Below are 57,671 nucleotides of genomic sequence, written 5' to 3' on the forward strand. Positions count from 1 at the left end.
TCCATTTTCAAAGTAGTTGAATATTTAGTCATGAAAAAAGTGCTCCTAATAGTCAGATTAATGTCTAACTATTATGGAGCACTTCAAAATTTGAGGGTATTATTTTGGCTAGAATTTTTTTAATGAAGAGAGTCAGAAAGAAAACAATTAAAAAATTAAGCTTCGTTCCACAGGTAGACTAATAGGTACGTAATTAAATCATATTATTAATAGCAAACTTGTAAATAATTTTTATAAACTTGTTTAATCAGATTAGTCACTGTATCTAGATTAATGCTTAAAGGCAACGTGTCAAGATATCCAAAGCCAAATGTTGTATAAATATCACTTTCAATTGGAATATAATTTAAACTTTTATCAGTCTTATCAATTCCATACTCTGGTAAAATACCACATTTGTTTTCAGCTTTAATAAATAAAGTCATTATCATCATGTCGTCAGCATATTCAATGTTACTTCTGCCTATTTCATCAATTATTTTGTCATGTAAATGTTGTTCGGTTTGAAGATAATTCCTAATATTTCCTAAAATGAGAGGCACATTCTTTAAATCAGAAATTTTTATCGATTTGTAATTCCTTACAAAACTCTTTGAAGAAGTAATTAAGTAGTAATTACTCTTGGTCAAAGGATAAAACTTCACATGTTTTTCTCCTTCAAAGCAGTCTTCTTCCCCGAAAACAATGCTAGTGTTGCCATGAATCAAACCATTTAAAATATCATCTAGAAAAACTTCTTTAACGTGTATATCCCAAGTTGGAAATTTTTTGTGAATTGCTTTAATTAATTGTGGCATAAATATTTTGTCTGCATAGGTATTTAAATATCCTAAAGTGAATTCTTTTCCATTCTTTTTAAGATTTAATCTCGCTATATCCATTGAATGAACTATATTTTTTGCTATTCCAAAAAAATATTTACCTTCTGGAGTTAAAGACACACTTCTGGTAGTTCGTTGAAATAGTCGACAATCAAGGTAATTTTCCAACTCTTTAATTTGTTTTGAAACTGTGGACTGAGACATATTTAATTTATTTGCAGACACAGAAAAATTACTTGTATTTGCAACAGTTAAAAATATTTTTAATTGTTCAATATTCATTATTTATTCCTAAATGTAATTAATTATTCGAATATCAGTTTAGATAGTGCTTACGTAAATGATAACTTAAATTATGTGAATTTTCTAATTAGGAGGAAAAAATGAATAAGAAACAAAATGTTTATCCTTGGGTGGTTACAGTAGCTATGGGATTGACTATGGCCGCTATTGTAGATACATATTCAGGGGTTATTGGCGTATTTCTAACTCCAATAGCTAAATCTATGCACGAACCAATATCAGTAATATCAGTATTCTACACTATATTGGTCGTTGTAATGGCCGTTGTAATCCCTTTTGTAGGAAAAATTATTCAAAAAGTAAAATTAAGTTGGGAACTACTAATCACAGTCATAATAACTGCTTTAAGTGCCTTTATGATTGCTAATACTAAAAACTTAATAGTCTTTTACTTATTGGCTGGAATACTTGGAATTTGTATGGCATTCGGAGGTTTGGTAGTTCAAGGCATGGTAATAAATAATTGGTTTGAAAAAAGAAGAAATTTTGCTTTTAGCTTGAGTTCAGTTATAGAAGCGATTTTTATAGCTATTATGACACCAATAACATCTATTTTAATTCAGAATCTAGGATGGAAACATGCTTTTCTATTTTTAGCCATTTTGACATTAATTTTAGGTATACCTTCTGCCTTGATTGTTAAATTAAAACCTCAAGAGGTAGGATTATTGCCTTATGGTGCTTTAGAAAAAGAAATTGTTTACGAAAAAAATAATGGAAATATTAATAATAACGCTCAGCTTTCAACTAAGAAGTTAATTGTGTCTGGAGCTTTTTTAATAACAGTCCTTTTCACTATTTTAGTCCAATTTTCTGGGAATATTACTCAGTTGTTTCCTACATATGGTGTTGTAACTGGTATAGGGGCTACTAATGGAGCTTTAATGACTTCTATTGTTTCAATAGTGGGTATAGTAGTAATTCCGTTAATAGGATTGTCTTGCGATAAATTCGGGCCCAACAAGGCCTTACCATTTTGGCTAATATTAGGAATAATATCATATATTATTCTTTGTATGGCAACACAAATGAAATCAGTCACTTTGTCTCTTCTTGGCTCTGGTCTGGTATGTTCAGCATATGGCCTATTTGGCTCTGGACAAGAAATTTTTGCCAAGTATATGTTTGGCAAGGAATTTGAGAAGGGATTTTCACTTGTGACTTCTATTTCATATTTTGTAGGGTCCTTTATTATGCCAATTTTAAGCGGAATCTATGAACTTTCCGGTTCATTCTTAGCAGTATTTTTGTTTTGCATTTTAGCCGCTTTTTTGATGATACTTTTAGTAATTATAGGTAAAAAGAAAAGAATTAAATAAAGAAAGGAAATATTTATGAAGAATAAATATGATGTAGTAATTCTAGGAGCTGGATTATCCGGCTTTTGTGCGGCAGTTGAAGGAATAGATTCAGGTTTATCTGTTTTACTTTTAGAAAAAGGTAAGTCTACAGGAGGATCAGGAAATTATGTTGAAGGAGTATTTGCTGTAGATTCTGAATTACAGAGAAAACAAAATATAACAATTAATAAAAATGAAGTACTAAAAGAAGAAATGGATTATTCCCATTATCAAGCTAATCATGATATGTGGAAGAAATATATTGATAGGTCAAATGAAAACATTACCTGGCTTCAAAATCACGGAGTTGAATTTGACCAAGTTGCCAGTCTAGGAACTGGTATAAACACGTGGCATTTGTTTAAAAGCCTTGGCTATAACGCAATACATTCTGGTCTTGAACCATATGCAAAATCAAGAGGGGTCGTTATCAAAACTTCAACAAAAGCTATAGATGTGCATAAGAAAAACACCCATGAATATGAAATAACTTATAGAAATCTCGGTGCAAATGTAGAAGAAAAAGTTATTACTAATAACTTAGTTTTTGCTACTGGTGGTTATATTAATAACGATGAGCTGATAAAAGAAACTCTTTTTAAAACAAAAACCAACATCGTACCAATGAATTCTGGTAAGAGTACTGGTGATGGTCTGAAAATGGCTTGGTCATTAGGGGCTCAAAAGTATTTTACGGGAATGAAAATGAAGTTTGGCGCTCAACTTGTAGATTCCAAAATTCCACCGTATAAACTATGGGAATCAAATCTTGGGGGTTTGGTTATAAGTGCCCAACCCTGTCTCTGGGTTAATGAAAATGGAGACAGATTTATAGATGAAAATCATGGTGTTGATGATTGGGCAAGCCAAGGAAATGCAATTAGCAGACAAGAAAAAACTTTTGTCATTTTAGACCAAAAAATAATCGATTACTTAACAGATGTTTCAATAATTAAGGATATGCATCCTTTTTATACTAAGCCTACTATACCAAACTTAAGAGCTGAAATTAATGGGTATGTAAAAGTTAAAGCTCAATTTATGAATATTGCAGGTTCAATTTATGACCTTCAAGAAAAAATCAAAGCCAATAATCTGGTAAAAACTATTAACAGATATAATGAATTGGCTACTAAGAAAAAGGATTTAGATTTTGGTAAGCCGGCAAAATATTTATATTCATTAGAAAGAAAGCCTTTTTATGCTGTAGAGGTAGCTTGTGGAGCTTATACAACCGGTGATGGCTTAAAAGTCAATCTTGAAAACCAAGTTTTAGATGAAAATGGAATGGCAATTGAAGGAGTTTATGCAATTGGAAGTGATGGTTCAGGCATTATGTATGGCGATACTTATGGAGTTGAAGTTCCTGGCAGCCATGCTGGATATTGCGTTTTTTCTGGTCGAAATGCAATAAAATCATTACTTTTGAATAAGGCCAAAGATGCTTCAGACTAATAGTCTAGCTTATAAATTAAGCACATTGACATGCAAAATCAATGTGCTTTTTGTATAAAATATATATTTAGTATTTATCTGCATTTACCTAAAATCTCTTTTACCTTTGACCACCAAATATGAAGATCATATGCTGAAGTGAAAGAAAATATCCATGTCAGGATCCAGGTCCCAAAAAATGTTAGAAACGGATGATAAACGGCATGATAACTCATATTTAGTCCGCGCCAAATCAGTTGATCCCAAAATACATTTGATAAATATGCTTTATAGGCATAGGATGCTAAAAAGTGAAAGACTTTCAAGCAAGTTTTAGAGTTGTGTCTAATATTAAATAAACATAATGCAGCTACTAAAGCTATAACGGCTAAACAGTAAAATGTCATAGACGGCTTATAATATGGGGCATTTGCAAAAAGAACCGGATGACCAAATCCGTGAAATTCGAAATTAGTCCATAAAAAGCATGCAACAAAACCAACTAAGATCAGCCACCAAAACTTATATAGAAACGTATTGACATAGTCTCTAAATTGCCAGGCCAATACACCATAGATACCATAAATAAAGAAAGAAATAAAGATACGATCTAGCAGATACCAGTTCTTTTCTTGTGGACCATGAAAAACGTAAAAGTCATAAAACCAGAGCCATGCAAAATATAAAACAAAAGTAATAGCGGCAACTAGTAAACCACGTTTAACATTGTTACCAACATAGCGGCTAATAGCCCAGAAAATAGGCATTAAAATTATAAATTGCAACATCATTGTGTTATACCACAGATGAGGAGCAGCATTACCGTTGACAAATTGCCAGCAAAACGTACCAAAATTATTAAACTTTCTTATTTGCTGGAGCCAGGGCAATCCCAATAAGTAGATCAATGTCCACCAGATTGTGGGAACAAACAAATTTGACCAGTTTGCTCGCAAGTGTTTTTGATATGAAAAATCCCCTGCTATATCGTTAGTACGAATTGTTGTATACAAAATACCAAATATAAATGCAGGGGCAGTGTACTTAACCAAATTATACATAACGCCAAAAATATCTTGCGTTTTATATGGTTGTCCCACTCCCATAATTAAGGACATTATTGGTTGCGCCATAACAGCAGTGCATGCGAATACTTTTAAATAGTCTCCTATGTCTGCAATTTTGAATGATGCATATGAATACTTTTCCATTTTCTGGTCTGAAAATTCCTTTTCTTTTTAGCTTAGTTTTTTTAAAGCTTCAATTTAGTGTAGAGTTAGTTTCTATTATAAAACTCAAAAAGATGATATCAAAATAGCCGATAATTATCCTTTTTTTGTGATGATAAATTGCTTAATTGAAAAAAGGTTTGGATTAGTATACTTTTGCGTGTTGGGCAAGATCTTTTTCATATTTTTGTTTTATTTGATTGTCCAGAAACGAAATTAGCAATAAAACAAATAGGTGATTTCTTAATTCCCGTATCAAATAGTTGTTTAGAGTGAATATTTGAGATAATGTATTTAGGTTGTTTGCAGTAATTATTGTGATTTTATGAAAGAGTGTCATGAAAAATTATTTAAGCATTGATATTGGCGGAACTGAAATTAAATTTGCAAAATTAGATTATGCTGGGAATATAATCGAAAAAGACAAAATTGCTACTGTTAAAAATAAATCTGAATTTTTAGCTAAAATAGATCAAATTGTAATACATTATATTTCAGATATAAAAGGCTTGGCTTTTTGCTCTCCTGGAAAAATTGAAAACACTAAAATCAGATTTGGTGGTTCATTACCTTTTTTGGATGGAATTGATTTTGCAGAAATTTATGGAAAAAAGTACAGGATTCCAGTAGCGGTAATAAATGATGGCAAGGCCAGCGTTTTAGCAGAAAATTGGTTGGGTAGTCTAAAAGGTGAATCGAATTGCGCTGCAATAACCCTTGGAACCGGTGTTGGTGGGGGCATAATAATTAATGGTCATCTATTGCGCGGCACACACTATCAAGCTGGTGAATTAAGTTTTATGATTAATGATTTATCGCAACCTAAAGATATGGAAGGTGCCGTAGGAAGTAATGGTTCTGGTGTGAATTTTGTTAAATCAATTAATCGTAAACTAAAACATAAGAATGTAAATGACGGATTGCATGCTTTTGAAGCAATAAAGTCCGGTAATAGAGAAGCTGTGGAGATTTTTAATGATTATTGTTTAAAAGTAGCAACTTTAATTCTTAATATTCAAACAGTAGTAGATTTAGATAAAATAGCCGTTGGAGGCGGTATAAGCGCACAACCAATTTTAATTAGCGGTATAAATAAAGCATACGATAAATTAGTTAATAATTATAATCCAATCATTGGTGATACTTTGATTAAACCTGCAATCGTTTCTGCTCATTTTAGAAATGATTCAAATTTATACGGATCGCTTTATAATTTATTGCTTCAAATTAATAAGGAAAATAAATATTAGTTTTATCAAAATCTCGAAGTTGATTAACTTCGAGATTTTTTAAGAAATTTCTCTCTTTTATTTCTAAGTCCACATTTGCCCTTTTTATATGGTAGAATAACTAAAGTTAATAGAGGAGGTTGTCATGACTAAAGTTAAGTATAAGCGAATAGTTTTGAAAATTTCTGGTGAAGCTCTTGCTGGTGATGAAGGAACCGGTATAAATCCTACAGTCATCAGTCATTTGGCAAAGGAGATTAAATCTGTTCACGATTTAGGAGTTGACATTGGAATCGTTTGCGGTGGCGGTAATATGTGGCGCGGAGAAACTGGTGCAAAACTTGGTATGGAACGTTCGCAGGCTGATTATATGGGGATGCTTGCTACTATAATGAACGGCTTGGCTCTTCAGGATGGATTGGAGCACGTGGGAGTACCGACTAGGTTGCAAACATCAATTGAAATGAGACAAATAGCTGAACCATATATTAGGAGAAAAGCTATTCACCACATGGAAAAAGGACGTGTAGTTATTATGGGTGGTGGCACTGGTAACCCCTATTTCTCAACTGACACAACTGCTGCCTTAAGAGCTGCAGAAATAGGTGCTGATGTGATCCTAATGGCTAAAAATGGAGTTGACGGAGTTTACTCTGCTGATCCAAATGTTGATCCACATGCCAAAAAATACAGTGAACTTTCACAACTAGATATTATTTCTAAAAACTTAAAAGTCATGGACAGAACTGCCAGCTCACTATCTATGGATACCAACATTCCTCTAATTGTATTCAACGTTAATACTGAAGGTAATATTAAAAAAGTGGTATTGGGTGAGAATATTGGAACAGTAATCGGAGGGAAAAATAATGAATAATGACGCAATCAAAAAAGCTCAAGATAATATGAAAAAATCAATTACTGTTTTTGAAAAAAACTTGAGCTCTATTCGTGCTGGTGTTGCTAACGCAGCTTTACTTGATGGAATAAAAGTGGACTATTATGGTGCTCCTACTCCATTAACGCAAATGTCTAGTGTTACTATTCCTGAGCCACGCGTGTTATTAATTACACCTTATGATCAGAACAGTCTCGATGATATTGAGCATGCACTCTTAGCATCAAATTTGGGTTTAACGCCAGCAAATGATGGAAAAGTCATCCGACTTGTTATTCCGCAATTAACAGGTGAAAGGCGTCAAGAAATTGCTAAAGAGGTCAACAAAATGGCCGAAGAAAGTAAAATAGCAATCAGAAACGTTCGTCGTGAAGCTATGAATAGTCTTAAAAAGCAGCAAAAAGATGATGAAATCACCGAAGATGAACAGCGCAATTTGGAAAAGAAAGTGCAAAAAGTTACTGACGATGCAACAAAGCAGATTGACCAAATTGCAGAAGAAAAACGTAAAGAGATTACCCAGGGCTAATAAATGGCAGATAAAAAAAATCAGTTAAACCATTTAGCTATCATTATGGATGGTAATGGTCGTTGGGCAACAAAGCAAGGCAAACCACGAATTGCAGGTCATTACGAAGGTATGAACAACGTAGAAAGAATAACTTTGGCAGCCAACCAATTAGGCATCAAAGTTTTATCCTTATATGCGTTTTCTACTGAAAACTGGGGTAGACCTAAAGAAGAAGTAGCATATCTAATGAACTTGCCAGTACGCTTTTTTGATAAGTTTATGCCAACCTTAATGAAAGAAAATGTCAAAGTAAACATTATGGGCTACTTAAATGAATTACCTTCTAAAACCTATGATGTAGTTCAAAGAGCAATGGCTGAAACTGCTCATAACAGTGGCTTGATTTTGAACTTTGCTTTTAATTATGGTTCACGAAGGGAAATTACTACAGCAGTAAAGGAAATTGCAACTCTTGTTGAAGCGGGTAGTATTACAAGTGATGAAATTTCTGAAAAAATGATTTCGCAGAGATTGATGACTGCAAGCTTTGGTAAATACAGTGATCCAGATTTATTAATCAGAACTTCTGGTGAGCAAAGGATTTCTAATTTCATGTTATGGCAATTAGCATATTCAGAACTTGCTTTTAGTGAGAAAAACTGGCCTGATTTTACTAGAGAAGATCTAGAAAAATTTGTTATTGATTTTCAAAATCGTCATCGACGTTTCGGTAAAGTCGATGAATCAGATAGTTAGGTAAATATATGAAACAACGTGTAATCACAGCAGTTATTGCTTTAATTTTATTTATTCCTATCGTCATAGTTGGCGGACTTTGGATGGATTGGCTCACCGTTTTGTTTGCGGCCGTTGGTATCAGTGAATTCTTTTTAATGAAAAAACAAATATTGGTTTCAGTAAACTTTCTACTAGCTTTACTGGCCACCATTATTTGGGCAGTTCCTGATAGTTTTCTCAAGTCAATGCCGTTTCATTGGACAAAATACGGCATTTATTTTGCTTTGATAATGTTAATGCTAACTTGGACAGTTTTAACTAAAAATAAAACTACTTTTGATGATGTAGCGGTTTATACATTAGGCTCATTATATGTGGGAACCGGCTTTCATTACATGGCAAGTATTAGAAACGCAAACAATGGTCTTGCACTGCTTTGCTACGTTTTTGTTGTAGTCTGGCTGACAGATACAGGAGCCTACATGATCGGGCGTAAAATTGGTAAACATAAGTTGTGGCCTGTAATTAGTCCTAATAAAACATGGGAAGGCTCAATTGGTGGCACAATTTGTGCTGTAATTTGTGCCACAATTTATGTTTACTTTGTTAATCTGAACCATTCACAAGTTGAAATGATTATTTTTGCTCTTATATTATCAATTGTTGGACAAATGGGTGATTTGGTTGAATCTGCTTATAAGAGATACTATGGGGTAAAGGATTCAGGCAAGATATTGCCAGGTCATGGTGGAATACTTGATCGCTTTGACAGCATGCTCTTTGTTTTACCTGTTTTTGCTGCTTTGATGGGAATCATACACTAGGGGGATTTTTGTGAAAGGTATACTTATCTTTTTAGTAGTATTTGGAATATTAGTTTTTGTCCATGAATTCGGGCACTTTATTGTTGCTAAAAAGTGCGGTATTTTAGTACGTGAATTTTCAATAGGTATGGGACCAAAGCTTTTCCAAGTTAGACGCAATCCAACTACTTATACGATTAGGTGGCTCCCGCTAGGCGGATATGTCCGTTTAGCAAGTAAAGATGACGAAACTGATTTAGCGGCAGGGATGAGAGTGGTTTTACAGCTTAATCAACAGAAAGAAGTTGTAAAAATTGATGCCTCTGAATCAGATATACCGATTGAAGGAATACCATTACAAGTTACGGCATTTGATTTGGTAGATAAACTTTTTATTTCTGGATATGAAAATGGTGAAGAAGATCGATTAGTCACATACAAAGTCAATCATGATGCTACAGTTATTGATCATTCAAAAACTGAGTTAATTATTGCACCACGTGATACACAGTTTCAAGAAGCCAATGTGTGGCAGAAACTAGCTACCAATATTGCTGGACCATTAATGAATATAATTCTAGGTTTTGTCGTTTTTTTAATTTGGACATTTACTGTTCCCGGTCCTGCAACTACAGAAATAGCAGAAGTGACACCTAATTCACCTGCAGCTGTTGCAAAAATTGAGCCGGGTTCAAAAATTTTGGCTGTTAATGGTCACAAAATATCGTCTTTCGAACAAATTTCGGAAGAAATATATCAGAACAAAAATAAAAAAATTAATATCTCTGTTATTAAAGATAAGCAAAAAAAAGTAGTAAACGTTCAACCAAAAGCAGTAAAAATGCAAGGTCAAAAAGTTTACCAAATCGGAATTAGAGCAAAAAGCGATGAAAGAATCGGGGCTAAATTTAAGCGTGGATGGAATACGGCTGTTTCCACTACGGGAATGATTTTCAGTGCAGTTGGTGGCTTATTCCGTCATTTTAGTTTAAATAAGCTTTCTGGACCTGTGGGTATCTATTCCCAGACATCACAGGTTTCGCAAATGGGTTTTACTTATATCTTAGCTTTTTTGGCAATGATTTCAATTAACTTGGGAATCGTGAATCTAATTCCTGTACCGGGTCTTGATGGTGGCAAGTTTTTGCTAAACATTATTGAAATTGTGCGGGGCAAACCGATATCAGAAAATCATGAAGCCATGGTAGAACTGGTTGGCTTCGGTTTATTATTAGTTTTAATTATTGCTGTAACTGGTAATGATATCTACCGTTACTTTATTAAATAAAATATTAATTTTGGGAGAGAGAATTAATGCGACAATCTAAATTATTTATGCCAACTTTGAAGGAAGCACCAGCTGATGCTGTTGCTGAAAGTCATAAATTGATGCTGCGAGGTGGATACGTTCGTCAAGTTACAGCGGGTGTTTATGCGTATTTGCCTTTAGGGTACCGTGTTCTAAGTAAAGCTGAACAGATAATGCGTGAAGAAATGGCAAAAATTAACGTGCCAGAAATGGCAATGCCGGATCTTTTACCAGCAACTTTATGGGAAGAATCAGGCAGATGGCAAAAATATGGTCCGGAAATGTTTAAACTTAAAGACAGACATGGTCGTCAAAGCCTGCTAGGACCAACTCATGAGGAAACATTTACTGATATTGTCGCAAAAAATTTAAAAAGTTATAAGCAAATGCCGATAGCTCTTTTCCAAATTCAATCAAAGTTTAGAGATGAAAACAGGCCTCGTTTCGGTTTGCTTAGATCACGTGAATTCATCATGCTTGATGCATACAGCTTTGCCGCTACTAAAGAACAGCTTGATCAACAATTTGAAGATGAGAAAAAGGCTTTTACAGCTGCGTATCATCGTTGTGGCTTAAAAGTTACTCCGGTTATAGCCGATTCAGGAACTATGGGAGGAAAAAATTCAACTGAATTTCAGGCTCCAGCTGCCATCGGTGAAGATACTATTGCTACGAATGAAACAGGAACATATTCAGCTAATCTAGAAATGGCTTGCAGTATTGATACGTTCAAGCAGAAAGAGGAACCGTTAAAACAAGTTGAAGAAGTAGCTACTCCTGGTCAAGAGAGTATCGCTGATTTAGTTAAATTTTTAAATATTCCGGCAACTAGAATTATTAAGAGTGTGCTTTACGTTGCTAATGAAAAAGAAAATATCCTAGTCTTAATCCGTGGTGATAAAGAAGTCAATGAAGTAAAATTAAAGCATTTACTTGATGTTGATTCACTAAGAATCGCTACTGATGAAGAATTGGCAAACATAACCGGCGTTGGCAAAGGTAGCGTTGGTCCAATTAAAGCTGATTGGGCTGATAAAGTAGTAGCAGATAATACTGTTAAAAATCTTTATAATGTTGTAGTAGGTGCAAATAAATCTGGTTACCAAATTAAAAATGTGAATTTAAATCGTGATTTTACTCCAGACATATTCGGTGACATTCGTGTTGCTAATGAAGGTGAACCAGATCCAATTGATCATTTACCATTAAAATTCACAACTTCTATTGAGGTAGGACACATTTTTAAACTGGGAACTTATTATACAAAAACTATGGGTGCAAATTTCCTCGATAAAAATGGTAAAGCTCAACCTGTTATAATGGGTTCATATGGTATTGGGGTTACAAGAGTTTTATCTGCTGTGATTGAACAGCATTTGACTAAAAATGGCGTGGCCTGGCCTAAAGAAATTGCACCATTTAGCCTGCACATTGTTCAAATGAAAATGAAAGATGAAGGTCAAACGACTTTGGCTCAAAAACTTGAAGAAAAGTACAGTGCTAAGTATGATGTATTGTATGATGATCGTAATGAACGGGCAGGAGTTAAATTTGCTGATGCTGACTTGCTGGGAGCTCCAGTGCGAGTAACAGTTGGTAAAAAAGCCAGTGAAGGAGTAGTCGAAGTTAAACGGCCTACTGATGAAAAAGCAACTGAAATGACAGTGTCCGAGTTAGACGATTTTATTAATAAAGAGTTAGGATAATTTTCGTGACTGATAAAAATAAACTATTTTTAAGGTTATTGGAGCAAATCAAGTTTCCGCAAGAATTTGCAGATAATGATTTGTTGCAAAAGGGCGAAATTGAGAACGTGGATGTCTACGCTAAAGAACACAGGTGGGATATCCATGTTCTTTTTACTACACCATTAAAGTTTGAAACTTTTAATGCTTTAAATAAGGCTATAACTGCTAGCTTTTCCTCTTTTGTCAATATTCATTTATATGTTCGTTCACAGGATGGAGCAGATGATTATTTAACTGACTATTGGCAGTTCGCGGTGCAAAATTCTCGGGCCTTACAACCAGTAGCACGAGAATTTATTTCTAGTCATAAGCCTAAAAAGGAAAATGGTCGCTGGATAATTCCAGTTGATAATTTAGTGGTTGATGGACTGCTGGAGCAAAAAATGCTTGATGAACTTGCGGAAGAAATGAGAAATTTTGGTTTCTTTAACTTGAAGTTTGTAACTGAAATTGATGATGAAAATTCCAAAAATAATTTAGCCAGTCTTCAGGAGCTGCAAGAGCAACATGAACAAAATATGCAGGAAGAATATGATTCGGCTCCAGCACCAGAAAAGCCAAAACAAGCAACCTATTCTACAAAAAAGACTCGTTATGGCAACCGCAAATTGGATGATAGTTTACCTGTAACTCAAATTAAGGAAGTAATTGATGGAAGTAGAAATATTGTAATAGAAGGTAATATTTTTAATATTTCAAGTCGAGAATTAAAAAATGGTTCAATTATATTTACAGGCGAAATAACTGACTACACTGATTCAATTTCATTTAAAAAGTTTGTTTCCGATAAAGAGCAAATTGAAAATATGACAAAAATAAAACCGGGAACTTGGGCTAAAATGCAAGGATCAGTAGCTGAAGACCAGTGGAGTCATGACACTGTTTTTAATATTTCTTGTTTTGAAATTGTAGAGCATGTTGGCAGAACTGAAAAATATCAGGGTGATGAAAAAAGGGTCGAGCTACATCTACATACAAATATGAGTCAGCTTGATGCTACAAATACCGCAACTGACTTTATCATGGCTGCTAAGAAATTTGGTCAAAAAGCAATAGCTATTACAGACCATGCTGATGTTCAAGCCTTTCCTGAAGCATATAACGCAGGTAAAAAGAATGGTGTCAAAATAATTTACGGTTTAGAAGCTAATATGATTGATGATCATGCATTACTGGTTCTTAATCCGGCTTCAATGACATATAAAGATCGTGAATTTGTTATTTTTGACGTTGAAACGACAGGTTTGTCATCCGTTTACGATACCATTATTGAAATCGGTGCTGTAAAGATGAAAAATGGGGAAGTGCTGGAGAGGTTTGATAAATTTATTAATCCCCATCATCCATTAAGTGAACAGACCATTAATTTGACATCAATTACTGATGAAATGGTAGGAGCAGCTGATGATGAAGCTGTGGTTATTAAGCAATTTCAGGATTTTTATGGTGACCGTCCGCTTTGTGGTCATAATGTTCAGTTTGATGTTGGTTTTGTCAACGCAGCTTTGAAACGAGCTAACTTAGAAGAAATTACTCAGCCGGTAGTTGATACTCTAGAAGTATCACGGTTGCTTCATCCAGAACAAACCAGACATACGTTAGATTCTCTGGCCAAAAAATATAATGTTGTCCTCGAGCATCACCATAGGGCTAACCAAGATGCTGAAGCAACAGGCTATTTAATGTTTAAGCTCTTGGATGCGTTTGTCAAAAAGTATCACGAAGATGATTTAGGTAAAATGAACGATTATGCTGCTCAGGGTCAAGTTTTTAAAAGAGCCCGGCCGCAACATATGACTATCTTAGCTAAAAATCAAGCTGGTCTTAAAAACATGTACAGACTGGTTTCTATTGCAAGTACCAAAGATTTTTATCGGATCCCACGTACTCCCAAATCAGATTTGGTTAAGAATCATGAAGGTTTGCTATATGGTTCTGGATGCTCTGAAGGCGATGTTTTTGTTGCAATGATGCAAAAAGGCTATGACGAAGCTCGTAAGAAGGCACGCTTTTATGATTACCTCGAAATTCAGCCACCAGCAAATTATTCAATTATGATTGAAGATCATTTGATTGCTGATGAAAAAGAACTTGAAGAAATTCTGACAAATATTTACAAATTGGGTAAGGAATTAAATAAACCAGTAGTTGCCACAGGAGATGCACATTATCTGGAAGAACATGATGCTATATATCGTACTATTTTGATTTCTGCTCAACGCAGCAATCCTGACAGGAACAAAAAACAGCCTGACATGCATTTTTACACTACTCAGGAAATGCTAGATGCCTTTAGCTTTTTAGGTGCAGATATTGCTAAAGAAATAGTAATTACTAATCCTAATAAAATTGCTGAGTCAATTGAAGAAATTTCACCTATTAAAGACGGACTTTACCCACCACACATTGACAACGCTGATGAAGAAATGAAGCGTTTGACATATGACAAAGCACATGAGCTATATGGAGATCCACTGCCAAAGATTGTTCAAGATAGACTTGATATGGAACTCAATTCAATTATTTCCAATGGTTATGCTGTAATTTATTTGATTTCTCAAAGACTAGTGGCTAAGTCGAATAAGGATGGCTATTTGGTTGGCTCACGTGGTTCCGTTGGCTCTAGTCTGGTGGCTACAATGTCGGGTATAACTGAAGTCAATCCATTGGCACCCCATTATCGTTGCCCAAAATGTAAGTATTCGAAATTTTTCGAAAACGGTGAATACGGGTCTGGATATGACTTGCCAGATAAAAAATGTCCTAAGTGTGGAGCTGAACTGGTTAAGGATGGGCAAGATATTCCTTTTGCAACGTTTTTGGGATTTCACGGTGACAAAGTTCCTGATATCGATTTGAATTTCTCGGGTGACTATCAGCCGGTAGCTCATAACTTTATTCGAGTAATGTTTGGTCCCGATAATTCTTATCGAGCAGGTACAATTGCCACTGTTGCTGATAAGACAGCTTATGGTTATGCTAAACACTATGATGAAGAAAAAGAATTGAATCTGCGTAATGCTGAACTTGATCGTTTAGCAGCTGGTGTCAGTGGAGTTAAAAGGACTACCGGTCAGCATCCTGCAGGTATTGTTGTCGTTCCTGATGATATGGATATCTATGACTTCACACCCGTACAATATCCTGCAGATGATGTCAATGCTGCGTGGTTGACAACACACTTTGATTTTCATTCCATTCATGATAATATCTTGAAATTTGATATTCTAGGTCACGATGATCCAACTATGATTAGAATGTTGCAAGACCTTTCCGGTGTTGATCCTTTAACAATTCCACCCGATGATCCAGGAGTAATGTCGCTTTTTTCAAGTCCTAAAATTTTAGGTGTAACGCCTGAGCAAATTCAATCAGAAACTGGTACTTTAGGTGTACCCGAATTTGGCACAAAATTTGTACGCGGTATGTTAGAGGAAACAAAGCCGACTACATTCTCCGAGTTACTGCAAATTTCTGGCCTATCCCACGGTACTGATGTCTGGTTAGGAAATGCAGAAGAGCTTGTTAACAACGGCACTTGCAAACTAAAAGATGTTATTGGTTGTAGAGACAACATCATGATGGACTTGATTCACTGGGGAGTTAAACCCGAAGTAGCGTTTTCAACTATGGAATCAGTTCGTCATGGTCGGGGAATAAGTGATGATGATATGGCAGTTCTACAGAAAAATGATAAAATTCCTGACTGGTACATTCCGTCTTGTCTCAAAATCAAGTATATGTTTCCGAAAGCACATGCGACGGCTTATATATTAATGGCTTTAAGAATTGCCTGGTTTAAAGTTTACTATCCTGAAATCTACTACACTGCTTATTTCTCAGTACGGGCTGATTTATTTGATTTAGTAGCTATGAGTCATGGTAAAAACACGGTAAAAAAGGCAATGGCTGATATTCAAAATCAAGGAAATGATGCGTCTGCAAAGGATAAAAGTCTTCTGACAGTCCTAGAAATTGCTAATGAGTGTTTAGAGCGTGGTATTAAGATAAAAATGGTTGATATTAATCAGTCTGAAGCTACTAATTTTAAAATTATTGATCAGCATACAATTTTAGCACCATTTAACGCAGTTCCTGGTCTGGGAAATAATGCAGCCAAACAAATTGTTGCTGCAAGAACTGAGCAGAAATTTTTGTCAAAAGAAGATTTGGCAAACCGTGGAAAAGTATCTCAGTCAATTATGGATTATTTAGAAAATAATGAAGTTCTAACTGGAATGCCGGAGCAGAATCAACTTTCACTCTTTTAAAATTTTGCAGTATTAATATAAATGTGATATACTTCTTAAAGAAGTTCGAATAAATAATTCGGAGTGAGCAATTGTGCTCACTCTTTTTATTACGGAGGAAAGTACTTGGCGAAAGTTAAAGATTCTGTTCTCAAAGAAATTAAACCAATTATTGCAGAACGCAAAGATGAGTTTATTGATATAGAATACGTTAAAGAAAAGGGTCAAAACTATTTAAGAATTTACGTTGATAGAGAAAATGGTATTGATATGGATGAAATTGCAGGGTTAAGTGAATTATTATCTGAGAAGCTTGATCAAATACAACCTGATCCATTTCCTGATCCATATATTTTGGAAGTTTCTTCTCCTGGTATTGAAAGACCAATAAAAAACAAAGATGATTGGGAAAAAGCTTTAAATGAGTATGTGCATATAAAACTATACCAGAAAGTTGAAGGTGAAAAAGAATATGAGGGAACTTTAAAATCTTATAATGATAGCGAAATCGAACTTGAAATAAAGATAAAAACTAAAAAGAAGGTTTTATCACTTCCCCGTAAAGCAATTGCAGGCATTCGTTTCGCAATTGAGTTTTAGAAAGGTTGATTAAAATTTATGTCTAAGGAAATGCTTGAAGCGTTCGCTACACTCGAGAAAACAAAGGGTATAAAGCAAGACGTAATTGTTGAAGCGATAAAAGCAGCGCTGGTTGCAGCATATAAGAAAAATTATAATCAGGCAACGAATGTAATAGTTGAATTTGATGAACGTAAGGGCGACTTTAAGCTGATGACTGAAAAGACTGTCGTTGAAGAAGTTCATGATGAACGTTTGGAAATCAGTTTAAAGAATGCTCTGACAATTAATCGGGCTTATGAACTTGGTGATAAAATTCGTTTCGAAGTTGCACCTAAAAATTTTGGTCGTATTGCTGCACAAACTGCTAAACAAGTTATTATGCAACATTTGCGTGAGGCAGAGAGAAATCATATTATTGATGAGTACTCTCAGTATGAAGATGAATTAATAACAGGAACTGTTGAAAGACGTGATAATCGTTTCGTTTATGTTAAAATTGGTAATGTTGAAGCAGTAATGCCACGTAATGATCAAATGCCTGGTGAAAGCTATAATCCCCAAGATCAGATTCGGGTTTTGGTTACTCATGTTGGTTCAGATTCAAAAGGCGCTCAAATTACGGTTTCACGTACCGCACCTGATATGGTAAAGAGATTATTTGAACAAGAAGTACCTGAAATTTATGATGGAACTGTTGAAGTGGTCTCAATTGCTCGTGAAGCAGGGGACAGAACCAAGATTGCAGTGAAGTCAAATGATCCTAACATTGATCCTGTAGGAACATGTGTTGGTCAAAGAGGTGCCAGAGTTCAGAATGTGGTTAATGAACTTGACGGTGAAAACATAGATGTAGTTAAATACGAGGAAGATCCGTCAGACTACATTGCTAATGCCTTGAATCCCGCTGAAGTGATTGCTGTTCAATTTGGAGATGAGGAGGAGGAAAAAAGTGCTTTGGTAATTGTTCCGGATTACCAGTTGTCGCTTGCAATTGGTAAAAAAGGACAGAATGTACGTTTGGCTGCCAGATTAACAGGATATAAGATTGATATTAGACCAGAATCTGAAGTAGAATTTGTTGACGAAAGCACTGATCAGGCTGAAAAAGAAAATGAAGAAGCTGAAACTAATAATTTAGCTGATGATGGTTCAAAGTCTTCTTTACAAGAAAACAGCGATTTTGCTGAGAGCGAAGAATCTGATGAAGATCCAGCTTCTGAAGAGGCTGAACCAGAAGATGAGCTTCAGGATAACATTTCTGATGGTGAAACAGTAGATTCTACTGAAAATTAAAGCAAGAGGTGAAACTTTTTGAAAAAAAGAAAGATTCCAATGCGAAAAGATTTGTTGACTAATACCATGCAGCCAAAAAAAGAATTGGTGCGCATAGTAGTCGACAAGGAAAAGAACATTTCTGTTGATCCTACTGGTAAAAAACCTGGTAGGGGAGCATATGTTTCGCTTGATCCAAGTCAGATCAAAAATGCTCAAGAAAAGGGCTTAATTGAGCGGAGTTTAGGAACTAAAGTGCCTAAAGAGTTTTACCAGGAGCTTTACTCATATGTTGACCATCAAAAGGCAAGAAAAGAATTGTTTGGTGATAAGTAGATTTGCAAAATAGACAAAAAGCACTAAATTTGTTGGGATTAAGTCAAAAGGCCGGAAAATTAGTTTCAGGCACTGAAATTGTTTCAATTGGCGCAAAAGCCAAAAAGGTAAAACTAATTATTTTAGCCCAAGATAGTCATGCAGATACTACTGCAAAGATCTATAAAGTTGGGGAACAAAATAATATACTTGTTATTAACAAATTTACTAGTAATGAAATTTCCCAAGCGATCGGAAAAAAGCGAAAAGTTTTAGGAATTACTGATACTGGTTTCTGCAAAGCATTGTTACAAAAAATAGACGAAGGAGTGTGATTTGATGGCTAAAACAAGAATTTATGAATTGGCAAAAGAATTAGGCATCGATAATAAAACTGTGGTCAATAAGGCGAAGGACCTGGGACTGGATGTTAAAAATCATATGTCATCACTTGAAGATTCACAAGTAAATCAATTAAAAGATAGTTTCCGTAGCTCCGCTCCCGCGCAAAAGCAAGAGAAACCCGCGAAAAGGAGCAGTAAAATCAAAATTTCCGTTACCTCAATTCGCAAAAATGAAAAAAAGCATGAGGAAAATAATAATAACAAGAATACCAAAAGGAGCAACAACTTTCACCGATCTAACAATAGATCAAGACAAGCTCAAGATCGCAATAAGCAACATACTAACCCAAGCCAAAAGACTTCAAAGCCAGTAGCACAAGACTTATTAAAGCAGTTAAAGCAAAAACAACGTGTGGATGAAAAGAAATTAGATCGTCAAAGTGAAAGAGTCCAGAAGTCTTATAATGAAGATCAAACGACTGTCAAAAAATCTTCTGGAGAGGATAACAAAAAAACCACAAAATCAGAAAATAAAGTTGTCAAAGTTGAAACTACAGCTCCTAAAGTCACTGGACCAAAAATAATTAAGCCTTCGCCAGCCAGAATGAAGAATACACAAAAGGCAAGCCCAGTTAATAAACCTAAAGCTTTAGATACAAATGCTGCACCTGAACCTGCAAAAGAAGAAAAACGTCGTGGCAATGGTCACGGTCGCAATTCTGGTAAACCTGGCAGAAAAGGTAAAAATCAAACTTTTGGTACCAATAATTACTCAAAGCATCAAGAAAAGCGTAAAAGAAAGAATAAGAAAAAGCAGTTCGAACAGGTACCAAAGAAACAGCCAACCCAGAGAAAAGAACGTCCGTTACCAGAGACTCTGGTATACGAAGTTGGCATGAATGCTCAAGATTTGGGGAAACTGCTTCATCGTGAACCAGCTGAAATAGTAAAGAAACTATTTATGTTAGGTGTGATGACTAACCAAAATCAGTCTCTTGATAAAGATGCAATAGAATTAGTAGCTGCTGAATATAATATTAATGCTCAAGAAAAAGTTCATGAAGATATTTCTGATATTGATACCCTTTATGACAAGAGAATGAAAGCTTCTATGAAATCCAAGCATCAAATCAAACGGCCACCGGTTGTAACAATAATGGGACACGTTGACCATGGTAAAACAACCTTGCTTGACCGATTACGTCATACTCATGTTTCTGCTCATGAAGCTGGTGGAATCACACAGAAAATCGGTGCTTATCAGGTAAGAGTTGATAATCATCCAATCACATTTTTAGATACTCCTGGACATGCGGCATTTTCTAACATGCGTGAACGTGGTGCTGAAATTACAGACATTGTTGTACTCGTTGTAGCTGCCGATGATGGTGTTATGCCACAAACTGTTGAAGCAATTGATCATGCTAAAAGTGCTAAAGTCCCAATCATTGTTGCAATTAACAAGATGGATGTTCCAGGCGCTAACCCTGAACATGTTACTGAACAGTTAATGAAATATAATTTAATTCCAGAAAATTATGGTGGTGACACTATCTTTGTTAACATTTCTGCTAAAACAGGTGAAAATGTAGATGAACTTTTACAAATGATTCTTTTACAAGCAGATGTGATGGAATTAAAAGCTGATCCGAACCAAAAAGCTATCGGTACAGTTATTGAGGCTCGCCTTTCCCGTGGGCGTGGACCAGTTGCCGACCTTTTAATTCAACAAGGAACCCTAAAAGTTGGTGATCCAATTGTTGTTGGAAATCGCTTTGGTAGGGTTCGTGTAATGACAAATGATCGTGGTCGACAGGTAGAAAAAGCTACGCCGTCAATGCCAGTTGAAATTACCGGGTTAAATGATGTGCCAGAGTCCGCTGATAAGATAGTTGTCTTCGATGATGAGAAGACCGCCAGAAGTGTTGGTGAACAAAGAGCACAACAGGCTTTACAACAATCTCGTGAAAATGTACAACATGTTACTCTTGATAACTTGTTTGACACGATGAAGAAAGAAAACATGAAAGAAGTAGGCGTTGTCTTAAAAGCAGATGTACAAGGCTCAGTGGAAGCATTGCAGCAATCGCTTGAAAAGATAGAAGTCGAAGGCGTTCGTGTTAATATTATTCATGCAGGCGTAGGTGCTGTAAATGAATCTGATGTTACATTAGCTGGAGCTTCAAACTCCTTCATCATAGGTTTTAATGTCCGTCCGACTGCTACAGCTAAATCTCAAGCCGAAGCTGATGGAGTAGATATCCGACTATATAGTATTATTTATAAGGCAATTGATGATGTTAAAGCTGCTATGAAGGGTATGCTGGAACCAACGTATGAAGATAAGGTTGTGGGCAACCTAACTGTACGCGAAACTTGGAAAGTTTCTAAAGTCGGTACAATTGCTGGAGCATTTGTTGATTCTGGATATGTTTCAAAAGATTCTGAAATTAATTTGATACGTGATGGAGTTGTGATCTACACCGGAAAAGTCGCATCACTCAAACGATTTAAAGATGATGCCAAGATTGTTAAGCAAGGATTTGACTGTGGTTTAACAATTGAGGGTTATAATGACATCAAGATTGGTGATGAGATGGAAGCAGTTGAAAAGCAGGAAGTTAAACCTGAATAAATTAACTGGGAGGAAAGCATGAAACACAGAATAGGTCGTGTTGAAGGAGAAATCCTCCGTGAATTAACGAAAATTTTACGGAAAAATATTCGTGATCCACGAGTTAATGATGTTACAATTACGGCGGTTGAATGTACAAATGACTTATCATATGCTACTGTATATTACAGTATTCTTTCTGAGGACTCTAAAAAAGAAGAAGAAGCTGCTGCTGGTTTAAATAAAGCTAAGGGAATGATGAGACATTTGTTAGGACAGGTTCTAACTGTCTATAAAGTTCCTGAGTTAATTTTTAAACGAGATAATTCAGTTAAATATGGTAGTAAAATTGATCAGTTAATTGCTGAAGTAAAAAAGCAGGATGCAAATCGCAATAATTAAGAAAAGCGCTGTGAGGCGCTTTTTTCATGGTTAGGTAATAAAAATGTTAAATGGTATTTTAGTGATAAATAAGGATAAGGGCATGACAAGTGCCGATGTTGTCTATCATTTACGTAAAGTTCTGCATATTAAAAAAATGGGTCATGCAGGTACTCTTGATCCTGACGTTACAGGAGTGCTACCAATTGCAATTGGTCAGGCCACAAAGTTAATTGAATTGATGCACAAGGAAAATAAGAGCTATGTTGGGCAAGGAATTTTAGGTTTTGCTACTGATAGTTACGATACCAGTGGGAAAAAAACAGAATTCAAAAAAATTACTAATGAAATTCAAGGAACTCAAATTCAAGAAGCTATGCATGAATTTGTTGGCAGTATAGAGCAAGTACCTCCCATTTATTCTGCCGTCAGAGTGAATGGCAAGCATTTATATGAATATGCAAGACAGGGTATTAAAGTTGAGCGACCAAAACGACAAGTTGAAATTTTTTCCTATAATCTTACTGATGAACCAAATTTTGATGAAGAAAATTGTCAAGAAACTTTTGATTTTAAAATTGAATGTAGTAAAGGGACCTACGTTCGTTCTTTAATAAATGATTTGGGAACAAAACTTGGGGTACCGGCAGTAATGAAAAATTTACAAAGAACTTCAAGCTCAGGTTTTAATATTAATCAAGCTGTTAAATTGGCAGAAATTATAGAAAATCCAAATATGGTAAATGAATTGCTTCAACCAATTGACTCTTTTTTTACTAGTTATGTTCATGAGGATATTGATACAGCTCTGTGGTTGAAGGTTAAAAATGGTGCAACGATTTCTTTGAAAACGAATGCAAAAAAAGTGGCATTACGATACAATAATAGAGTTAAGGCAATTTATCAAAAAGATGGTACCATGTATCGCCCTTATTTAATGCTTTTACAAAATGAATGAGTGAATGAAGGTTTTATTATGGAAATTATCCATTTAACATACCCGTTTAAGGAAAATATTATTCCTCAAAGAATAATCCTTGCTTTAGGATTCTTTGACGGTGTACATCGTGGTCATCAGGAATTAATCAAAATTGCAAAAGAAAAGGCAATTCAAAAGCATTTACCATTAGTAGTGATGACATTTGACCGACATCCTAAAGAAATATATCAAAATAAAGAAGTCAGCTATATAGATACATTAGCTGAAAAAGCTTATAAAATGCAGAAACTGAAAGTCGATTTTTTGCTTGTGATGCATTTCAATGATGCATTTAGCAACTTGACTGCACAGGAATTTGTAGATAAGATTATTGTCAAACTGCATGCTGATACAGTAGTAGCTGGTTTTGACTATACATATGGTCCGAAAGAAATTGCCAATATGAAAAATTTCCCTAAGTTTGCTAAGGGAAGATTTGCTATTGTTGATGTTCCAAAACAATCATATGATGGGCAAAAAATAGGTTCTACTGAAATAAAAAAAGCCATCACAAGTGGAAATATGGAATTAGCTGCTAAGTTACTAGGTTTTCCGTACATTATGTCCGGTTATGTCGGTCATGGCTTACGTAATGGGCATAAGCTTGGCTTTCCTACAGCAAATCTAGTTTGGTCCAAGGACAAGGTTGTTCCTAAAATTGGAGTATACGCTACTAAAACCAAGATTAAAGGTAAGTGGTATGACTCTATGACAAGTGTAGGCTATAACGTAACTATTAATGAGGGTAAAAAGCTTTATATTGAATCAAATTTATTTGGATTTGATCAGGAAGCTTACGATGAAAAAATGGTAATTAGATGGTATAAGTATACCCGTGGCGAAATTAAATTTGATAATTTAAAAGAATTAAAAAAACAAATGAGTGATGATGAGGCCGAAATTAAAGCCTATTTTACCAGCATTGGTTAATTTTAAAGGGATAAGCGTTTTTTTTGTAAAAAAGTTAGCACTCAACTTGACATTCTGCTAAAAGCTAGTATCATATTAATTGTTAGCACCTAATAAGTTTGAGTGCTAAAAGTGAGGGCGATATTTATGTTGACCGAACGTCAAGAATTAATTTTAAAAACAATTATCAATGATTTTACGCAGACACATGATCCTGTTGGATCTAAAACAGTCATGAATCAGTTGCCTATCAAAGTTTCAAGTGCAACTATTCGTAACGAAATGGCGGTTTTAGAAGAAAAAGGCTTGATTGAAAAAACTCATTTGTCAAGTGGTCGAGTACCTTCAACAGAAGGCTACCGTTACTATCTTGACAATTTAGTTGAGCCTTTACAGATTTCATCTTCTGTATATAAAAAAATTATTAATCAGCTTGATCAGCCGTTTCATCAAGTTAACGACATTGTTCAGGAAGCTGTTAAGATCTTGTCTGACCTTACAAATTATACTGCATTTGCGGAGGGGCCTGAAAATAGTGATTTAACTATTACTGGATTTCGTATAGTGCCTTTATTTGGCAGACAGATTATGGCTATTCTTGGTACCAGTGATGGTGATGTTCATGATCAGGTTTATAACCTGCCATACAATATTCATGGTGATGACATTGAACGCGCCGTTCGTATGATTAACGATGAATTAGTAGGAAAGACACTAGATCAGGTTACGCCTGAGTTTCTTAAGAAGACTTTAGGACAAAAGCTTAAAGCTGCTCATGTGTCTGAATTAATTGATTTGGTTGAAGATGTGATCAGTGATGCTGCCAGCGAGCAAATGTATGTCGATGGTCAGATTAATTTGCTCAATAACATTTCTTTAAGTGACGTTTCTAATTTGCGGTCATTATATGAAATGATTGAGCATAATGACTTAATTTCCAGTATTTTGGATAACAGGCAAAACTTAAAAAGTGACAGATATCCAGTTCGGGTAAGTCTAGGATCTGAGTTATCAAATGATTTGTTAAAGGATTACAGTCTGCTTACGGCAGAGTACAGCGTTGGTTCTCACGGAAAGGGCATAATTGCTTTACTTGGCCCTGATAATATGCCGTATTCTCAAGTGATAGGATTGCTTGAATATTTCAGAAATGAGCTATCTAAAAAGTTGCTTGATTATTATGGTAGATTTAAATAAAGGAGGTTAGCCGTGAGTAAAGAAGAAATTAACAGTAAAAATTCAAAAAAAGATCAAAAAGAATCAACTGAATCAAAAGAAGTTAAAAAGCATTCTCAAGCTAAGGCTAACGAAAAAAAGAAGTCCGAATCTTTGGAAAGCAAACTGCAACACAATTTGACCCAGTTGCAAAAAGAAAAAGATGATTTAGAAGATAAGTATTTGCGCAGTCAAGCTGAAATGCAAAATATGCAAAATCGCTATAATAATGAAAGAGCGCAACTTATTAAATATGAATCACAATCTTTAGCTAAGGATGTTTTGCCAGCAATGGATAATTTAGAAAGAGCTTTAGCAACAAAGGTTGATGATGAAGCATCAAAGCAGCTTAAAAAGGGAGTGCAAATGACACTTGATTCATTGGTTAAAGCCATGAAAGATCATGGAATCAGTGAAATCACTGCTGAAGGTGTAAAGTTTGATCCTAATTTACACCAAGCTGTCCAAACAGTTGAAGCTGAAAATGAAGATCAAAAAGATCATGTTGTGCGGGTTTTGCAAAAAGGTTACTTGTACAAAGATCGTACTTTAAGACCAGCGATGGTTGTTGTAGCACAATAATTGAAAGGAAGCATATCAATGTCAAAAGTTATCGGAATTGACCTCGGAACTACCAACTCAGCAGTTGCTGTTCTTGAAGGAAAAGAGCCAAAAATTATTACCAATCCAGAAGGAAACCGTACTACACCTTCAGTAGTTGCTTTTAAGGATGGAGAAATTCAAGTCGGTGAAGTTGCAAAAAGACAGGCTATTACTAACCCAAATACTATTTCTTCTATTAAGCGTCACATGGGTGAAGCAGATTATAAAGTTAAAATTGGTGATAAAGCATACACTCCTCAAGAAATTTCTGCTATGATTTTACAATATATCAAGAAATTCTCTGAAGATTATCTTGGTGAAAAGGTTACCGAAGCAGTCATTACAGTTCCTGCATACTTTAATGATGCTCAGCGTCAAGCTACTAAGGATGCCGGTAAAATTGCAGGCTTAGACGTTAAGAGAATAATTAACGAGCCAACTGCATCTTCACTTGCCTATGGCCTTGATAAAGATGCTGAAGACGAAAAAGTTCTGGTTTATGACCTTGGTGGTGGTACCTTTGATGTTTCTGTTTTGCAATTAGGTGACGGAGTCTTCCAAGTACTTTCAACTAACGGTGATACTCACCTTGGTGGCGATGACTTCGATAATAAAATTATTGATTGGCTGATCAAGAATTTTAAAGATGAAAATGGTGTTGACCTTTCTAAAGATAAAATGGCTTTACAAAGGTTAAAGGATGCCGCTGAAAAAGCTAAGAAAGATTTATCTGGCGTATCTTCAACTCATATCTCATTACCATTTATTTCTGCTGGTGAATCTGGACCATTACATTTGGAAGCTGATTTAACTAGAGCGAAATTTGACGAATTAACTGCTGATTTAGTTGATAAAACAAAAATTCCATTTGACAATGCATTGAAAGATGCTGAATTAACAGTTAATGACATTGATAAAGTTATTTTAAACGGTGGTTCAACCCGTATTCCTGCAGTTCAGGATGCAGTTAAGAAGTGGGCCGGTAAAGAGCCTGATCACTCAATTAACCCAGATGAAGCTGTTGCTTTAGGTGCGGCAATTCAAGGTGGAGTTATTTCTGGTGATGTGAAGGACGTAGTTTTACTTGATGTTACTCCTCTTTCCTTAGGTATTGAGACCATGGGTGGCGTATTTACTAAGTTAATTGAAAAGAATACGACAATTCCAACTTCAAAGAGTCAAATTTTCTCTACTGCTGCAGACAATCAACCGGCTGTTGATGTTCACGTTTTACAAGGTGAGCGCCCAATGGCTGCTGACGATAAAACACTAGGTCGTTTTGAACTAACAGACATTCCTGCAGCTCCACGTGGTGTTCCTCAAATTCAAGTTACTTTCGATATTGATAAAAACGGCATCGTTAATGTTTCTGCTAAAGATATGGGTACCGGTAAAGAACAAAAGATTACCATCAAGAGTTCGTCTGGTTTATCTGACGAAGAAATTAAGAAGATGCAAAAAGAAGCTGAAGAGCATGCTGAAGAGGATAAGAAGAAGAAAGAAGAAGTTGATCTTCGTAATGAAGTCGATCAATTAATCTTTTCAACTGAAAAGACTTTGAAGGATGTCAAAGGCAAGGTATCCGATGATGATACTAAGAAAGTTCAAGATGCACTTGATGCTTTGAAGAAGGCTCAAAAGGACAACAACTTGGATGAGATGAAGACCAAGAAGGATGAATTGTCCAAAGTTGCCCAAGACTTAGCAGTCAAATTGTACCAAGCTAATGGTGGGGCTCAAGGTGCACAAGGACAGGCTGGACCTCAAGCTGGTAATTCAGGTAGTGGCTCTGCAGGTGAAGGCGAGTTTCATAAGGTAGACCCAGATAAGTAAAGGGTTTATAATTGAATAAATTAGAAAAGAACTGCCAAAAAAGTAGTTCTTTTCTTTTGTAAAGTTAAGGAGCTTATAGATGGCACAAGAAGATTACTATAGCGTTCTTGGTGTTGATCGCAATGCCAGTGATGAAGAAATTACCTCTGCTTATCGTAAACTTGCCAAAAAGTACCACCCTGATTTAAACCATGAACCAGGTGCTGAGGACAAATATAAAAAGGTTAATGAAGCCTACGAAGTTTTACATGACAAGCAAAAGAAAGCACAATATGATCAATTTGGTTCAGCCGGAGTCAATGGTCAAGGTGGCTTTGGCGGTGCAGGTCAAGGGTATAGTGATTTTGGTGGCTTCGGTGATTTTGGTGATATTTTTAATGACTTCTTCGGTGGCGCTACTGGTGGTGGTCAGCGTAGAGCGAATCCAACAGCACCAACTCGTGGTGAAGATTTAGACTATACTTTGTCAATTGATTTTATGGATGCAATTACCGGCAAAAAGACGCAAGTTTCTTACACCAGGAGCGAAACATGTCCGACATGTAAAGGTAATGGTGCTGAAAAGGGTACACACCCGATTACGTGTGATAAATGTAATGGTACTGGCTACATGACTATAACTCAAAAGTCCATGCTGGGAGTTATTCGGCGTCAGACAGTTTGTGATAAATGTAATGGCAAAGGTGTAATTATTGAGCATCCTTGCCAAACTTGTCATGGCAAAGGTGTAATTGATGGCAAAAACACTATTGAAGTTAATATTCCAGCCGGAATTGATAATGGACAGCAATTACGTTATGAAGGTCAGGGTGAAGCAGGAAAAAATGGTGGCCCTTATGGAGATCTTTATATAAGTTATCGCATCAAACCATCAAGAGATTTCGAACGTAAAGGAACTACTATTTATACTACTGTTCCGATCTCATTTGCGCAGGCAACATTAGGTGATGAAATTAATGTTAAAACTGTGCATGGAGAAAAGAAGTTGAAAATTCCTGCTGGTACACAACCTAATAAAGAATTTACTTTACATGGTGAAGGTGTTCCATATTTGCGTGGAAATGGTAATGGTGATCAAATAACTACTGTTCAAGTACAGATTCCGAAATCGATTAATGAAAAGCAGAAACAGGCTTTGGTTGATTTTGTCAAAGCCGGTGGTGGATCAATAACGCCACAAGAAAAAGGATTCTTTGAAAGATTAAAAGAAAAGTTGCAGTAAAAATTAATGCTATAAAATTATGCTCAAAGGGCTATAAATACTGGTGAAAGATTGATACTGACTTAATAATTAAATCCGATGATCCCTGCTGTGTAAAAAAGAAATCAAAAATTATTTGAGACTTTTCAATGAAAATGGAATGTCAGATAAAAATGGCATTATAAGATATTAGTAGTATTATTTGCAAAGTGAACTAAAGGACTAATTCTTCAACCTTGATGGGATTAGTCCTTTAATTTTGATAAAAAGTTTCTTTATCTTAATTAATTTTATAGGTGTTTGGGAATTTGTTATAATAATAAAGATAGAGTAAAGGGTGCAAATTATTTATGGATATTAAAAAATTACAAGATTACCAAAAACATATTCGCAACTTTTCCATTGTTGCTCATATTGATCATGGGAAATCTACAATTGCGGATCGTATTTTAGAACTGACTGATACTGTATCTGAACGACAACTAAAAAACCAAATGTTAGATGATATGCCACTTGAACGTCAGCGGGGCATCACGATTAAAATGAACTCAGTTGAAATTAAATATCATGCCCAAGATGGAGAGGACTATATTTTTCATTTGATTGACACTCCTGGACACGTAGATTTTTCTTATGAAGTTTCTCGTTCTTTGGCAGCGTGTGAAGGTGCACTTTTAGTAGTCGATGCTTCACAAGGTGTACAAGCGCAAACTTTAGCTAATACTTATTTAGCGATTGATGATGATCTGGAAATAATGCCTGTAATTAACAAGATTGATTTGCCATCCGCTAATCCTGAGCAAGCAAAGGAAGAAATAACTGAAATGCTGGGTTTAGATGCTTCAGAGGCAGTTGAAGTTTCAGGAAAAACAGGCCAAGGAATTAAAGAATTGCTTGAGCGAATAGTAAGAGATATTCCTGCACCACAGGGAAATTTGCAAGATCCACTTAAAGCATTGATTTTTGATTCTAAATATGATGATTATCGCGGGGTAGTTTTGTCCGTCAGAATTGAGGATGGTACTGTTGCACCTGGTGACAGAATCAAAATTATGAATACTGGCAAAGAATACGAGGTTACTGAAGTTGGCGTATCAAGTCCACACCCAGTAAAGAAAGAAATTTTAATTGCTGGTGATGTTGGTTATCTGACAGCAAATATCAAGTCTGTTCGTGAAACTCGTGTTGGTGATACCATTACTTCTGCTGAAAATCCGACAGCTGAACCACTTCCTGGTTATCGCCAAATACCACCAATGGTTTATTCTGGTATGTATCCTGTTGATAATTCCAAATATGACGATCTTAAGGAAGCTTTGCAAAAGCTTCAGCTAAATGATGCTGCTCTGGAATTTGAACCTGAAACTTCGACCGCTCTTGGATTTGGATTTCGTTGCGGTTTTTTAGGCTTGCTTCATATGGATGTAGTACAGGAAAGACTAGAGCAGGAATTTGATTTAGACTTAATTATGACCGCTCCTTCTGTTGATTATCATGCCATTATGAATGATGGTACAACAAAGGTAATTGATAATCCTTCTGATTTGCCCTCAGCTGGTGAATATAAGGAGGTACAGGAACCTTTTGTTAAAGCGGAAGTTATGGTTCCAAATGATTTTGTTGGTCCAGTGATGGAACTTTGCCAGCGTAAACGTGGTGAATTTGTAACTATGGATTATTTGGATAAATATCGAGTTAGCGTAATTTATAACATGCCATTAGCGGAAATCATTTATGACTTTTTTGATGATTTAAAATCTTCCACAAAAGGTTATGCCTCACTTGATTACGAAATTACGGGTTATCGGGCAACTGATTTAGTTAAAATTGATATTCTTTTAAATAAGCAAGTTGTTGATGCTTTGAGCTTTATTGCTCATCGGGATGAAGCTCAGAACAGAGCAAGGCAAATGACATCAATGCTCAAGAAACTTATTCCCCGGCAGAACTTTGAAGTTGATATTCAAGGCGCTATTGGGGCCAAAATCATCTCTCGTGCAACAGTAAAGCCTTACCGCAAAGATGTTACTTGGAAAATTCATACAGGTGATCCTGATAGAAGGGCTAAATTGCTTGAAAAGCAAAAGAGAGGTAAAAAGCGAATGAAAGCGGTAGGTCATGTTGAAATTCCTCAAGACGCTTTTATGGCTGTTTTAAAAATGAATGATGATGACTTAAACTCGAAATAAGAAAGAATTACAAAAAGGCAAAATTTATTAATGATTGAATGGCATGAGCGCAAAAATGAAGAACTAGCCCCTGAATTAATTGAGGAATATCAGCTTAGTCCGATTACGGCTAAGCTGCTTTCTTTGCGTGGAATAAATACTGCAGAGAAAATTAACTTTTGGTTTAATGCAACTGAAGATGACTTGGCAGACCCTTACTTAATGCACGATATGAAAAAAGCTGTTGACAGGATAAATCGGGCAATTGATGCAGGAGAAAGAATAACTATTTATGGTGATTATGATGCAGATGGCATAACTGCTACAAGTATCATGATGGAAACACTTGGCATATTGGGCGCAGACGTTAATTTTTTCATACCTGATCGTTTTCGTGACGGTTATGGTCCAAATCTAGAAGAGTATAAGCGAATAGTAGCAGAAGGTACTAAATTAATTATAACTGTTGATAATGGCATTACAGGGGTTAAAGAAGTAGCCTACGCCAAGAGCAAGGGTGTAGATACAATAATTACCGATCATCATAAATTTCAAGATAAAGTTCCTGAAAGCTATGCGTTGGTTCATTGTAACTACCCTGGCCAAGAATATCCGTTTGATGATTATTGTGGTGCTGGAGTAGCCTATACTATTTGCCGAGCTTTAATGCAGGATTCAATGCCAGAATTATTGGAACTGGCAATGATTGGAACAATTGGAGATATGGTCAAGGTTTCCGGAGAAGGTCATATTATCGTTAAACGCGGTTTAAAAATGCTTAACGAAACTCAACGACCAGGCTTAAGGGCTCTTATAAAAAATGCTGGGTTGCAAATGGGGCATATTGATGAAACAGATGTTGGCTTTAATATTGCACCAAGATTGAATGCTGTTGGCAGACTTGATAATGCTAGTTTAGCCGTTGACTTACTATTATGTGAAAATGACGAAGAAGCTGAAAAAATAGCAGATAAGATTGAAGTTCTAAACGATAAACGTAAAAATTTAACAGCTGAAGTTTATCAATCTTGCGTTAATCAGATTAAAAATAATGGTTGGCAAAGAGATAAAACCTTAGTTTTATATAATCCCAAGTTCAATGAAGGGGTTTTGGGATTAGTTGCAAATAAACTGGTTGAAAAAACTCATAAACCAACTATAGTGCTGACTAAGAATGATAAAGGAATTGTTAAAGGCTCAGGAAGATCTGTAGATGGTTTTAATCTTTTTAATGCCTTAGAGCCTTTGAAGGATAGACTTTTTCTTAAATTCGGTGGTCACGATTTTGCGTGTGGCTTATCTATGACTGAAAGCAAAATTTCCTCGTTACGCAAATCATTTGAGGATAGTTTTACTGGTGTTTTTAATCAAAATATACGATATTATGATTGTGAACTGCCTTTTTCTCATCTGGATTTGAAAATTATGACTGAAATCAAAAGGGTGGGTCCTTTCGGAACAGATAATGTCAAACCCCTTTTTAGTATTACTCATCCGAAAATTAACAGCTGTTTTTACATGGGTAAAGATAAAAGTCATATCAAATTAAGCATTAGTAAAGACAATAATAAAGTTGATGTTATAGGATTTAACAAGAAATTCCTTACAAAAATTCTTTTACCATATATAGATCAGTTATTCATAGAGCTACAAGAAAATTGCTTTCGTAATCAGATAAAATTACAAGGAATTATAAAGGGAATCATTTTTGCAGCACCAAAATTAGCAGTTCCAGAACCAGTTGTTGATTTGCGCAATGAAAAGTATGTGATGGGTTTTGCTGACAGATATTTATTATTTGATAAAAGAAATAAAAATGCTGCTTCCAGTCTGTTTGATATCGACCCTGCAAAAATTGCATTGGTAAATGATTATGATAGTGAAGGTGAAGTGGCCGTCTTTCTTGATGTTCCTCGCAATCAAAAAGAGCTAGATTTTGCGTTGAACAATAATTATGAGCAGCTATACTTACACTTTCTTATGGATCAATTACCCGTACAACATTTACCGTTAAAATCTGATTTTGAAATCTTGTTAAAATATGTATATTCTCACCCTGGTCTAACACTGCAAGATTACCGAAAGGTCGGTAAATTTATAAAATTAAATTACGACAATGTTCTCTTTATTTTACGTGTATTCTTTGAATTGAATTTTATTCAATTAGAAGATAATAAAATATTTGGTGTCAATAATCCTGTTAAAAATAAACTGACAAATTCGAAATATTATCAGGCTACAAAGTCACAGATTGCTTTTATAAATGAATTGCGACAAATGCCTAGTCAAAAATTACTAATGTACGTGAATGAGCAATTAAAGCAACATTAATTTTTCTCGCTTTTAATGCTTTTAAGCACAAAATTTGTTAGAATATAAAGGTCAAATAAGCTTTAGAAAGAAAGTTAAGTTTTTGGAGGTTTTTCTTCTTATGGCAAACGATTTTGAGAAACATATTGCAAGTGTAAAGGATTTTCCGAACAAAGGAATAATCTTTCGGGATATCACTCCTGTCCTACAAGATGGCAAATTGTTTCAGGCAGCTACACACAAGTTAGCTGAATACGTTAAAAGTAAAAATGCCGATATAATTGTTGGTCCCGAAGCGCGTGGTTTTATTGTTGGTTGTCCTGTGGCAACAGAATTAGGTATTGGTTTTGTGCCAGCTAGAAAGCCACATAAATTGCCAAGGGAGGTCGAACGTGCTTCTTATGACCTGGAATATGGTTCAAATAGTTTGGAAATTCATAAAGATGCTATTAAACCTGGTCAGCGTGTTGTAGTGTGTGATGATTTACTAGCTACAGCTGGAACTTTAAGGGCGTGTAAACAATTAATTGAAAACCTTGGTGGAGAGTTGGTTGGTTCTTGTTTTTATATTGAACTACCTGATTTAAAAGGAAAAGAGAAATTACCAGGACTTGACGTATTTTCTTTAGTTAAATACCATGGTGCTTAATATTTATCAATCTTGTTTTTTAAGCATGAGATTTAAAAAATAATAAATATATAAAGTGCTCTTAATAGTTAGATTTTTGTAATCTGCTGTTAAGAGCTTTTTTTATGTTTAAATATTACTTCATATTATAAAAACAGCAAATGATTTAGATTTTAGCATAAAACCAAGATTTCAATAAAATAAAACGCTTTCTGAAATATGAAAAAAACTTTGAATTTTGAGTTAAAATTTTTTACAAGATCATGGCAGCTATATATAATGATACAGTATTTCAAAAAAGGAGAATAGAGTAATTTGCAATTAAGAAAAGCAACAATGGCCGATTTTGACCAAATTATCACTATTTTAAAAGATGGAGCTAATCAATTAGCTGAACATGGAGTAAATCAATGGCAAGGAGATTATCCCTCAAAAGGTCAAATTAAAGAAGACATTGAAAATGGTTGGGCCTTTTTAGCAGTTTCTGAGGATAAAGAAACTGTTGGTGCAATTGCTATAGTAGATGGACCTGACCATGTTTACGATCACTTAGACGGTACCTGGCTGTGCAATACAGATAGATATGTTGTTATTCATCGCGTGGCAATTCACTCTCAACATTCTGGTAAAGGTTATGCTACTAAACTTTTACAGGCCGTAATTGATGATATCAAAACTAACCGTGACGATGTTGATTCAATCAGAATTGATACTCACGAAGATAATAAAGCAATGCAGCACTTGATTGCAAAAATGGGCTTCACAAAAGTTGGTCTTTTACATGGCGTTTATCGTCCCAATGAGATTTCATATGTGTATGAATTAAAAAAGTAAAAATAAAAGATTAAATGTTATTTAAATATACAGAAATACTGATTTAAAAGTAAAAAAATTAGACAAAATTGTTTACTTTGGTTATTTTAAGTATTAATATAAATATAACGAATGTAATTTAAAGCATTTGTTATAAACGTACAACCAGTGAAAGGGGGGATTCAAGGGTCAATTAGTAAAATGGTTATCTATCTTTACTATTGGCTCGCCTCTTATTAAATAATTAACTTTCCTGATTAATTTAACTATTTTTTCCTATTCTAAATTATTATACCAAATAGCATATACAAAACCTTTATACCGGTGTGATGGAAAAGTCAGGAACTCATCGGTAAACCTTAAAAAACCTGATTGCGGAAATTTCCGCAATCAGGTTTTTCTTTATTTAAATTTGAAATTAGCGATTCTTCATTATTGGTTGATAGAATAAATCAATAACAATTGCTGCTATCAAGGCTATGGCGAAAGTAAGTAGTAGGTTCGTCCAGTTTATTTTTGTCATAGCTATACCAAATAATGCTAGAATCACAGTTAGTAGCACGTCTCCTAACTGTGTAAAACCAACGGCTTTAGATGGGTAATCCTGCCAGAAGTATTTTTTTGTTCTGGTGATTAAAACAATAAACATAGCACTCAAAACCAGGTAAACATAAACCATCGTTGAGATAGTACCATGACTCCATCCGTGAGTATTAAGATAAGCAATACCAGCAATACCAATAGCTGTCCAGCCGAAAGCTAATGAAAAAGCAATTTTAGCTAACTTAGCCATATTCCAGTTTTCTGGTTTATAAGTGATGTGAGTTCTATCAGTACCAATCATCATTGTCACCATATTATTCATAATTGTGTAAATAACCATAGCGTTTAGCGCCATTGGAATATAGTTGAAGAAAAGGTAGCCAAAAGTCAAAAGCATCGTTAATTGTGCAGTTCTTGCTAGCTTTGTTAAGGACCAGGTAGTCATTCTTTGATATACTCTGTGTCCAGCATCAAGTATTTTTACTATCGAAGACAGACCGTCATTTAAAAGTACCATTTTACCAGATCGTTTGGCCACATCTGCAGCATTAGAGACCGCTATGCCAACCTCAGCTTGCTTTAGAGCGGGGGAATCATTTACGCCATCACCTGTCATACCTACAATATAACCTTTTTTCTGGAAGAATTTAACCATGCGCAATTTATCTTCTGGTAAAACATCCGCAATACCAGCCAATTTGCTGGTATCAGTCTGGTCAGTGAAATCACGAATAGAAATTACCTCACCTTGCAAGTCAACCTGCTTAGCGACTGCAATAGCAGTTTTCTGGTTATCACCAGTTAGCATAATCGGTTTTACTCCCCGTTTTCTGAGTTCTCCAAGAGCTTCTTTAGAGTCGGATCTTACCATATCTTGCAAAATGAAGACACCGGCTAACTTGTCGTCAATTAATAAAGCTACTGAACGTCCGGCACCAAAATCTATTTCTTTTGCCTTTTCGCTAGCGTCTTTATCAATTAGCGAAAGTTGTTTAAAGGAACCAAGTTTAATATTATGACCATCACAGTTTGCCATTGAATAGCCAGTGCTTGAAGTAAAAGGTGTGAAATCTGATGCAGACTTAATATTTAATCCCTGTTTTTTAACATATTCATCAATCGCAGTATCAATGAGTTTTTTGTTTCTTTGATCCGTAGCAGCTGATGCTAATGTTAAAACATCATTATTATTCATTGAACTGAAATTAGTCCACTGACCCACTGCCGTTTTATTTTCCGTGATTGTTCCTGTTTTATCGAGCAAAATCAAATTAAGGTTTGCTGCATCTTGAATGCCGGTTAAATCAGAAGTTAATACTCCTTCTTTGCTTAAACGGGTTGCTTCAAACGAGTTAGAAAGAGCAAATGTAGAGGGCATTGCAACTGGTATTGAAGCAATAAACATCATTGCTAAAAATGGCAGCATGTTAATCAGATTATTTAGGTCACCACCCTTAAAGAAAGAAGCAATGACAATTACTAAGGTCAGAATTCCGTCAAGAATGCATAAATAGTAAATAATTTTAGTTAACAGTTGTTGCAGGTGACCTGGAGCTGCAGAATTATTAATTAAGTTGATTGTCTTACCGGAACGAGAATCAGCACCTGTAGCAGTGACGATTGCTAAACCATTGCCTTCTGTTACAGTCGTACCAGCATAAGCTGTATCTTGTGGATTTTTCCGCACTGTCCTTGCTTCGCCTGTAATTGAACTCTCATCAGTAGAAATTTGTCCATCAATCAGTTTCACATCGGCGGCCAAAACATCACCAGCCTGCATACTGATTAAGTCACCAGGAACTAAATATTTTGAGTCGATATTCAGCCACTCCCCATCTCTTTGAACCGAAATAGTAGGAGTTAATTTGTGTGAAATATTATTCAGTACTTGCCTTGATTGCCTTTTCTTAGAAGCTCCATTCCAAGCAGCAAAAAGGAGCATTAAAAGCACAAATAACGATTGTATCCATTTTCCTAAGATACACTCTAAAAGTAGAGCGGCTTCAAGAATCCATGCTGACAAATTCCATAACTTGGATAAAAATTCTTTAAAAAAGTTGAATTGAGGTTCAGGAACCTCGTTTAATCCATTTTTCTGCAGAAGTTTATCTGCTTTGGCTTGACTTAAGCCAGTAATTTTTTCAGCCATAATTTTACTTCCTTAGTTATAAATACTTAATTTAAAGTAGCATAAAAATAAGACTTTTGCTAGCAAATTAGATATTATCATTTGCAAGTTTGTTTTAATTTTGTATTTAAAATAATTATGGAAAAGTGTAAAATAGGTATAGTAGTGTATTAGTACACCTGAATTTAAGTATTTCATTTTAAAAAATTCGAATTTAATCGCTTTTAATCTAGGAGGTGGAATTCATATCAGTTAAAAAATTTATTGTAGCTTCACTATTAACACTCACAGCTCTATTTTGTTTACCCTTTTTCGTTCACAATGAGATTACAGATTATTTTAACGTTGCGATTCCTGAAACATATAGTTATGCGCTGGTACCAAAAAATACGCAAAAGTATTTTAATGTTCAAGCCTATGATTCTAAAACCGGCAGAAAGCTTCCATACAAAATAAAAAAAGTAGGAGGCTATGATCTAAGCAGGCAATATATTAAAATTGACCATAAAGGCCAGTATGTGAAAGAAATTAAATATGTTTCCAAAAAGGAATTTCAAAAGAAAGTCCATTCCTAAAAGTTAGATAAAAGGAGATATCATGTTCGAAAAATTTTTGATTCCAGTTTATGTCTTTTTTCTGATTATAACTAACCAAATTCCATTAGATCACAATTCTTGGATTGATAGAGCTAATCCTGCTATTCCAGAAGTAACTAGTTATGCTAAAGTCAAAAAAAATACGCAAAATTATCTAAACGTTCAGGCCTATAATCCTGATACTGGTAAAAAATTACCATATAAAATTGAAAGAGTGGGTGGTTTTGATCCAAGTAGACAATATATTAAGATCGACCACAAGGGACAGTACGTGAGAAAAATTGACTATATCTCCGAAAGTACTTACTTAAAAGCAATTAATCAAAAAGACGACTAGCCATAAAAATAGCACAAAAAAAGCCTGCATTATTGCAGGCTTTTTGAGTTTACAGACTAATCTTTGTCAACACTGTCTGGGAATGTAGCTAAGCGCTCACCTTCACCAAGTTCTTCTTCGATTTCAAGCAAACGGTTGTACTTTTCAACACGTTCTGAACGAGCTGGGGCACCAGTCTTCAATTGACCACCGTTAACAGCAACGGCAAAGTCAGCTATGAATGTGTCACCAGTTTCACCTGAACGGTGAGAAATCATGGTGTTGTATCCGTTCTTACGTGAAAGACGGATAGTTTCCAGAGTTTCAGTAACAGTACCAATTTGGTTTAACTTGATTAATGAAGCGTTACCGGCACCTTCCTTAATAGCTTTAGTCAAAAGCTTAGGGTTGGTACAAATGAAGTCATCCAAAACAATTTGAATTCTGTCTTTGTGGCTTTGAGTAAATTTAATCATGCCGTCAACATCGTTTTCATCATATGGGTCTTCAATTGAAATTAATTCTGGGAACTCGTCAAGTAACTTGTCGTAATATTGAGCTAGTTCTTCATCGTTAAATACTTTACCTTCGAAGTGGTACTTGCCGTCTTCTTTGTTGTAGAAGTAAGAAGCAGCACAGTCACACGCAATGGCAATATCTTCACCAGGCTTGTAACCAGCCTTAACGATAGCGTCGTGTAAAGCTTGTAAAGCTTCTTCAGAGTTCTTCATGTTAGGAGCGAAACCACCTTCATCACCAAGGCCAGTTTCGTAACCCATATCTTCAAGAACCTTCTTCAAAGTGTGGTAAGTGTTAACGATCTTTTCAAAGCCATCACGGAATGAAGTCTTTTTAACTGGAGTGATCATGAATTCTTGAACGTCAATACCATTGTCAGCGTGCTCACCACCGTTAATAACGTTGTGGAAAGTTTGAGGCATTTCAAGGTCAGTTCCGCCAAGGTATCTGTATAAAGGTTGGTGACTGTCTTTTGCTGCAGCAGCTGCAGTAGCCATTGATACGCCTAAAATAGCGTTAGCACCAAGCTCAGCCTTGTTAGGGGTGCCATCTAATTCTATCATTACACGGTCAATGTTTGCTTGATCATGTGGATCTAAACCTTTCAACGCTTTAGCAATTTTAGTATTAACGTTTTCAACGGCTTTGGAAACACCTTTACCGCCTACACGACTGCCGCCATCACGTAATTCAACTGCTTCATTTTCACCAGTTGAAGCACCTGATGGAACTTCAGCTTTACCAACAACACCGTTTGATAAGGTTACAAAAGCCTCAACAGTTGGATTACCACGTGAATCATAGATTTCCAGTGCATGAACATTTTCAATGACTGATTTTAACATCTAAAAACCTCCTAAATAATAAATGCTGTACTAATTTTTATAAGTACATACATTAGTGGAGCACACGCTCCATATTTACATCACAAATTTTAGCTTAAGTTTGTGATTATGTAAACATTTGTAACCGATTTCTAATGTTAAAAAATATTAAAAAATTTTTTATCGCTTTTTTTTGGTATTTGATTTATTATTTAGCTATATATTTTTTTAAATATATAGTTTATTTATATAAGGATACACAAATATGGATAAAGTAAAGTTGATAATAGATTCTGGCTCAAACGACAGGGCAAATGAAAATCTGACTGTAGTGCCGTTAACAATGACAATTGCAGGACAAGATTTTGTTGATGACGAAAATCTTAATATCGATGAGTTCATCAGCAGTATGGAGAAAAATACGGAGGAAGGAAAAACTTCCTGTCCCAGCATTAATGATTGGCTAGAAGCTTTAAAAGGAACTAAATTTGCAATAATGTTGACAATTACTAGTGGCCTTAGTGGCAGTTTTTCATCTGCTTTTCAAGCTAAACAGATATATGAAAAAGACCATCCCGATAGCCATGTAATTGTGATTGATTCAAGGACAGCTGGTCCTGAAATTTCAGTCATTTTAGAGAAAATTCGAGAATTAGTTAATAGCAAAACCCGTTTTGTAGATTTAGAACAGAAAATTTCAGATTATAAAACACACACTCATTTGTTAGTTATATTAAAGTCGCTACATAATTTAGCACTTAATGGACGAATTAATATGGCCGTGGCAAAAGTGGCTAAGGTTTTAAATATAGATGTAGTAGGTACTGCCAGTGATGAGGGTAAACTAGAGCCTTTAGCAAAAGTACGTGGAATAAAGCGTGCTTTTAAAGAGGTGCTCAAATTAATGAGTGAAATGAAATACAAAGGAGGAAATTTAATTATAGATCACTGTAAAAATAAAAAAGATGCTGAAAGTTTAAAAGCAAAAATTTTAGCACTTTATCCAGAAGCAGAGATCAAGATTCGCTCAATGAGCGGACTTTGCACGTTTTATGCCGAGGAAGGCAGTTTGATGGTTGGTTTTGACGATTTGTAATTTAATCGTAAATTAAAAATTATTTTTTTACACTTGTTCTATATATAACAGAAATTTAAAAAAGTTGATTTAACCCTAGTTTAATAAAGCTAGGGCTATTTTTGCAAATTAATGAAAGCGTTTTATTATAAAAGTTTGTGAAGTTAAATTCATCTTCAAAAGCGCTTAACATAGTGCTATAATGAAATTAGATAGCGCTTACATCACAAACCAATATAGTGTTGTCTAATAAGTTTTATCAAGTTCTATGTTAGAAAGTGAGAGAAATCAATTTGGCATTTGTTGAGTTGATTTCATCGGAGGAATAAAAATGGATATACTTAAAACAGTCCTTGCGATCATTCCTATCGTTTGGCTGATACTTTCCTTGGGTGTTTTTCACATTCGAGGAGATTTGTCGTGCTTAATCGGCTTTGCTTTATCAATAATTCTCAGTATTGTCGGTTTCAAATTTTCGTTTTCAAACAGTATCACTGCCGGAATTGATGGCATAATTATGGCTTTATGGCCAATAATTTATGTTATTATTTCTGCTCTGTTTATCTACAATATCAGTAGAAAATCAGGAGGAATGGATACAATAATGTCTATGTTAACTTCAATTACTAAGGACATGAGATTCTTAGTATTGATCTTAGCATGGGGATTAGGCGGATTTTTGGAAGCCATTGCTGGTTTCGGTACTGCGGTAGCTATCCCTGCAAGTATCTTAATCATGCTGGGAATGAGTCCAATTAAAGCTGCCGTGGTCTGTTTAGTTGCAAACACTGCTCCTACTGCTTTTGGTGCAGTTGGTCTGCCAGTAACAACTCTGGCTAAAGTAACAGGACTGGGGGTAACTGAATTAGGTTACTTAATTGCTATACAATTATTTGTTTTGATGATGCTAGTTCCATTCGTTTTGGTCATGATGACAGAAGGCAAGGGACTTAAGTCATTTAAAGGAAAGGGTGTTTTGGTTTGCACCTTGGTAGCTGGCTTAACATTTGCAGTTCCGGAGATTTTCATTACTAAATATTTAGGACCTGAACTACCATCAATTGTAGGTTCAATAGTTTGCCTTCTATGTTTAGTAATTATTATTAAGAAATACAGCAGTATAGATGAAACTGAGTCTGCTAGTGATGAAAAAGACGATAAAGCTCCTATTTCCACTGCTGAAAAAATCAAGGCTTGGGTACCATTCATTTTGGTATTTTGCTTTATCATTTTTACTTCATCAATGTTCCCAGCAATCCATAATGCATTGGCAAGCGTTAAAACCAGTTTCCACTTTTACAATGGTGCAAATGCCAAGCCGGTTGACATTGACTGGCTGTCATCACCGGGTACTTTAATTTTATTGTCAAGTATCATTGGTGGTGCTATTCAAGGTTTGTCATTTAAGGAAATGTTTTCCGTTTTGACCAGTACGATCAAGCAATTGGTTAAAACGATTATCACGGTTTGTTCTATTGTGGGATTGTCCAAAGTAATGGGCTACAGTGGGATGATTGATGTCATCGCGGTTAGTCTCGTAACTTTGACTGGCGCATTTTACCCAGTAATTTCACCAATCATCGGTGTATTAGGAATCTTTATCACTGGTAGTGATACTTCAGCCAACGTCCTCTTTGGTGAGCTGCAAGTACAAGCTGCCCACGCGCTGAAAGTAAGTCCATACTGGCTGGCAGCTGCTAACATGGTTGGTGCTACCGCTGGTAAGATGCTTTCACCACAGAACATCGCAATTGCTACAGGAGCAACAGGTCTTGAGGGTAAAGAAGGAGTTATTCTTAAGAAAGCTTTGCCGCATTGTGCATGGTATACATTGGTATTATGTGTGATCGTGTTTGCATTAGGAAAAGTGCTTAGTTTCCTATAATTGTTAAAAAATTATCGATAAGCGAAAAAACAACCCTAAACCAAAAGTTTGGGGTTGTTTTTAAATAACCATTAAAAGTAATTGTTGAGATACACTAAAGCAAAAGACAGCTAGAGAAGTAGCCCCGATAATATCTGATGGAAAGTGTGCTTTAAGACTGATACGAGAAATGACAACCATTAGCCAAATTGCAACTAAAATCCATAAAAGTCTATTACCTAATTGTCCTGCAAAAAGTCGCCAGATGATTAAAGCCATAACAGTACTTCCTAGGACATGACCACTTGGAAAACTATAGCCTTCTTCTAAATCTGAATGTAGGATTGGACGTTTTCTGCGCATCCATTTTTTTAAAAAGATACCAATCAGATCAGTAAAGCCCAAAGTGAATAATGCCCAAAAAGCTAGTAAACTTTCATTATTACTGATTAAAAAACTTGCCAGAAATACATCCAAAACAACTAAAAGTTTGGGATCGTTTATAAATGCAATAATCTGCCAGCCGATTCCGTCGCGTCTTCTGATTAATTTATGATGAAGCCAGTGATCAAATAAATTGAAACGTCGTGAATTTCTGACATTAAAGATAAGTAGTATTAGTATTAGAGCAGACAATGTTGCTACCCAAAAGTTAATATTCAAATCGAATCCCTACCTATAATTTGTATTCGATTGTATTTTAACAGTAACGAGATAAAGCGTAGAAATTAAAATCTACTCTTGAGCAAAACTTAAGATTTGTAATTTAAAGGAAATTCAGAATTTGAACTTTACTAAAATTAGTTTTAGCAAGGTAATTACTTTAAAAAAAGCTTGACTTTAATTAAAACCAACTTAAAATTATCATTATCAAGTTAGGGCGTAATTTAGGAGGAAAAAATGAATAATAATCACACTTCTAAGCAAGAGACTGTGGGTGAAGCTATACGTGATATTGCTCACCATGAACATAACTTTGCTTTAGCTGATAATTCTACTAACCATCTTGGTGATCTCGTTATTTATGGCACCCTTTATCTTTTTACACTTTTATTTTCTGATATTTGGTTTGACTGGCTGTTTGTATTGTTAGCAGTTGTTGCAATCATTAGCGTAATCCGTTATCAAAACTTCTTGCGACACAAGGTTGATTCTCAAAAAATGACATTGTATTTTGTAAATACTAGTATGATTTCAACTGGGGTGAGGTCTTTTGTAATCGGAAATGCACCATTACTAGCTCTTAGTATGCATACTCAGGGAAAATTTAACTTCTCCATTTCTTTGCTGGTTGGCTTAATTACTGCTTTGATTGGAACAACTTGTCAATATCATTACCTGACTAATCATCAAGTCATTGACAGGCAAAAGGAATCACCAAGCAAGACCTGCAAAAAAGCTTTTGATTTTAGTATTAAAAGTTGCAAAAAGGGTTATGTCAACCAAGGCTTTTTCTTTGATATTGCGTGTGGTTTTGCACTTTTGGCAAATCATTTTTCTTATAAAGAATTCATCTTAGTTAAATTTGAAGCTTGGCAATTTGTTTTAATTACTATTTTAATAGTATTGGGTACAATTCTATTTCAAAGGTTTTTACACAATAAAGTTGATACAAATAATATAAGTAAAGGCTTTAAGTGGGGTACTTTATTAATGACGGCTGCGCGCGGCTATTTGATAGCCATTGCACCATGGGTTGCAGTGTGTCTGTTCACGGGCAATTCAATCAATTGGTTAGCGGCAAACCTCTTAGGTATATTTGTTGCACTTATTGGAACTGGATTGCAATATAAATATTTACATAAAGTCAGAGTCTTTTAAATGCAGAGCTAAGTATGAATATATTTGACCATGAAGACACTGATACAAAGATAAGCCAGTAAAAGTAATTTCTTTTACTGGCTTTTTTAATATTGAGGGCAGATTTGCCTATAAAGTTCGATTCTATGAAGTTTTAGATAATTAGCTTGAATAAAAAGCAATTTATGCAATAGTGATGTGAACCCAAAATTAGGACACTTTATATAAGCTGCTAACTGAGGACTACCTTCCAATATTCAATCCGAGTTAGTCCTTTTAGTTTGATCCTGATTCTTTTCTTATTATAATACTCAATGTAGTCTCTGATTGCGTCTTCCAGTTCATTCAGATTTTTAAAACTTCTTTTCAAATCCATAAAAAATTTTCCGTTTAAGTATGACAAGTTAGGCCATCCAGTGCTGGATACCTGAGCGAAGCCTGCCTTAACATGTCTATAGCAAGTTTAAGAATTAAGCAACGAAATAGTAAAGGAAATAATCTTATGGATACAACCGTCAAGAATAGGCGTCAAGTAAGTCTTCTGTCCCTTGATATTGAACTCTATCGCATTTGAATACCAAATATGATTGGGATAAAATACACTGAAGTTTGTTTTAAGCAAGATCAGATTGGCAAAAAACAAAGTAAAGGAAAAAGAATCAAACAGTTTATTAGCAGCTTGATTCTCTTTAATTCACTCCTTATCAACACGATCTGACAAAGAACTATTTTATATGAAATAAAATATTTGTAAAGTTGTCAGAAGACTGTCCGATGGCAACTGACTATTTGCCCAATTGTTTCTTATAATTACCTTTAGTTTGATAAGAATAATCATGCTTTATTTTGTTTCTTGTATAGACAGAGAAATATCCCATATTGTAATATGATTTCATTATATGTTTGCCATAAATTTTTCTTTTGGATAACCAAAAAGAACCAACTTCTTGATAATGATAGTTAAACTTATTCAAGACATAATAGGGTCTGCCATTTTGCTTATAGCGCGTGACATGTAATTTTTTATATCCTTTTTTATTCAAGCTACAAAGGACTTGACCATTTTGTATAAATGCATGTTTAGTAATCTTTATATGATTCCATTTGTTATGCCCTTTATATTCGTACCAAGTACCTCTTAGTTCTGTGGGAGTAGCATTATGCCCTACATATTTGGCCTCTACTTTTGAAGAAAAGACCAGTCCAGTTGTTACTAATATTAATATAGAGACTAATATTACCAATGTTTTCTTTAATTTCATTTTATTCTCACCTTCCGTTAAATTTTATCACTGAAATAAAACGCCAGCAATTTATAATTTTATAATAATAAAGCCTGATTCAAGCGTCTTTTTATAAATTTATCCGTATTGATTCGACTTATAAATTTAGCCCTCAGACTCAAAATTTTTATAAACTTATAGAACTTTATTCCTTGTCAAGCTAACGTTTTAGATTCTTAAAAATATTTCAAAATACTTGTTTTCTTAGGTTCCAAAGGCAAATGTCCTGATTAGAAGGGATTAACAGCAAACTTTAGAGATTTAAGATAAAAATTATTGAATTTTTAGGTGCATTTCATAGTTGAATATGTGTTTTAATGCGTAATGTGATAGCAGTTAATGATGAATAAAGTTGTTGATTTGACTTTTTTTAATAGGGCTATAGAACCAGTCATAAAACAAAATTTTAGAATAAATGGACAATTTAAGATTGATAGAAGTAGTAAGATTTTTTTCAAAAATAGTAATTTGATTGATGATGAAAACATCTAATTGTGTTTTTAAATAAATAAATAACCACTCCGAAGATTTGTTCTCTAGGGTGGCTATTTTACGGTCTTAAATATGAACTTTTTTATTTTTAAATAAATTTTAATCAAAATCGAATATAAAAATATAAATGTTTTATTCAAAAATAATTTTGTTTGCTTTTGTTAAAATTGTATGTGATACAATTACGTAAATATTTTTATTAGGAGAATTCTAACTATGAAATATATCAAAAAGCCAATACCTGTAGAAGCTTTTCAAACTAAAAAACCAGTCGATATAAAAACAAATGAAGGTGTAATGCATGCCAATGTTGGTGACTGGATATTAACGGGCATTGATGGTGAAAAATGGCCGGTAAAAAAAGATATTTTTGAAAAAACATATGAAAAATATAAAGAGTAAATTTTTAATGTTGGCGATGAAAAAAAGATTTCCTATAAGTTTTTGAATATTTAACCTTCTCGTAATTGGGATCCTTTTTATTATGCTCATTTTTTGAACTCTGACTAGATTTGATTCTAGGTTTTTCATTGTTATTCATGTTTGTCCAATTAATATTTTCACTTGAAATTAATGACTCACATCTTTCTATCAGAGTTTTTAATTTATCTGTATCAGGATCATCGTAAATACCAGCTGAATATAAATACATTTGTCTTTCTCTTTTTAGTGTTTCGCAAATGAAACGATATTGAATCCAATTGTCATGAAATTTTTTAAGTGACGATAAACCTTCCAAAAAAGTTATTAACGCGCTAAAAACAGAAATAACAGTTAAAATATAATGAAATTTTAATACAAAGGAAGCTAGAACAGGTATAGAAGCAGAAAAAAGTAGTGCGAGCACTTTACATGTGCAGTAGTACTTTTTTTCTTTTTGGCTTTTTTTATCGTACCAATCTATCTGATTAGTCAATCTTTCTTTATCATATGTGCTAAAATCCATGATATTCCTTTTCTAAATAAAATTTGTGTACAAATATTATACCAATAACCTAATATTTATATTTTAATGAGCTTATACAATTATTTTATAGCTTATATATTTTGCACGCAACATAAAATTTGTTTCTATTTAAAATATAATGTTGTAAAAATTAAAAACAAATGTTAAGCTACGAGATAATTTAGATAAATTTAACTACATTACTCATGGTACAACTAACCACATCATTTCATGATTTTTCACAAAAGAGGGTGAAAGAATGGATACTTACTTAACCAAAAAATCTGCAATTAAAGAATCAATTCCAACAATTTTCGGCTATATTGGCATAAGTACGGCTTTTGGAATTATTGGCAAAGCCAGTGGCTTTTCTACTTTGGAAGTTTGTTTGATGTCTATTCTGATTTATGCCGGATCCGTTCAATTAACCACTCTGAATATGCTGGTTGCGGGAAGCCCAATAGCTTCAATTGTTTTAGCCGCTTTCTTGGTCAACTCTCGAGTAATTCTTATGAGCACGACTGTAGCAGGTTATTTGAAACAAGAAAATTTAAAAAGAAATATTTTAATAGGAACTTTTCTCACCGATGAAAGTTTTGCTCTAGGTATGAATAAAATTAATTATACAAATGACAAGTTAAATTTTACTTGGTTTAATACGGTAAATATAGTTTCTTACATAACTTGGCAAGTTGGAACACTTTTGGGAGCAGTGTTGGGCAATTTTATCACTGATCCTAAAAAATTAGGGCTTGACTTTGCTATTGTAGCAATGTTTATTGGTTTGCTTTATTTGCAGGTAATTGGGGACAAAAAACTAAATAAAGTACTCCAAATAATTGTGATATTGATTTCTTTTGCACTGACATATTTACTGACAATTATTTTACCTGCCAACTTAGTGGTAATAGTCGTAACCTTAATTGGTTGTAGTTTAGGAATGGTAATAAAGCATGTCTTCTTCTGAATACATTTTAACGACAATCATTTTCTGTGGAATCACTACCTTGTTATCTAGAGTGATACCATTTGTCTTATTGAAAAAATTCACCTTGCCGCCAAAATTAGTTGAATTTTTGTCTTTTGTTCCTATAGTAATAATGGCTGCTCTTTGGTTTAGCAACTTATTAATAGCAAAACCAGGTCATTTGCCTCAACTTAACATGCAGTATGCTTTGGCTTCACTGCCAACATTTATTTCCGCTATTATTAGTAAGTCTCTCTTAATCATTGTGATAGTTGGTATGATTTCACTAGCAGTTCTTCGTTTAATTTAAAAAACGAATGATACAGTGTAAATTAAATACTAAAGTCATTTATCTTGTTATCATTTTTTATATTTTATAAATTTTTTTGTTGTTTATTTATAATGTAGATAATAAGAAAAATATGTAAAAAAAAGGCATTGTGTTATATTGTTCAATGCCTTTTTGTAAAACAAAAAATATATAAGATTATTTTCATAGTAATAATAAACGAAGGATGCAGTTTATTTTTATAAAAATAATAGAAAATTAAAATTAGTAATTAATTTTAAAGTTGGCGAACATTTTTATATGCTATTGACGATTTTTTCGATATTATCATATTGATGTGTTTTATATTCATCAAGCATATAGGCATAAGTTTTTGCAGTTATTGTCATGTTTGAGTTTCCTAAACGTTATGAAATGGCATCTAAATCAATTACTTTACTGGTAGGATAGAGAATGCAAAAGGTCATAAAAGTGTTGTATTTGTGTTACTTCTAAGAAATCTAAATTCGAACTGTGATCTCTTAGAGGTTTTTGTTTTTTTAAATATTTAAATCTTATTTTTTACTTAAGCCAATTAATTCTATAGTAGACAATATAACTTCTCCAGCAGTTAAATCAGCCGTTACTTTGCTGACTTGACCTTTTTCAGTATCTTTGCCTAATATTTCGTTTAAATTATCATCAGAACCATCTTCTGATATTAAGTTACCTCTGCCTTTTATTGGCCGTATGACATATCTTCCGGGTTTAATATCAAGTCCTACTAACCATATACCAGCACTTATTTTTGTTTTATATGTATATTTATCTGGTGTTGGTGTGAAGCTCGTAGACTCTATCCAGTCTAACTTGATTTTGTCATTTTTTACTAAGTTGGTAGTAAAAGAAGTTAACTGATCTCCCTTATCATCGTTTCCTAAAATAACGTTAATAGTGAAATCGCTGTTAGATAAATTGCCACTGCCCTTAACAGCTTTAATAACGTATCTGCCTGGCTTGATATCTCTACCGACCTTATACTTACCAGCGCCTAAAGTAACTGCTTTAGCTGTGTTCTTCACTGGTATAAATTTGGAAACCTTTTTGGAAGCATAGTCAGAAAGCTTTTTCCTCTTTTTTACAGGAGATGGTTTTATTGAATGAGGTACGGTAGTTTTGTGTGTTTCATCATGACTCTCGGCTTTATTTGAAGTTGATACAAAGAAACCACAAATTAAAACTAGTATTAGTCCCCACACCCACCAACGTTTCACTAATGGCTCATTTGATGGATTTTTACTTGGTGTTGGTGCTTCTTTATAATCTTTTCTATTTTTTAATTTTCTTTCACTAATAATAATGTAAATAACAAATATTATTAGTGCAATTACCCATAAAAATTTCATTTGCCTTCTCCCATTATACTTGTATCAATACATTTATAATTTACCATTTTTATAAATGTCTTAAAAGAATAAATTTACATATGTTTTCAAGTACTATTGAATATTGTATTCTACATGGACAACTTTTCTTAAAATTTTTTCCGGATTATTTTTGTTTAAAACAATCGAATCATAGTCATTATTTTCAGGAAATAAGATAACTTTATTTCCAACGAGCTTTACACGTTTATTCGTAGCCTCATCATCTATTAAAACAGCTGTCAAATCAGCATTCTCAAAAGTTGGTTTTCTTACAAGGGTTATTAATGATCCGAATGGAACTAGAAGCTTCATGGAATTGTTTCAGCAATATAGCATAAACAGCTTATTAGAAGGCATATGGTCAAAAGCGTATTTTAAAAGGTATTTTAATAAATCTTCCATCGTTTACTTTTGATATCACTGTACATTAAGTTACGTATAACATCAAAACGCTATATAAGAAATTACAGCCTGATATTGTAAGACTGGTTAAAAGCAACGAGGGAGGATAAAATTGCTATCGTCGATAATGAAATAGAGTTAAGTAATACTAATCATATTGAAATACAATAAGCTTTTAAGTTAAACATTAGTTTATTAGAAATAAAAGAGCAGTTTTTATAACTGCTCTTTTATATTGGATTCTGAATTACTATAATTAAATGGTTGGCGAACATTTGGCGATCACATAAATTAAAAATACTAATATATCAAGCTTTAAAGCGATATATAAAAGGAGAGTACAGGATTTGAACCTGCGCGCCAAGGAAAAACTTGGTTCGCCGGATTTCGAGTCCGGTGCATTACCACTCTGCCAACTCTCCATAACGAATAACATTATACCTTAACTGAAAATTTTTTCAACTTGCCATTTTCTTCTAAATTGAACAAGTGCGTGTTTGTTGTGTATTTGCTTAATGTAATATCGGAAAAAGCAATTAAATCAGTATACACACTAGATAGCAATATTATTCTTTTAAATCACCGATTGTCTTGAGATAGGTTTTGATTTTTTGTTCTACAAACTTGATATTATCGTCAATTTTCTTTTCCTGTTCATGTAAATTATCAAGCTGCTTAAACAGTAAAACAAGTCTATCAGGTATAGTTTGGTCACCCTCATAGCGTAATTTGGTGTATTTTTGCATTTCTTTAATACTCATACCAGTCTTTTTTAGGCGGGAAATGAAACTAATCCATGCTACATCTTTTTCAGTATAGATGCGACGATTATTTTCATCACGATTTGGGAAAAGTAATTTTTGCTTTTCATAATAACGCAGTGTGTCAATTGAAAAGCCACTAAGTTTCGAAAATTGACCAATTGAATATTTCATTGTAGTTCCTTTCTAAAAAATCACAGCCAGATAAATGATACATCGTCATATTTTACCACTACCAAAAAATTTTGAAATAGTAGTTGACATGGACTAAACTCCAGCAACTATTCTATAAACCGTTAAAAAAGTTTACAAATCAAAAAGGAGAGAAACTATGAAAAATGATGAACGTTATCAAAAAGGTTTAGTAAATTTAGAAAAAGTTGATCAAGAGGGCGGCAAATCAGTTATTGATTCACTAGCTGGTTTATCTGAAGATGTAGGGCGCTACATTATTGAATTTGCATTTGGTGACGTATACGATCGTGGTGTCCTGGATCTAAAGCAAAGGGAAATGATTACCATTACAACTTTGCTGACACAAGGAGACACTGAACCGCAACTGAATGTTCATATTAATGGCGCTTTAAATGTCGGCTTAACGCCAAAGGAAGTAATCGAGACATTTATTCAAACTATTCCTTACGTGGGATTTCCGAAAGTGCTAAACGCGATTAATGTTGCTAAAAATGTATTCAAAGATCGTGGAATAGATTTCACGCAATCGAATAAAAGTGAATAAAGTCATGACTAAAACTAGTTACTGTTATAAGTAAACTAGTTTTTTTATCTGAAGCTGATATAGTTCGTGTTTTTATGACTATACAACAAGCTTGCATGAATTTAATTGTAAGTTAATTTTTGAGTTAAAGAAGTGAAATATGGAAAGTTCATTATCTAAGCGTGCAGCTGTTATTGACACAATTCCAACAGTTTTTGGCTATTTAGGAATTGCGTCCGCTTTTGGTGTGATTGCTCGCTCAACAGGTTTTTCGACTATTACAGTAATCATGATGTCAATCATAATCTATGCTGGATCAGCACAATTTACCACTGTTAGTATGCTAGTAGCAGGTAGTCCGATTGCTTCAATTATTTTTACTACATTTATGGTCAATTCAAGGATGATTTTAATGAGTACAACGGTGGCACCGTACTTTAAGAAAGATAAACTGGGCAAAGGTATTTTAATTGGCACGCTTTTAACTGATGAAAGCTTTGCTCTAGCAATGAATAAACTTAATTTTACAAATGACAAAATGAATTTCAGTTGGTTCAATACTGAAAATATGATTTCATATAAAACTTGGGTATTTGCTACAGCGATTGGTGCCATACTTGGCAACTTTATTAAAGATCCAAAACAACTAGGTCTTGATTTTGCAAATGTGGCAATGTTTATTGGTTTGTTATATTTGCAAGTAAACAATGATAAGTCTTTAAATAAGCTGTTACAAGTAATAGTAATTTTACTGACAATGTTGTTGACCTATATTTTGACAATGATTTTGCCACCCAGTCTGGTTATTATTGTTGTAACTCTTATTGGATGTGCATTGGGGATGGTAATAAAACGTGTCTTCTTCTAACTATTTGTTTTTGACTATTATCGGATGTGGACTTGCAACTTGGCTATCGCGGATACTTCCCTTTGTTTTATTAAAAAAATTCACTTTACCTAAAGCAGTGGTTGAATTTCTATCTTTTGTACCGATAGTTATAATGTCTACTATGTGGTTTTGCAATTTATTCACCGCTCAACCAGGTCAATTGCCAAAAGCTAACCTTGAATATCTTGTTGCTTCAGTGCCAACTTTTATAGCAGCGGTTATTAGCAAATCACTTTTAGTAATTGTTATTGTTGGGGTAGTTTCTTTAGCTTTATTACGATTTTTTATTTAGTGAAAGATCGATCAATAATTGTTTTATATTTCTGTAAATTTGAATTAAAAAAATTGTGAGTTATACTAATAAAAGTTGCTAATTTGTGCAAAAATCAAATTGGTTCTTAAGTTAAATAAATATTTTGGTTGAAGTGAAAGACTTTCAAGAATTGTTCTCAGGTTTGGGTTGCCTGGGCAATTATGAAAGTCTTTTTTTGTTTGAGAAAGTGGGATTGCAAATGCAATTTTTAGGAATGCTAGTTGTTATTTTGTTTGCTACCTTAATAGGCGGACAATTCAGTGCAAGGTTAAAATTACCAGCCGTTGTCGGTGAGTTACTAGCAGGGATAATAATAGGGCCGGCAGTTTTTAACCTGGTACAACCTAGCGAAATCATCAAAGTTTTTTCAGACATCGGTGTGATTTTTTTGATGTTTTTGGCAGGTCTTGACTGTGATATTAAAACACTAAAAAAGCTTTTACGTCCTAGTGTATTGGTAGCTGCATTGGGCATGATAGTCCCAATCGTTACCGCCTATGCGACAGGTATTTTCTTTAATTTTTCACAGGTTGAAAGTTTATTTTTAGGATTAACTTTTTCTGCAACTTCTGTTTCAATTTCGGTAGCCGTTTTGCAAGAAATGGGACACCTAAAAGGAAAAGAGGGCATGACAATTTTGGGAGCAGCAGTAGCAGATGACCTGTTGTCAATATTACTTTTGAGCATTGTTAGTGGACTAACAGGTGTTTCTGAGCAAGGCTCAAGTATGGGAAAAAACTTTATTGTGAGCCTATTTATTCAGGCAGCCTTTCTTATATTATTAGTTTTTCTTAGCGTTTATGTCATACCTCGGTTAATCGGTTTAAGTCAGCGTCTGACATTGCCTGTTCCAGAAACTTTGGTGGCAATGATTATTGTATTACTGTCTTCTTGGGGAGCTGAGAAAGTGGGACTTAGTAACGTGATCGGAGCTTTTTTTGCCGGCTTGGCTCTGAATCATACCTCAGCACAGAAAACGCTCAAGAAAAATTTTACCGTGATTAGCTACAGCAGTTTTATTCCTGTCTTTTTTGTCAGCATTGGTTTAGACATGAGCATTAAAGGAATATTACACGACTTTATTTTATTTATTGTTTTGGTAATTGGCGGTGTTTTTTCAAAATTGGTTGGCGCAGGCTTGGGAGCAAAAATTGCGGGTTTTAGCAATTCAAGTTCTTTGTTAGTTGGGAACGGAATGGTTTCGCGTGGTGAAATGGCACTCGTTGTCGCACAAATAGGTTTGACTAATCATTTGCTAGCGCCAGCAGTGTATTCAACTGTGATAGGAGCAATTATCATGACAACTGTAATTTCACCATTTTTACTCAAATGGTCAATAATAAAAATGGATAAAGATAAGTAAGGCAAAAACAGACAGTTAACATCGCACATATTCATCGATTTGAACTACTAGTTAAATTTCTTAAGGTAAACTAAAAGTTATGTTAGTATTAAAAACATGTTTTTTTAACTTAGATTCAAGTAGAAGGTAGGAATGTCTGATGAAATTTCAGCCAAAAGCTGATATTTTTAAATTAAACTGGTACATTAATCAAATTCGTGGTTGGAGTTTTAAAACATATCTCTTATTAATGCTGGGGATTGGTACTATCATTGGGACAACTGTTGCGTCCCCAATTGATCAAATTTCATTATTGACAATGGTTGCTGCAATTTTAGGTTTCACTTGTACTCTTGCTATCACCAATGCCAGGCAAATAAATGGCATTTTAGGTTTGACTTCAGCTGCAATTTACATTATTGTTTCCGTTTATGCCCAAAATTATGCCAATGTAATTTTACAGGTCATATATATTTTTATTTTGGATTTACCCGTATTGCTGTTGCCATCGTGGACTAAAAATGCTGAAAAACATGTTCAAGGTTTAAGCATGTCTAAATGGTTTATGACACTGCTATTTTTTGGCATCATTCTATTTTCACTTTATTTCATGGATACAAAAATTTTCATTAGTCCAAGACCTTTGATCGATGCAATGGCTGGTGCTATTGGGATTACGGGTTCACTGCTTTGCACATTACATTTTCGCGAGCAATACTATTTTTGGACTATCCAAGGAATACTTTCAATTATTTTATGGGGTGTTACCGCGTTTCAAGGGGATGCTAATCTAACTTTATTTTTAACATACATTTTGTACCTAACTAATGATCTGTTGGCATTTACTGACAAACACACTCATTGGTTTCATTAACAAAAAAGAAGTCTTAAGAGACTTCTTTTATTTTTTCAAATGTTCTTTGACAATTCTGCTTAAGATCTTAGTTGCGCCTTTGCCTGCCTTGTCATCATAATATGATTGATAACGGGTATCATTGTCATAAGCATTCACAATACCTAAATGAATTTTAGTAGAATAATTCGGCATAACAATTTGCAACCAGTGTTGGTGATTTTTAAAAATATTATCACTTAAGGCAGCTTCTTTGGTGGGATCTTTGACAACTTTTTGTAAATCTCTTACCAGATCTGCCTCTGTTTGTTTCATTTTATTATATTTTGTTTCAGTAAATTCGTTAGATTCAGACATAATTTCCTCCTATAATCTGTTTAGATACTGAAATAACTATAGCAACTTTATCTTGAAAAATCATGGGTAAATTAATTTTAGTGAAAAACCAAAATTTTAGCTAAGTATAATTGGTAAAGCTAGTCAAAAGTCAAGAAATTCAGTAAATAAAGCGCTATAATGAAGAGAGAGGCGAATTAATGATCACTTTTGTTTGGGCGGAAGATAAAAAACACCAAATTGGTATAGATGGACATTTACCTTGGAGATTGCCTGCAGATTTACACCATTTTAAAAAAATAACATATGGACATCCAATTATCATGGGGAGAAAAACTTTCACTAGCTTGCCCCATATCCTTCCAGGACGTACGCATGTTGTTTTATCAACTAGTCAGCAATTAAAAAAGGAATTTGATTCAAATAAAAGAGTTTTAATAATACCTTCGATCAGTGAATTACAATGCTGGATTCACAAACATGAAAATCTAGAAATTTGTGTTATTGGGGGTAACTCTGTTTTTAGTGCTTTAAAAAAGCAAGTGGATTGCTTAGAAAAAACTGAAATAAAAGCTACTTTTACAGCTGATGTGACAATGACCAAGCTTAATTATAGCGATTTTAAGATAGTAAAGAGGTCATTTCATCAACCTGATAATTTAAATTCTTATCCATATGAATTTTTAACTTATATGAGAAAGGAGAAATAACATGAAACAAGTTATTGCTTCAACTGTAGTTTTAATAATTTGCATATTGACTTTAATTAGCAGTTTTTTTCTGGCTGAAAACTTAAATCACAATTATTGGTGGCAGGTAATTGGCATGGCTATTGTAACTTTTGCTGTAGGACAATATTTTTTAAAAATAATAAAATCATACCAACACAAATAAAAAATAATTTATTTTTTGGTTGACAGAAGATTTCTTAGATGTTAAATTAATAAACAATTAAATAATTAATACATCTTGAAAAGCAGAGTAGCTATTATTTTTACTAATAAAGAGAGCTGACGTTTGGTGAGAGTCAGTTAGTAAGGTGTAGTGAACATGGGCTTGAAATGATGACTGCTAGTGATATTTAGCTAGTGGCGGAGTTGCATCCGTTAGCATTGCAAGCTATTGTTAGATAGCTGTTGAGGTTTATTACGTGAGTAATAAACAAATTAAAGGTGGTAACACGAAGCACTCGTCCTTGGTTTAGGATGGGTGCTTTTTTTATTGAAAAATTGGGAGGTTTTTCTAATGACTAAAAAAAGTCGCAATATAATTATTGGAGTAATTGCAGCCATTGTAATTGTTGCTATTGCATGGTTTAGCTTTGGCAAAAAGGGAAGTAGCAACCAAAAAGACCATGTTGTTACTGTAGGTATTGTAAGTGAATCTAAGCCAAAAGAGGTTATTTGGAATCACGCAGCAGCTTTGGCCAAGAAAAAATATGGCATAACAATTAAAATCAAGAATTTCACAGATTACAATCAACCAAATAAAGCAGTAAAAAGTGGTGATATAGATCTAAATGCTTTCCAACATTATGCTTTTCTTAAAGCTTGGAATAAAGCCAACCATGGTGGATTAGTGGCAATTGGACGCACCGATATAAATCCAATTAGGCTATATTCAAAGAAATATCATAAATTGAGCGAGCTGCCAAAAGGCGCCACAATTGCTGTTCCGAATGACGCAAGTAATGAATCTCGTTCCTTACTCGTTTTGAAAAATGCTGGATTAATTTCATTACGCAAAGGTAAGGCTCTTGTGACCGTCGCAGATATTGTGAAGAATCCTAAAAACATCAAAGTTAAAGAAATTAGTGCCGATCAATGTGGACGTGTGATTAATTCAGTAGATGCAGCAGTTATTAATAATGACTTTGCTCGTCCTGCAGGTTTAGGTGAAAAACAAACAATCTTTGTTGAGCCGGTAAATAAAGACTCTTACCAATGGATAAATATCATTGTAGCTAAGAAAGACCAAGCAAAGAACAAGGATTACCAGGCAGTAGTCAAATGTTATCAAACCGCTGAAACGAAACGTATACAAAAGAAATATTATGGAAATATGACTAGAAGTGCTTGGGACATTAAATTGAAGTAAAAATTTTAATGATCGGAGAAGATTGTAATGGGTATTATTGATTTAGAACACGTTAGTGTAGATTTCCCTGATAAAAAAGGAAAAATTGTACAAGCAGTTCATGATGTTAGTCTAACTGTAGAAAAGGGTGAT

Annotated in this window: 54 protein-coding genes, 1 tRNA gene, 1 pseudogene and 1 other annotated feature (1 of these 57 running past the window's edge); of the genes and pseudogenes, 43 read left to right on the forward strand and 13 right to left on the reverse strand. The window is 34.4% G+C overall.

Features of this window, described 5'->3' with window-relative positions; all coding sequences use genetic code 11:
- Positions 1-206: 206 nt before the first annotated feature.
- The gene (locus LACWKB10_RS04855; protein WP_034979499.1) at positions 207-1,103 is read right to left on the reverse strand and encodes a LysR family transcriptional regulator; all 897 of its coding nucleotides are present in this window, start codon (positions 1,101-1,103) and stop codon (positions 207-209) included.
- Positions 1,104-1,204: 101 nt separating this feature from the next.
- On the opposite strand from LACWKB10_RS04855, the gene LACWKB10_RS04860 reads away from it, so the two are divergent.
- Together LACWKB10_RS04860 and LACWKB10_RS04865 are read left to right on the forward strand one after the other, a co-directional pair.
- Entirely contained in the window at positions 1,205-2,443 is a 1,239-nt protein-coding gene (locus LACWKB10_RS04860) for an MFS transporter (RefSeq protein WP_034979502.1), read from the forward strand.
- A 15-nt stretch (positions 2,444-2,458) separates the two neighbouring features.
- A complete protein-coding gene (locus tag LACWKB10_RS04865) occupies positions 2,459-3,919 on the forward strand; it encodes an FAD-binding protein (protein ID WP_052060287.1) in 1,461 nt (486 codons plus the stop codon).
- 74 nt (positions 3,920-3,993) lie between these two features.
- Here the strand turns inward: LACWKB10_RS04865 and LACWKB10_RS04870 are convergent, their stop codons facing one another.
- Positions 3,994-5,109, reverse strand: a complete 1,116-nt coding sequence (locus LACWKB10_RS04870) for an acyltransferase family protein (protein ID WP_034979505.1) — start codon at positions 5,107-5,109, stop codon at positions 3,994-3,996.
- Positions 5,110-5,465: 356 nt separating this feature from the next.
- Here LACWKB10_RS04870 and LACWKB10_RS04875 point away from each other — a divergent pair, with 356 nt between their 5' ends.
- The 24 genes from LACWKB10_RS04875 to LACWKB10_RS04990 all read left to right on the forward strand — a co-directional run bounded on the left by LACWKB10_RS04875 (position 5,466) and on the right by LACWKB10_RS04990 (position 34,801).
- Entirely contained in the window at positions 5,466-6,377 is a 912-nt protein-coding gene (locus tag LACWKB10_RS04875) for an ROK family protein (protein ID WP_034979508.1), read from the forward strand.
- Positions 6,378-6,501: 124 nt separating this feature from the next.
- Entirely contained in the window at positions 6,502-7,233 is a 732-nt protein-coding gene (gene pyrH / locus LACWKB10_RS04880) for a UMP kinase (protein WP_034979511.1), read from the forward strand.
- Positions 7,226-7,783, forward strand: a complete 558-nt coding sequence (gene frr / locus LACWKB10_RS04885; RefSeq protein ID WP_034979514.1) for a ribosome recycling factor — start codon at positions 7,226-7,228, stop codon at positions 7,781-7,783. Before pyrH ends, frr begins: the two co-directional genes overlap by 8 nt.
- 3 nt (positions 7,784-7,786) lie before the next feature.
- Entirely contained in the window at positions 7,787-8,521 is a 735-nt protein-coding gene (locus LACWKB10_RS04890; RefSeq protein WP_034979517.1) for an isoprenyl transferase, read from the forward strand.
- A gap of 8 nt (positions 8,522-8,529) precedes the next feature.
- Positions 8,530-9,327, forward strand: coding sequence for a phosphatidate cytidylyltransferase (locus LACWKB10_RS04895; protein WP_034979520.1), 798 nt, complete (start codon positions 8,530-8,532; stop codon positions 9,325-9,327).
- A 10-nt stretch (positions 9,328-9,337) separates the two neighbouring features.
- On the forward strand, positions 9,338-10,594 hold the full coding sequence (gene rseP / locus LACWKB10_RS04900; RefSeq protein WP_034979522.1) for an RIP metalloprotease RseP: 1,257 nt from the start codon (positions 9,338-9,340) through the stop codon (positions 10,592-10,594).
- 26 nt (positions 10,595-10,620) lie between these two features.
- Positions 10,621-12,321, forward strand: coding sequence for a proline--tRNA ligase (locus LACWKB10_RS04905; RefSeq protein ID WP_034979525.1), 1,701 nt, complete (start codon positions 10,621-10,623; stop codon positions 12,319-12,321).
- Positions 12,322-12,326: 5 nt separating this feature from the next.
- Positions 12,327-16,634 carry a PolC-type DNA polymerase III gene (locus LACWKB10_RS04910; protein WP_034979528.1) on the forward strand — a complete coding sequence of 1,436 codons (4,308 nt, stop codon included), beginning with the start codon at positions 12,327-12,329 and terminating at the stop codon, positions 16,632-16,634.
- Positions 16,635-16,739: 105 nt separating this feature from the next.
- On the forward strand, positions 16,740-17,213 hold the full coding sequence (rimP, locus tag LACWKB10_RS04915) for a ribosome maturation factor RimP (protein WP_034979530.1): 474 nt from the start codon (positions 16,740-16,742) through the stop codon (positions 17,211-17,213).
- An 18-nt stretch (positions 17,214-17,231) separates the two neighbouring features.
- Positions 17,232-18,488 carry a transcription termination factor NusA gene (gene nusA / locus LACWKB10_RS04920; RefSeq protein ID WP_052060288.1) on the forward strand — a complete coding sequence of 419 codons (1,257 nt, stop codon included), beginning with the start codon at positions 17,232-17,234 and terminating at the stop codon, positions 18,486-18,488.
- A gap of 18 nt (positions 18,489-18,506) precedes the next feature.
- A complete protein-coding gene (rnpM, locus tag LACWKB10_RS04925; RefSeq protein ID WP_141639320.1) occupies positions 18,507-18,803 on the forward strand; it encodes an RNase P modulator RnpM in 297 nt (98 codons plus the stop codon).
- Between the two features lie 2 nt (positions 18,804-18,805).
- The gene (locus tag LACWKB10_RS04930; RefSeq protein WP_034979533.1) at positions 18,806-19,117 is read left to right on the forward strand and encodes a ribosomal L7Ae/L30e/S12e/Gadd45 family protein; all 312 of its coding nucleotides are present in this window, start codon (positions 18,806-18,808) and stop codon (positions 19,115-19,117) included.
- Between the two features lie 4 nt (positions 19,118-19,121).
- Positions 19,122-21,761, forward strand: coding sequence for a translation initiation factor IF-2 (infB, locus tag LACWKB10_RS04935; RefSeq protein ID WP_034979536.1), 2,640 nt, complete (start codon positions 19,122-19,124; stop codon positions 21,759-21,761).
- A gap of 18 nt (positions 21,762-21,779) precedes the next feature.
- A complete protein-coding gene (locus LACWKB10_RS04940) occupies positions 21,780-22,142 on the forward strand; it encodes a ribosome-binding factor A (protein WP_034979538.1) in 363 nt (120 codons plus the stop codon).
- Positions 22,143-22,185: 43 nt separating this feature from the next.
- Positions 22,186-23,079, forward strand: a complete 894-nt coding sequence (truB, locus tag LACWKB10_RS04945; RefSeq protein ID WP_034979541.1) for a tRNA pseudouridine(55) synthase TruB — start codon at positions 22,186-22,188, stop codon at positions 23,077-23,079.
- Positions 23,080-23,097: 18 nt separating this feature from the next.
- Positions 23,098-24,030 (forward strand): riboflavin biosynthesis protein RibF, encoded by a 933-nt coding sequence (gene ribF / locus LACWKB10_RS04950; RefSeq protein WP_034979544.1) that lies wholly within the window; start codon positions 23,098-23,100, stop codon positions 24,028-24,030.
- Positions 24,031-24,156: 126 nt separating this feature from the next.
- Positions 24,157-25,206: a heat-inducible transcriptional repressor HrcA gene (gene hrcA, locus LACWKB10_RS04955; RefSeq protein WP_034979547.1), complete on the forward strand. Its 1,050-nt coding sequence runs from the start codon at positions 24,157-24,159 to the stop codon at positions 25,204-25,206.
- 12 nt (positions 25,207-25,218) lie between these two features.
- Positions 25,219-25,806: a nucleotide exchange factor GrpE gene (gene grpE / locus LACWKB10_RS04960; RefSeq protein WP_034979551.1), complete on the forward strand. Its 588-nt coding sequence runs from the start codon at positions 25,219-25,221 to the stop codon at positions 25,804-25,806.
- Between the two features lie 18 nt (positions 25,807-25,824).
- Entirely contained in the window at positions 25,825-27,660 is a 1,836-nt protein-coding gene (gene dnaK / locus LACWKB10_RS04965) for a molecular chaperone DnaK (RefSeq protein ID WP_034979554.1), read from the forward strand.
- A 79-nt stretch (positions 27,661-27,739) separates the two neighbouring features.
- A complete protein-coding gene (dnaJ, locus tag LACWKB10_RS04970; protein ID WP_034979557.1) occupies positions 27,740-28,882 on the forward strand; it encodes a molecular chaperone DnaJ in 1,143 nt (380 codons plus the stop codon).
- A gap of 329 nt (positions 28,883-29,211) precedes the next feature.
- On the forward strand, positions 29,212-31,050 hold the full coding sequence (gene lepA, locus LACWKB10_RS04975) for a translation elongation factor 4 (RefSeq protein ID WP_034979560.1): 1,839 nt from the start codon (positions 29,212-29,214) through the stop codon (positions 31,048-31,050).
- Positions 31,051-31,083: 33 nt separating this feature from the next.
- A complete protein-coding gene (gene recJ / locus LACWKB10_RS04980) occupies positions 31,084-33,360 on the forward strand; it encodes a single-stranded-DNA-specific exonuclease RecJ (RefSeq protein WP_034979832.1) in 2,277 nt (758 codons plus the stop codon).
- A 100-nt stretch (positions 33,361-33,460) separates the two neighbouring features.
- Positions 33,461-33,988 (forward strand): adenine phosphoribosyltransferase, encoded by a 528-nt coding sequence (locus tag LACWKB10_RS04985; protein ID WP_034979564.1) that lies wholly within the window; start codon positions 33,461-33,463, stop codon positions 33,986-33,988.
- Positions 33,989-34,282: 294 nt separating this feature from the next.
- On the forward strand, positions 34,283-34,801 hold the full coding sequence (locus LACWKB10_RS04990) for a GNAT family N-acetyltransferase (protein ID WP_034979566.1): 519 nt from the start codon (positions 34,283-34,285) through the stop codon (positions 34,799-34,801).
- A gap of 397 nt (positions 34,802-35,198) precedes the next feature.
- Here LACWKB10_RS04990 and LACWKB10_RS04995 read toward each other — a convergent pair whose 3' ends face one another.
- Positions 35,199-37,472: an HAD-IC family P-type ATPase gene (locus tag LACWKB10_RS04995; RefSeq protein ID WP_034979569.1), complete on the reverse strand. Its 2,274-nt coding sequence runs from the start codon at positions 37,470-37,472 to the stop codon at positions 35,199-35,201.
- A gap of 215 nt (positions 37,473-37,687) precedes the next feature.
- Between LACWKB10_RS04995 and LACWKB10_RS05000 the strand changes: the two genes are divergently transcribed.
- The gene (locus LACWKB10_RS05000) at positions 37,688-38,026 is read left to right on the forward strand and encodes a YxeA family protein (protein ID WP_052060289.1); all 339 of its coding nucleotides are present in this window, start codon (positions 37,688-37,690) and stop codon (positions 38,024-38,026) included.
- A 22-nt stretch (positions 38,027-38,048) separates the two neighbouring features.
- Positions 38,049-38,384: a YxeA family protein gene (locus tag LACWKB10_RS05005; RefSeq protein WP_034979572.1), complete on the forward strand. Its 336-nt coding sequence runs from the start codon at positions 38,049-38,051 to the stop codon at positions 38,382-38,384.
- A 56-nt stretch (positions 38,385-38,440) separates the two neighbouring features.
- Here LACWKB10_RS05005 and eno read toward each other — a convergent pair whose 3' ends face one another.
- Positions 38,441-39,727: a phosphopyruvate hydratase gene (gene eno, locus LACWKB10_RS05010; RefSeq protein WP_034979575.1), complete on the reverse strand. Its 1,287-nt coding sequence runs from the start codon at positions 39,725-39,727 to the stop codon at positions 38,441-38,443.
- A gap of 244 nt (positions 39,728-39,971) precedes the next feature.
- On the opposite strand from eno, the gene LACWKB10_RS05015 reads away from it, so the two are divergent.
- Both LACWKB10_RS05015 and LACWKB10_RS05020 read left to right on the forward strand, forming a co-directional pair.
- Positions 39,972-40,802 carry a DegV family protein gene (locus tag LACWKB10_RS05015; protein WP_034979578.1) on the forward strand — a complete coding sequence of 277 codons (831 nt, stop codon included), beginning with the start codon at positions 39,972-39,974 and terminating at the stop codon, positions 40,800-40,802.
- Positions 40,803-41,112: 310 nt separating this feature from the next.
- The gene (locus LACWKB10_RS05020; protein WP_235191499.1) at positions 41,113-42,666 is read left to right on the forward strand and encodes an L-lactate permease; all 1,554 of its coding nucleotides are present in this window, start codon (positions 41,113-41,115) and stop codon (positions 42,664-42,666) included.
- A gap of 60 nt (positions 42,667-42,726) precedes the next feature.
- On the opposite strand, the gene LACWKB10_RS05025 is transcribed toward LACWKB10_RS05020, so the two are convergent.
- On the reverse strand, positions 42,727-43,302 hold the full coding sequence (locus LACWKB10_RS05025) for a phosphatase PAP2 family protein (RefSeq protein WP_369792486.1): 576 nt from the start codon (positions 43,300-43,302) through the stop codon (positions 42,727-42,729).
- 243 nt (positions 43,303-43,545) lie between these two features.
- On the opposite strand from LACWKB10_RS05025, the gene LACWKB10_RS05030 reads away from it, so the two are divergent.
- On the forward strand, positions 43,546-44,466 hold the full coding sequence (locus LACWKB10_RS05030; protein WP_034979585.1) for a hypothetical protein: 921 nt from the start codon (positions 43,546-43,548) through the stop codon (positions 44,464-44,466).
- Positions 44,467-44,677: 211 nt separating this feature from the next.
- Here the strand turns inward: LACWKB10_RS05030 and LACWKB10_RS09985 are convergent.
- Together LACWKB10_RS09985 and LACWKB10_RS05035 are read right to left on the reverse strand one after the other, a co-directional pair.
- A pseudogene (locus LACWKB10_RS09985) lies at positions 44,678-44,843 on the reverse strand (IS3 family transposase); the annotation flags it as partial.
- Positions 44,844-45,230: 387 nt separating this feature from the next.
- Positions 45,231-45,707 carry a hypothetical protein gene (locus tag LACWKB10_RS05035; protein WP_034979588.1) on the reverse strand — a complete coding sequence of 159 codons (477 nt, stop codon included), beginning with the start codon at positions 45,705-45,707 and terminating at the stop codon, positions 45,231-45,233.
- 729 nt (positions 45,708-46,436) lie between these two features.
- On the opposite strand from LACWKB10_RS05035, the gene LACWKB10_RS05040 reads away from it, so the two are divergent.
- Positions 46,437-46,622, forward strand: a complete 186-nt coding sequence (locus LACWKB10_RS05040) for a hypothetical protein (protein ID WP_034979591.1) — start codon at positions 46,437-46,439, stop codon at positions 46,620-46,622.
- 4 nt (positions 46,623-46,626) lie between these two features.
- On the opposite strand, the gene LACWKB10_RS05045 is transcribed toward LACWKB10_RS05040, so the two are convergent.
- The gene (locus LACWKB10_RS05045) at positions 46,627-47,166 is read right to left on the reverse strand and encodes a DUF4231 domain-containing protein (protein WP_052060290.1); all 540 of its coding nucleotides are present in this window, start codon (positions 47,164-47,166) and stop codon (positions 46,627-46,629) included.
- 259 nt (positions 47,167-47,425) lie between these two features.
- On the opposite strand from LACWKB10_RS05045, the gene LACWKB10_RS05050 reads away from it, so the two are divergent.
- Complete coding sequence (locus LACWKB10_RS05050) at positions 47,426-48,133, forward strand: AzlC family ABC transporter permease (protein ID WP_034979594.1); 708 nt, start codon at positions 47,426-47,428, stop codon at positions 48,131-48,133.
- On the forward strand, positions 48,120-48,443 hold the full coding sequence (locus LACWKB10_RS05055; RefSeq protein WP_034979597.1) for an AzlD domain-containing protein: 324 nt from the start codon (positions 48,120-48,122) through the stop codon (positions 48,441-48,443). The genes LACWKB10_RS05050 and LACWKB10_RS05055 overlap by 14 nt, the downstream gene beginning before the upstream one ends.
- A gap of 533 nt (positions 48,444-48,976) precedes the next feature.
- Here LACWKB10_RS05055 and LACWKB10_RS09810 read toward each other — a convergent pair.
- The 4 genes from LACWKB10_RS09810 to LACWKB10_RS05075 all read right to left on the reverse strand — a co-directional run bounded on the left by LACWKB10_RS09810 (position 48,977) and on the right by LACWKB10_RS05075 (position 51,165).
- Positions 48,977-49,807, reverse strand: a complete 831-nt coding sequence (locus LACWKB10_RS09810) for a hypothetical protein (RefSeq protein WP_052060291.1) — start codon at positions 49,805-49,807, stop codon at positions 48,977-48,979.
- A gap of 93 nt (positions 49,808-49,900) precedes the next feature.
- Entirely contained in the window at positions 49,901-50,140 is a 240-nt protein-coding gene (locus LACWKB10_RS05065) for a S24 family peptidase (protein WP_052060292.1), read from the reverse strand.
- Positions 50,141-50,562: 422 nt separating this feature from the next.
- Positions 50,563-50,652, reverse strand: a tRNA-Ser gene (locus LACWKB10_RS05070).
- A 144-nt stretch (positions 50,653-50,796) separates the two neighbouring features.
- Positions 50,797-51,165 (reverse strand): MerR family transcriptional regulator, encoded by a 369-nt coding sequence (locus tag LACWKB10_RS05075; RefSeq protein ID WP_034979600.1) that lies wholly within the window; start codon positions 51,163-51,165, stop codon positions 50,797-50,799.
- A gap of 157 nt (positions 51,166-51,322) precedes the next feature.
- On the opposite strand from LACWKB10_RS05075, the gene LACWKB10_RS05080 reads away from it, so the two are divergent.
- The 5 genes from LACWKB10_RS05080 to pnuC all read left to right on the forward strand — a co-directional run bounded on the left by LACWKB10_RS05080 (position 51,323) and on the right by pnuC (position 55,127).
- Complete coding sequence (locus tag LACWKB10_RS05080) at positions 51,323-51,730, forward strand: carboxymuconolactone decarboxylase family protein (protein ID WP_034979602.1); 408 nt, start codon at positions 51,323-51,325, stop codon at positions 51,728-51,730.
- Between the two features lie 139 nt (positions 51,731-51,869).
- Entirely contained in the window at positions 51,870-52,577 is a 708-nt protein-coding gene (locus LACWKB10_RS05085) for an AzlC family ABC transporter permease (protein ID WP_034979604.1), read from the forward strand.
- A complete protein-coding gene (locus LACWKB10_RS05090) occupies positions 52,564-52,890 on the forward strand; it encodes an AzlD domain-containing protein (RefSeq protein ID WP_034979609.1) in 327 nt (108 codons plus the stop codon). Before LACWKB10_RS05085 ends, LACWKB10_RS05090 begins: the two co-directional genes overlap by 14 nt.
- 220 nt (positions 52,891-53,110) lie before the next feature.
- Positions 53,111-54,274, forward strand: a complete 1,164-nt coding sequence (locus LACWKB10_RS05095; RefSeq protein ID WP_034979841.1) for a cation:proton antiporter — start codon at positions 53,111-53,113, stop codon at positions 54,272-54,274.
- A 139-nt stretch (positions 54,275-54,413) separates the two neighbouring features.
- Positions 54,414-55,127 (forward strand): nicotinamide riboside transporter PnuC, encoded by a 714-nt coding sequence (gene pnuC, locus LACWKB10_RS05100; protein ID WP_034979612.1) that lies wholly within the window; start codon positions 54,414-54,416, stop codon positions 55,125-55,127.
- A 27-nt stretch (positions 55,128-55,154) separates the two neighbouring features.
- On the opposite strand, the gene LACWKB10_RS05105 is transcribed toward pnuC, so the two are convergent.
- On the reverse strand, positions 55,155-55,463 hold the full coding sequence (locus tag LACWKB10_RS05105) for a TipAS antibiotic-recognition domain-containing protein (protein ID WP_052060293.1): 309 nt from the start codon (positions 55,461-55,463) through the stop codon (positions 55,155-55,157).
- 179 nt (positions 55,464-55,642) lie between these two features.
- Between LACWKB10_RS05105 and LACWKB10_RS05110 the strand changes: the two genes are divergently transcribed.
- The 4 genes from LACWKB10_RS05110 to LACWKB10_RS05125 form a co-directional block, all read left to right on the forward strand.
- The gene (locus LACWKB10_RS05110) at positions 55,643-56,152 is read left to right on the forward strand and encodes a dihydrofolate reductase (protein ID WP_034979615.1); all 510 of its coding nucleotides are present in this window, start codon (positions 55,643-55,645) and stop codon (positions 56,150-56,152) included.
- A 1-nt stretch (position 56,153) separates the two neighbouring features.
- The gene (locus LACWKB10_RS05115; RefSeq protein WP_034979618.1) at positions 56,154-56,336 is read left to right on the forward strand and encodes a hypothetical protein; all 183 of its coding nucleotides are present in this window, start codon (positions 56,154-56,156) and stop codon (positions 56,334-56,336) included.
- A gap of 66 nt (positions 56,337-56,402) precedes the next feature.
- Positions 56,403-56,642, forward strand: a binding site (T-box leader).
- Between the two features lie 45 nt (positions 56,643-56,687).
- Positions 56,688-57,539 (forward strand): MetQ/NlpA family ABC transporter substrate-binding protein, encoded by an 852-nt coding sequence (locus LACWKB10_RS05120; protein ID WP_034979621.1) that lies wholly within the window; start codon positions 56,688-56,690, stop codon positions 57,537-57,539.
- Between the two features lie 27 nt (positions 57,540-57,566).
- Positions 57,567-57,671: the 5' end (the start) of a methionine ABC transporter ATP-binding protein gene (locus LACWKB10_RS05125; protein WP_034979623.1), read on the forward strand. It continues 960 nt past the right edge of the window; only the first 105 of its 1,065 coding nucleotides appear in the window; it begins with the start codon at positions 57,567-57,569; its stop codon lies off the right edge, out of view.

The organism is Lactobacillus sp. wkB10, from assembly GCF_000760615.1.
Lineage (GTDB): Bacteria > Bacillota > Bacilli > Lactobacillales > Lactobacillaceae > Lactobacillus > Lactobacillus huangpiensis.

Excerpts from the sequence above, each read along its gene's own strand:
- LACWKB10_RS04855 (WP_034979499.1), bottom strand. The coding sequence starts at position 1,103 with ATGAATATTGAACAATTAAAAATATTTTTAACTGTTGCAAATACAAGT.
- LACWKB10_RS04860 (WP_034979502.1), top strand. The coding sequence starts at position 1,205 with ATGAATAAGAAACAAAATGTTTATCCTTGGGTGGTTACAGTAGCTATG.
- LACWKB10_RS04865 (WP_052060287.1), top strand. The coding sequence starts at position 2,459 with ATGAAGAATAAATATGATGTAGTAATTCTAGGAGCTGGATTATCCGGC.
- LACWKB10_RS04870 (WP_034979505.1), bottom strand. The coding sequence starts at position 5,109 with ATGGAAAAGTATTCATATGCATCATTCAAAATTGCAGACATAGGAGAC.
- LACWKB10_RS04875 (WP_034979508.1), top strand. The coding sequence starts at position 5,466 with ATGAAAAATTATTTAAGCATTGATATTGGCGGAACTGAAATTAAATTT.
- pyrH (WP_034979511.1), top strand. The coding sequence starts at position 6,502 with ATGACTAAAGTTAAGTATAAGCGAATAGTTTTGAAAATTTCTGGTGAA.
- frr (WP_034979514.1), top strand. The coding sequence starts at position 7,226 with ATGAATAATGACGCAATCAAAAAAGCTCAAGATAATATGAAAAAATCA.
- LACWKB10_RS04890 (WP_034979517.1), top strand. The coding sequence starts at position 7,787 with ATGGCAGATAAAAAAAATCAGTTAAACCATTTAGCTATCATTATGGAT.
- LACWKB10_RS04895 (WP_034979520.1), top strand. The coding sequence starts at position 8,530 with ATGAAACAACGTGTAATCACAGCAGTTATTGCTTTAATTTTATTTATT.
- LACWKB10_RS04905 (WP_034979525.1), top strand. The coding sequence starts at position 10,621 with ATGCGACAATCTAAATTATTTATGCCAACTTTGAAGGAAGCACCAGCT.
- nusA (WP_052060288.1), top strand. The coding sequence starts at position 17,232 with ATGTCTAAGGAAATGCTTGAAGCGTTCGCTACACTCGAGAAAACAAAG.
- infB (WP_034979536.1), top strand. The coding sequence starts at position 19,122 with ATGGCTAAAACAAGAATTTATGAATTGGCAAAAGAATTAGGCATCGAT.
- LACWKB10_RS04940 (WP_034979538.1), top strand. The coding sequence starts at position 21,780 with ATGAAACACAGAATAGGTCGTGTTGAAGGAGAAATCCTCCGTGAATTA.
- truB (WP_034979541.1), top strand. The coding sequence starts at position 22,186 with ATGTTAAATGGTATTTTAGTGATAAATAAGGATAAGGGCATGACAAGT.
- ribF (WP_034979544.1), top strand. The coding sequence starts at position 23,098 with ATGGAAATTATCCATTTAACATACCCGTTTAAGGAAAATATTATTCCT.
- hrcA (WP_034979547.1), top strand. The coding sequence starts at position 24,157 with ATGTTGACCGAACGTCAAGAATTAATTTTAAAAACAATTATCAATGAT.
- dnaK (WP_034979554.1), top strand. The coding sequence starts at position 25,825 with ATGTCAAAAGTTATCGGAATTGACCTCGGAACTACCAACTCAGCAGTT.
- dnaJ (WP_034979557.1), top strand. The coding sequence starts at position 27,740 with ATGGCACAAGAAGATTACTATAGCGTTCTTGGTGTTGATCGCAATGCC.
- lepA (WP_034979560.1), top strand. The coding sequence starts at position 29,212 with ATGGATATTAAAAAATTACAAGATTACCAAAAACATATTCGCAACTTT.
- LACWKB10_RS04985 (WP_034979564.1), top strand. The coding sequence starts at position 33,461 with ATGGCAAACGATTTTGAGAAACATATTGCAAGTGTAAAGGATTTTCCG.
- LACWKB10_RS04995 (WP_034979569.1), bottom strand. The coding sequence starts at position 37,472 with ATGGCTGAAAAAATTACTGGCTTAAGTCAAGCCAAAGCAGATAAACTT.
- LACWKB10_RS05005 (WP_034979572.1), top strand. The coding sequence starts at position 38,049 with ATGTTCGAAAAATTTTTGATTCCAGTTTATGTCTTTTTTCTGATTATA.
- eno (WP_034979575.1), bottom strand. The coding sequence starts at position 39,727 with ATGTTAAAATCAGTCATTGAAAATGTTCATGCACTGGAAATCTATGAT.
- LACWKB10_RS05015 (WP_034979578.1), top strand. The coding sequence starts at position 39,972 with ATGGATAAAGTAAAGTTGATAATAGATTCTGGCTCAAACGACAGGGCA.
- LACWKB10_RS05020 (WP_235191499.1), top strand. The coding sequence starts at position 41,113 with ATGGATATACTTAAAACAGTCCTTGCGATCATTCCTATCGTTTGGCTG.
- LACWKB10_RS05030 (WP_034979585.1), top strand. The coding sequence starts at position 43,546 with ATGAATAATAATCACACTTCTAAGCAAGAGACTGTGGGTGAAGCTATA.
- LACWKB10_RS05035 (WP_034979588.1), bottom strand. The coding sequence starts at position 45,707 with ATGAAATTAAAGAAAACATTGGTAATATTAGTCTCTATATTAATATTA.
- LACWKB10_RS05040 (WP_034979591.1), top strand. The coding sequence starts at position 46,437 with ATGAAATATATCAAAAAGCCAATACCTGTAGAAGCTTTTCAAACTAAA.
- LACWKB10_RS05045 (WP_052060290.1), bottom strand. The coding sequence starts at position 47,166 with ATGGATTTTAGCACATATGATAAAGAAAGATTGACTAATCAGATAGAT.
- LACWKB10_RS05050 (WP_034979594.1), top strand. The coding sequence starts at position 47,426 with ATGGATACTTACTTAACCAAAAAATCTGCAATTAAAGAATCAATTCCA.
- LACWKB10_RS05055 (WP_034979597.1), top strand. The coding sequence starts at position 48,120 with ATGTCTTCTTCTGAATACATTTTAACGACAATCATTTTCTGTGGAATC.
- LACWKB10_RS09810 (WP_052060291.1), bottom strand. The coding sequence starts at position 49,807 with ATGAAATTTTTATGGGTAATTGCACTAATAATATTTGTTATTTACATT.
- LACWKB10_RS05065 (WP_052060292.1), bottom strand. The coding sequence starts at position 50,140 with ATGAAGCTTCTAGTTCCATTCGGATCATTAATAACCCTTGTAAGAAAA.
- LACWKB10_RS05075 (WP_034979600.1), bottom strand. The coding sequence starts at position 51,165 with ATGAAATATTCAATTGGTCAATTTTCGAAACTTAGTGGCTTTTCAATT.
- LACWKB10_RS05080 (WP_034979602.1), top strand. The coding sequence starts at position 51,323 with ATGAAAAATGATGAACGTTATCAAAAAGGTTTAGTAAATTTAGAAAAA.
- LACWKB10_RS05085 (WP_034979604.1), top strand. The coding sequence starts at position 51,870 with ATGGAAAGTTCATTATCTAAGCGTGCAGCTGTTATTGACACAATTCCA.
- LACWKB10_RS05095 (WP_034979841.1), top strand. The coding sequence starts at position 53,111 with ATGCAATTTTTAGGAATGCTAGTTGTTATTTTGTTTGCTACCTTAATA.
- pnuC (WP_034979612.1), top strand. The coding sequence starts at position 54,414 with ATGAAATTTCAGCCAAAAGCTGATATTTTTAAATTAAACTGGTACATT.
- LACWKB10_RS05105 (WP_052060293.1), bottom strand. The coding sequence starts at position 55,463 with ATGTCTGAATCTAACGAATTTACTGAAACAAAATATAATAAAATGAAA.
- LACWKB10_RS05110 (WP_034979615.1), top strand. The coding sequence starts at position 55,643 with ATGATCACTTTTGTTTGGGCGGAAGATAAAAAACACCAAATTGGTATA.
- LACWKB10_RS05115 (WP_034979618.1), top strand. The coding sequence starts at position 56,154 with ATGAAACAAGTTATTGCTTCAACTGTAGTTTTAATAATTTGCATATTG.
- LACWKB10_RS05120 (WP_034979621.1), top strand. The coding sequence starts at position 56,688 with ATGACTAAAAAAAGTCGCAATATAATTATTGGAGTAATTGCAGCCATT.